Source organism: Nocardioides sp. (assembly GCF_964229035.1).
GTDB lineage: Bacteria > Actinomycetota > Actinomycetes > Propionibacteriales > Nocardioidaceae > Nocardioides.
Genome location: NZ_CAXRAZ010000003.1, coordinates 1 through 56377, shown reverse-complemented (window position 1 = coordinate 56377; position 56377 = coordinate 1). Strand labels below are relative to the sequence as shown.

Genomic DNA, 56377 nt, shown 5'->3' with positions numbered 1-56377 from the left:
AGCGGCTGCGTCGCCTCGTGCACCCCCGCCTGCCCCGCCTCGCCGACGACGTCGCCCAGCAGCGCCGCGACCTGCTCGCCGCCCTCGCCACCGCCCCCACCGTGGTGGCCAGCTTCGCCCGCGGCGACCTGCGCCAGACCCGCGAACGCCTCCCCAGCCGCTGGCTGCTGCCCACCCTGCGCCACCTCGCCGGCGACCCCGCGCTGCCCGCCACCGAGTGGAGCAGCGCGGAGTACCCGTCGCAGGTGCACCCCGCCGCGTCCTTCGCCACCGAGCTCGAGGCCACCGCCCGCCTCGCCACCGCCCAGGAGTGGCGGGTGCGCGCCGCCCGCGCGCAGACCCTGCGCGACGACGTCGTCGCCACCGCCCGGCAGGTGATCGCCGCCCGGGAGAGCGAGGAGTTCACCCGCTTCGACGGCAACCTCGCCGGCACCCCCGGCCTCCCCGACCCGCGGGTGGACCAGGTCGTGCTGTCGCCGACCTCGCTGGAGACCTACGCCGGCTGCCCGTTCGCCTACTTCGTGGACAAGGTGCTCGGCGTGCGCCCGGTGGAGAACCCCGAGGACATCGTGACGATCCCCGCCCACGAGCTCGGCACCTTCATCCACGAGTGCCTCGAGGCGCTCGTGGTGCGGTTCGCCGACGACCTCCCCGGCCCCGGCGAGCCCTGGACCGCCGCCCACCGCGAGGCCCTGCTCGCCGACGCCGTCGCGCGGGCGGATGACTACGTCGCACGTGGTGTGACCGGCCACGACCGGCTCTGGGCCGTCGAGCGCGCCGGCATCCTCGCCACCCTCATGACCATGCTCGACGCCGACGACGCCTGGCGCGCGCGCACCGGAGCGGCCGTGCACGCGGCCGAGCTCCGGTTCGGGTTCGACGACCCCGGGTGTGACGAGGCTGTCGAGGTCGAGGTGCCCGGCGGCCGCGTGCTGCTGCGCGGCAGCGCCGACAAGATCGACGTCGCCGACGGCCGCATCTACGTCTCCGACCTCAAGACCGGGCGCCGCGATGCGTTCAAGGGCCTCAAGGCCGGCGACCCCGCGCCGCACGGCCGCAAGCTGCAGCTGCCCGCCTACGCCCTCGCCGCCCGCCGCGCCCTCGCGGCGCAGGGCCACGACCTGCCCGTCACCGCCGGCTACTGGTTCGTGCACCGCGATCAGGGGCGCATCGACCTCGACATCGACGACGTCGCCCTGGCCCGCTACTCCGGCGTGCTGGGCGTGCTCACCGCCGCCATCGCCGCCGGCCACTTCCCGGCCGCCCCGCCCACGAGCGACGACTACGCCTACGTGCAGTGCCCCGCCTGCAACCCCGACGGCCTCGGCTACGGCGCCGTGCGCCGCGCCTGGTCGGCCAAGCAGGCCCGACCCGAGCTCGCCCCGCTCGTGGCGCTGATGCACGACAACGAGGTGATCGCATGAGCACCGCACCCGCCGACCTGGTGCACCGGACGCGTATCCGGGAGGTCACCGACGAGACCCTGTTCGTGAGCGCCGGTGCGGGCTCGGGCAAGACCAGCGCGCTGGTCGATCGCGTGGCGCGGCTGGTGCTGGTGGACGGCATCGCGGTGGAGTCCATCGCCGCGGTCACCTTCACCGTCAAGGCCGCCGCCGAGCTGCGCGACCGGCTGCGCGCCCGCTTCGAGAAGCACCTCGCCGACCCCGACGAGCAGCTGCGCGCCCGCGCCGAGCAGGCCCTGGAGCAGCTCGACCTCGCCGCCATCGGCACCCTGCACGGCTTCGCCCAGCGCATCCTCACCGCCCACCCCGTCGAGGCCGCCCTCCCGCCGTCGGTGGAGGTGCTCGACGAGGTGGCCTCCTCCATCGCCTTCGAGCGGCGGTGGGCGCGGCTGCAGCGTGACCTGCTCGACGACGACGCCGTCGCCGAGCCGCTCATCCTCGGTATGGCCGCCGGGCTCAAGCTCGTGCACCTGCGCCAGCTGGTGCGGCTGCTCGGCCAGGACTGGGACCAGATCGACGGCCGCATCCCGGTGCGGGATCCGAAGGCGCCGCCGCCCCCGCCGCTGGCGATGCCCGACCTCGGCGTCGTGTACACCGCGCTGATCCAGGTCAGCGAGGTGCTCACCCGCTGCAGCGATACCGCCGACAAGCTGCACGGCCACATCGCCGGCGTGGTGCCGCAGCTGGAGGCCGTGCGCGACGCCCCCGACCCGCACGCACTGGTGCGTGCCGTCTCCGCGCTGCGCTTCACCCCCGGCAACGCCGGCGCGGCCAAGGCGTGGGGCTGCCCCGCCAAGCAGGTGCGCGACGAGGTCAAGGAGGTGCTGGAGCGGGTGGCGGCCGTGCGCGGCGACGTCGTCGCCCAGTGCCTGCAGCGCCTCACCGAGTGGTGCGCCGGCCAGGTGCTCGCCGAGGCCGAGGAGCGACGCCGGGAGGGCCGGCTGGAGTTCCACGACCTGCTGGTGATGGCGCGCGACCTGCTGACGAAGCAGCCCGAGGTGCGCGCCACCCTGCACGAGACCTACCAGCGGCTGCTGCTGGACGAGTTCCAGGACACCGACCCCATCCAGATCGAGCTCGCGGTGCGCATCGCCGGCGGCCGCGACGCCGACCAGCCCGACTGGCGCGACGTCGTCGTGCCGCCGGGGCGGCTGTTCGTGGTGGGCGATGCCAAGCAGTCGATCTACCGGTTCCGGCGCGCCAGCATCGCGACCTTCCTCAGCGCGCAGGCCGCGATCGGGACCTCGGTGCCGCTGAGCGTGAACTTCCGCTCCGCCCCCGGCGTCGTCGACTGGGTGAACGAGGTCTTCGGGCGCCTCATCGCGCACGTGCCCGACGCCCAGCCCGCCTACGAACCGCTCGTGGCGCACCGGCCCGAGCCGGTGGGACAGACCGGGCCCGCGGTCACCGTGATCGGCGCCGAGCCGGTGGACGCCGAGAACGCGACCGCGATGCGCGTCGTCGAGGCCGGCGAGGTGGCGGCCGCCATCGCGCGCCTGATCCGCGAGGAGTGGACCACGTTCGATGAGGACCTGAAGGAGTGGCGGCCGGTGCGGCTGGCCGACATCGCGATCCTGCTGCCGTCACGCGCCTCCATCCGCATGCTCGAGGACGCCCTCGACGCCGCCGGCGTGCCGTTCCGCGCCGAGTCGATGTCGATGGTCTTCGAGGCCGCCGAGGTGCGCGACCTGCTCGCCATCGCCCGCGCGATCGCCGACCCCAGCGACGAGATGGCGCTGCTCAGCGCCCTGCGCTCCCCGGCCTTCGGGTGCGGCGACGACGACCTGTGGCGCTGGGTGCGCGCCGGCGGCCGGATCCGGCTGCGGTCCCGGCTGCCCGAGGAGGCGCCGGCCGACGTGGTGCAGGGACCGGTCGGCGTCGCCCTGGAGGAGCTGCAGGCCCTCGAGCGCGCCGCCCGCTGGTTGACGCCGAGCGAGGTGCTGGGCCGGATCCTGGAGCAGCGCCGGTTCCTCGAGACCGCCGCCGACGGCCCGCGCTCGCGCGACGTGTGGCGCCGGCTGCGGTTCGTCGTCGACCAGGCCCGCGCCTGGACCGAGGTGTCCCACGGCGGGCTGCGCTCCTACCTCGACTGGGTGGCCCACCAGGCCCGCGAGCAGACGCGTGTGTCGGAGGCGATCCTGCCCGAGCGCGACGTCGACGCCGTGCGCGTGATGACGATCCACGCCGCCAAGGGCCTGGAGTTCCCCGTCGTGGTGATGTCGGGCATGTCCACGCTGCCGCGCACCCAGTCCGGCGTCCGGCTGCTGTGGAGGGCCGACGGGTACGCCGTCAGCCTCAGCAAGGACCTGCACGACCCGGCCTTCGAGGAGGCCGCCGCGCTCGATGAGCAGATGGACTCCTACGAGCGGCTGCGGCTGCTCTACGTCGGCGCCACCCGCGCCCGCGACCACCTCGTCGTCTCCTTGCACCGCCCCGGTCGGTCGCTGGGGGAGGACCCGGGCAAGTGGACCCCGGCCGAGCTGCTCGCCGAGGCCGGTGCCGCCGAGGTCGAGGGCTGCCTCGCCCTCACCGGCACCCCCGAGGACCGGCTGACGGTGCCCCTGCCCGACGCGCCTGCCGCGCCGCCGGACCTCGCCGAGTGGCGGGCATGGCACGACCGGGCCCGCGCGGCCAGCCAGGTGCGCGCCGCCCTCACCGCCTCCGGGCTGGAGGGCACCGAGCCCGAGGTGCCGCTGGTGGTGGAGGCGGACCCGGCCGGGGAGGCGGGCCTCGCGAAGGGGGCGCGCGACCTCGACCTCCCGCCGTGGAGCAAGGGCCGCTACGGCTCGGCCGTCGGGCGCGCCGTGCATGCGGTGCTGCAGACCGTCGACCTCGCCACCGGCGCCGGCCTCGAGGCCGCCGTCGCCGCCCAGGTCGTGGCCGAGGCGATCCCGGCGTTCGAGACCGTCGTGGCCGACGCCGTCCGCTCGGCGCTGGACAGCGACCTCGTGCGCGCCGCCGCCACCCGTCGTCACTGGCGCGAGATGTACGTCGGGGCACCGAAGGCCGACGGCGTGCTGCTCGAGGGGATCATCGACCTGGTCTATGAGGAGTCGCCCGGCGGAGCGCTGGTGATCGTCGACTACAAGACCGACGTCGTCACCGCCGACACCCTCGCCGCCAAGGTCGCCTTCTACACCCCGCAGTTGCACGCCTACCGCGACGCCCTCGCCGCCGTCACCGGCCGCCCGGTCGCCACCCACCTGCTGTTCCTCCACCCCGAGGGGAGTCACGCGGCGCAGGTGTGAGGCGGACGAGGCTGACAGTTGACGTGATGCAGCCTTTCGAGTCGATGGTTTGCAGCAGGGCCGACCTTCGCTGAAGGCGGGTTGCTGTCGGCGTCAGTGGGATTCCGTGGAGTCCGCCAACGCCGTCACGGCCGCGAGCAGGACGTCGCGCGTGGGTGCGTCGAAGAGCACGTCGAGACCCACCGAGGGACGCCTGCGGAACTCGGCTGCCACCACCGCGTCGGCGTCGATCCCTAGTGCGGGCGTGCCGGCGACGGCGTCGAGGAACTGCTGTTGCGCCTGCGGGCCGGCGTTGACCATGTAGCGGAAGTGCACTTCGGCGACGCCGTGGCTTCCGCGCCCCAGTTCCACACGGAGCGGATAGGCAGGGCGCGTGTCGGTCGCGACCTCGAGGACGAGTGACGGGGTCCGGCTGCGAGTCCAGAACAGGGTGCTGCCGGGCACGGTCTCGAGGGCGTCGAGGAGCTCGGCCAGTGCGGCTCGCTCGTCAGGACGGTGCTCGGCGATCCAGGCGTCCGCGCTCTCGCGCGTCCAGTCCTGCTGGCCGCGTGCCGCCTGCGCCCGCGTCTCCTTGGCCAGCGCCGCGGTACGCCCGTGCAGCCGGGGGAGCAGGATCTCCACGTCGCCCTGCCGCCAGTAGCGGAACTCCATCGCCATGACCGTGAGCGAGTCCTGGGTGTGTTGGTTGAGGTAGTCGACGATGCGCGTGAGGGTCTCGTTGAGGTGGTCGACAGCGATCACCAAGCGGAAGCGCCCGGTCGCGAGGGCGTCGGCGAGGTTGGCCAGGCCCTCCTCGTCGAGATGCTCGGCGAGGCTCGCGCCACCGCGACGGGCCCACTCGGCCTGGAAGGCGTCCAACGGCATCTCCCACAACCGTGCGGAGTAGTCGAGCGCCTGGCCCACGACCTTGCGACGGACCTCGGGGTTCGCGCCGCGCTTCACCTCGACCACGGTCACGGCTCCGGCCTCATCGATCAGCACGACGTCGATCGGTCCCGCGCTGGTGTGGAACTCGCGCACCGCGATCGGTTCGCCGTCGTGTGGGATCAGCCGGGGCTGGTCCGCGATGATCTTCTGCAGATCGCTCTCCATCGCCGGTGATGTCTGGTCGGCCGGCCGCCACTGACCCTCGGCGCGGAACAGCAACTCGATGTCGTCCACCGCGCCATCATGGCGAGGCCCTCGGCGAACGGCCGGGCGCCCCACGTGGCGGACACCGATCTCCACAGGCCTGCTCGCTGCGGTCGAAACTGTCGGTGGTCCCGTGTTGAGTGACCATATGCAGATGGGTGCGGGTGGGGTGCGGGAGTGGGCACGGGTTGCCGACGACGCGCTGGCCCATGCCCTGGCTGCGCCGGTCTGGTCGGCGGGGGTCGAGGACACGCGGGAGGCGTTGCTGGAGCTCGCGCGGGTGGAGGCTCATGCGGCGGCGCTGAAGGCGCGGCTGCTGGTACATGCCGAGGAGATCGGCGCGCATCAGGAGTCGGGGGCGGAGTCGGTGGCGGTGTGGCACGCTCGCGCGACCGGGACGACGGTGGCGCAGGGTCGGGCGGCCGTGCGGGAGGCGGTGGCGCTCGAGGCGTGTCCCGACGTCGCCTCGGCGTTGGCTGGCGCGGAGATCAACTCTGCGCAGGCGAAGGTCATCGTCGACGCGGTCACTGAGGTGCCCGAGGGGGACAAGGACCGCGCGACCGAGTTCCTGCTGGAGAAGGCACAGACGCATCACGCGAACGACCTGCGGGTGCTGGGACGGCGCGTGTGGGAGGTCCTCGACCCGATCGCCGCGGATGCGCGCGAGTCCGCCGCTCTTGAACGTCAGGAGGCGCGGGCCGCGCAGCGGGTCCGGTTCTCGATGGTGGAGCACGACGACGGCACGATGGAGGGCTGGTTCCGGGTCCCGGTGATGCACGGCGCGATGCTGCGCAAGATGTTGACCGCGATCGGCGCCCCGAAGGCGAAGCGGGCGGCGGAGGGGGCCGGGTCCTACGACCCGACTTTGCGCACCCCCACACGGTGGGGGCAGGCGTTCTGCGACCTGCTCGAACGCATCCAGGACACCGACCTCCCCGACCTGGCCGGCTGCGGCGCCACCGTGGTCGTGACGATGACCATCGAGAACCTCCAGGGTCGGCTCGAGCAGGCCGGGCTCCTCGACACCGGCGAGAAGATCAGCGCCACCGCCGCCCGCAGGCTCGCCGCCAAGGCCAGGATCATCCCCGCCGTCCTCGACGGCGCCGGCATGGTGCTCGACTGGGGACGCACCCGCAGGTTCCACACCAGGGCGCAGCGGATGGCGATCGCGACGATGCACCCCACCTGCGTCCACCCCGGCTGCGACGTGTCCGCCACCCACTGCGAGATCGACCACGACCCACCCTGGGAATCCGGCGGCGGCACCGACCTCACCGGCAAGCCACGATGTCCGAGACACCATCGGGAGCGACATCGACCGTCGCGCGAGTAGCACTACTCGTGCCATGAGTTTCTTTGTCGACAATCGAACTGTCGGACCTCCCCGGCAGGGTGGTGCTTGATCCGGCCACCGCCGGATGACCTCACGCACCCCTCGCCACCGTGGCGGGTGCAGGACAGGAGCTGCTCCTTGCGTCAGACCACCTCGCTCGACCTGACCCCCGCCCAGCTCGACCGCGCCGTCGGCGCGGTGCTCGCCTCCGCCGTCGGGGACGCTCTCGGGGCTGGCTACGAGTTCGGCTCCGCGCCCTACCCCGGGCGGCCGGCGATGATCGGCGGTGGCCTGGGCGGGTTCGCGCCGGGGGAGTGGACCGACGACACCGCCCAGGCGGTCGCGATCGCGCGGGTGGCGGCCACCGGTGCCGACCTGCGAAGCTCCGAGGCTCTCGATGCGATCGCGGCCGGGTTCGCCGACTGGTACGCCCCGGGGCCACCCGACGTCGGCATCCAGACCAGCCAGGTGCTGCGGCTCGCCGGCCGGACCCCCACCGCCGTGCAGATGGCGCACGCGGCCCGCGAGGTGCACGAGCGGAGCGGCCGCTCGGCCGGCAACGTCTCGCTGATGCGCACCGCCGCCGTCGCGCTGCCCCACCTCGACGACCCCGCCGCCGTGGTGGCCGCAGCCCGGGCCATCAGCGCCCTCACCCACCACGACCCGCTCGCGGGCGACGGCGCCGCGCTGTGGAGCCTGATGATCCGCCACGCGATCCTGCACGGGGAGTTCCCCACCGCCGATGACGTCGTCGGCCACCTCGGCGACACCGCCGCGCACTGGCGCGGCCTGCTCGCCGAGGCCGAGACCCGACCGCCAAGCGACTTCGGCTCCAACGCCTGGGTGGTCGGCGCCCTGCAGGCGGCGTGGTCGGCGATCGTCCACACCCCCGTCCCCGACGGCCCGCTGGCCTGCGTGCACCTGCAGGACGCCCTCGCCACCGCCATCGGGATCGGCCACGACACCGACACCGTCGCCGCCATCGCCGGAGCCCTGCTCGGCGCCCGCTGGGGCGCCAGCGCCGTGCCGCAGGAGTGGCAGGGCGTGCTGCACGGCTGGGGCGTCGAGGGCGGGCCGGGTGCCGGCGCCGCCGGCCTCGTCGCCGCCGCCACCCTCGCCGTGCGCGGCGGCGAGCCCGACGCCGCGGGCTGGCCCACCGGCGACCACGTCGACTACCGCCGCTACGACCTCGCCGGCACCTGCGTGCCCCTGCCCGGTGTGACCGGGGTGTGGATCGGCGACGCCGCCGCGCTCGACCGGCTGCCCTCCCCGACCACGCCGGACATCACGGCCGTGGTGAGCATGTGCCGCGTCGGCCGCCGCCAGCTGCCCGACGGCGTCGTGCACCACGCCGTGCGCCTGCTCGACACCACCCCGGCCGAGAACCCGAACGCCGCCTTCGTGATCGACGACGCCGCCCGCACCGTCCTGCGCCTGCGCGGCGCCGGCCACCGTGTGTTCCTCCACTGCGTGGCCGGCCAGAGCCGCACCCCGACCGTCGCGGCCCGCGTCGCGATGCTCGCCGGGGTACCCCGGGAGACGGCGGTGCGCGACGTCGTCGAGGCCCTCCCCGACGCTTACCCGCAGCGCTGGCTGCTCGACGTGCTGACCGTCCTCGACGCCGCTACCGATCGGCCGGGCCCTGGTTGAGCCTCGTGAGGTCGGGGAAGGCGGACGCCCATGAGCGTGACCCTGCGCCCCGCCACCCTCGGCGACGTGCCGGCCGTCCGGCGGATCGCGGCGGAGACCTGGCCGATCACGTACGCCTTCGTGGGCGAGGAGTTCGTGGCGCACGGGCTGGCGACCTGGTGGTCCGAGGACGCCGTCGCGACCAGCATCTCCGCGATCACCACCCTGGTGGCGGAGGACGACGGTGAGGACGGCCGCGAGGTCGTGGGGATGGGGAACCTCGACCTGCGGCGCGATCCACCGGTGATCTGGAAGCTCTACGTGCGTCCCCGCGCGCAGGGCACCGGGGTGGGGCGGCTGCTGCTGGAGGAGCTGCTCGCCCGGGCCGAGGGGCGCCCGGTGGCGCTCGAGCACATCGACGGCAACGACCGGGCGGCGGCGTTCTACCGGCGTCACGGCTTCGTCGAGGAGCGGCGCGAGCCCGACCCGCCGTGGCCGGACCGGGTCTGGCTGATCCGCCACCCCGGGGCCTGACGGCGAGCCGCGTCGGTCGCGGACCTTCCCGATTGCGACAAGGTCGGGGATCATGGCGCCCATGTCGCACGCTTCCCGCCGTCTGGGCGCCGCCGCCGCGCTGCTCGTCGCCCTCCCCCTGATCACGTCGGTCGGTGCCCCCGCCGTCTCCCAGGCCGCCCCGGCTCCCGGCGCGAGTGCCGCTGCGAAGGCGGTCACGACCGTGGTGAGCGGCAAGGTCGTGCGCTTCAACAACGGCCGCCCGGTGCAGGGGGTGACCGTGCGGATCTTCGACGCCAGCGAGACCGACTTCCTCGGCTCGGTCACCACCAACGCCCAGGGCAACTACAAGGCGACCTTCCGCGGCGACTACGAGGAGTTCGGCATCAAGATCATCGGCCCGCGCGGCTTCCAGACCGGCTGGCTGGGCTGCGACCGCACCCTCAAGCCCACCTTCGGCGACGCCTGCACGTTCGGTGTCAACGTGCCGACGGCCCGGATCAAGGCCAGCTGAGCGCTCTCTCCCCGACCCGGACCCGGCGGATCCGGAACTGTCGGACCCCTGGGGTGGACTCGGGGGCATGACCTCCTCCACCACGCCCGCCTGGGGTGACCACCCCTGGCCCGGTCCGACGACGCTCGGCCTGCTGTCCACCGGCGACCTCGCGTTCCTGCCCACCGGCCACGCCGAGGTGGCCGCCGCCGAGCTCGACCGCTGGCGCGCCGCCACGACCTGGGCGCAGGCCCGCGCGCTGGCCGCGGAGGCCACCGCGGTGCCGGCGCCGTTCGAGGTCGAGGACCTCACGCCCGAGGACGACGGCGGCGCGTCGTTCGACGTGCAGGAGCAGCCCGGCGTCGAGGACGGCGACTGGCCGGCCTGGCCCGCGATCGTCGCCGTCGACCTCCTGGCCGCCCTGCGGGCCCAGGGCCACGACGTCGACCTCGGGGACTGGGGCCGGATCGCCGACACCGCGCTGAACGGCGCCGTCCTGGAAGTCCGGGCCGAGGCGGAGCCGCAGCTGCGGGCGCTGCTCGAGGCGGCCGGCTGCACGGTCGTGCGCGACGACGCGCTGCTGGCCCGCGCCGGCGAGCTGTGAACCCCTCCTTCGAGGTCGTGCCCGGCCATCCCGACTCCGGGGTGGTGCTGCACGTGCCGCACTCCTCGCGCGTGATCCCACCGGCGGTGCGGGCCGGGATCCTGCTCGACGACGCCGCCCTCGCCGCCGAGCTCGACGCCATGACCGACACCGACACCGACCGGATCGCGCTCCGGGCGGCCGACCTCGCCGCCGCCGAGGGCCCGCGGCCGTGGGTGTTCCTCAACCGCTGCTCCCGGCTGGTGGTCGACCCCGAGCGGTTCCCCGACGACACCGAGGAGATGAACGCCGTCGGCATGGGCGCGGTCTACACCGCCACCTCCCGCCGGGGCGTGCTGCGCGCGCCCACCGACGCCGAGCGGGCCCACCTGATCGCCACCTGGTTCACGCCCTACGCCGCCGCGATCACCGACCTCGTGCAGCAGCGGCTGGACGCCTGCGGAGCCGTGACCGTGCTCGACCTCCACTCCTACCCGCGCGAGGCGCTGCCCTACGAGCTGCACGGCGACGGGCCGCGCCCCGAGGTGTGCCTCGGCACCGATCCCGTGCACACCCCGCCAGCACTGCTCGAGGCCGCCCGGGCCCGGTTCGCCACCGTCGCCCCCACCGGCGACGTCGGCCTCGACTCGCCCTTCGCGGGCTGCTACGTGCCGCTGCGCCACCACGGTGTCGAGCCCCGGGTGCATGGGCTCATGCTCGAGCTACGCCGCGACGTCGTGGCCGCGCGGCTCGCGTCGCTGGCCGCGGCCACGGCCGCGCTCGTCGCCTCCCCGGCCTGCGCGTCCCCCGCCACCGGCCCCGACACCGTGTGAGGATCCCGCCATGCCCGCCCGCAGCATCCCGGAGCGCCCCGCCTTCAGCACGCCCTCGGAGCAGGAGGTGTGGCGGCGGCTGTGCGACACCCTGCCCGCCGGCTCGGTGGTGCTGCCCAACCTGCGCCTCACCGACCAGGAGAAGGACCACGAGGCCGACCTCGTCCTGCTGATTCCCGGCTCCGCCGTCACCGTGCTGGAGGTCAAGGGCGGGTCGGTGTGGCACGACGCCGACGGCTGGTGGGTGCGGCGCGGCGACGTCGACGAGCGCTGCCACCCCGTCGACCAGGCCCGCGACGTCAAGCACGCCCTGCGGCGCTACGTGCAGGAGGATCCGCGCTGGGGGAGCCGGCCCCGCGTGGCGTGGAGCCACGGCGTCGTGACGCCGTACAGCGCGTTCGGGAACGACTTCGCGGTGCCCGAACTGCCGCGCTGGGCCCTGCACGACCGCCACGACCAGGCCGACCTCTCCGAGCGGGTGCAGAACAACGGCTGGGCGCTGGCCCACGGGTACCCGATCCCGAACGACGACGACCTCGCGCTGATCGGCGAGATCCTCAGCGGCCGCGCCCACACCGCCTTCGACCTCAACGCCGAGGCCGCCGACCGGGCGGCCCAAGCCGACCGGCTGACCCAGGAGCAGATGGTGATCCTGCAGGTCACGCGGCTGGTGCGCCGGGTCGAGGTGCGCGGCGGTGCCGGGTCCGGCAAGACCGTGCTCGCGCTGAACAAGGCCAAGGACCTCACCGCCGGCAGCCGGGGCGCGAAGGCCGAGCGGGTGGCGCTGATCTGCTACTCCATCGGGCTCGCGGAGTACCTCAAGCGCGTCGTGGCCTCTTGGGACCGCCGCAAGCGCCCGGCGTTCGTCGGGACCTACGAGGAGCTCGGCCGCCAGTGGGGCCTCACCATCACCGGCGAGGAGCCCAGCGATTTCTGGGAGGTGCAGCTGCCCGAGCTGATGGCGCAGCGTGCGGCCGAGCTGCCGCCCGGGCACCGCTTCGACGCCTTCGTGGTCGACGAGGCCCAGGACTTCGCCGAGTCGTGGTGGGCGCCGCTGCTCGGCGCGCTGCGCGATGAGGAGCAGGGCGGGCTGTTCGTGTTCGCCGACGAGAACCAGCGGCTCTTCGCCCGGTTCGGTCGCCCGCCGGTGCAGCTGGTGCCGCTCGTGCTCGACCACAACCTGCGCAACACCCGCCAGATCCACGAGGTCTTCGACCCCCTCGCGCCGTCCCGGATGTTCGCCCGCGGTGGCGACGGACCCGCGGTGCGGTTCGTGCCGGCGTCGCACGAGGACGCGCTCGGCGTGGCCGACGACGAGGTCGAGCGGTTGCTCGACGAGGGCTGGGACGCCGGCCGTGTCGCCCTGCTCACCACCGGCCACCGCCACCCCGAGCAGACCGCGCAGGTGGACCACCACGGCAAGGTCGGCTACTGGCGCTCGTTCTGGGAGGGCGAGGACGTCTTCTACGGCCACGTGCTCGGATCCAAGGGCCTCGAGCGCGCCTGCGTGGTGCTGTGCGTCAACGAGGCCCAGGAGCGCGACCGCGCCCGCGAGCGGCTCTACGTCGGCATGTCCCGCGCCACCGACCGGCTCGTGGTCGTCGGCGACCCCGACCACATCGCCGCCGTCGGCGGTCCCGAGGTGGCCCGTCGGCTCGGGATCGGGTGAGGTCGTCGGTTCAGGCCTGCTCGAGGAGGTCGCGGATCTGAGCCGCGAGGATCGGGAAGTCCGCCGCGAGCGTGCTCCACACGACGTCGTGATCGGTCGCCTCGTAGTAATGCGTCAATCGATTGCGCATGTCCTTGATGACCCGCCAGGGGACGGCGGGATGGTCGGCGCAGAATCGCGGGTCCAAGCGGGCCACGTTCTCGCCCACCCGGATCACCAGGTTCTCCGCCGCCAGCCACGGCACCCCGTCCGGATCGTCGTCGAACCAGGCCCGGCCACGATGCACCAGGTGGGCCCCGGTCTCACAGGCCCGCAGGATCTCGGACAGTGCCCAGGCCGTGCGTTCGCCGTAGGTCCTCCCCAGTCGCCCCGCGGGATCGGCGCTCACCGTGAGGGCCTCATAGCGCCAGCGCCTCGAGCCGGATCGGATGGTCGGGGCGCAGCGCCCCTTCGGTGACCACGTCCACCGGCACGCCGAGGAGATCCTCGGCGGCGAGGGCGAAGGCGGCGACCGACACCAGCCCGGTCCCGGGCGCGGCGGCCACGAGGAGGTCGACGTCGCTCCCGGGCGCGTCGCTGCCGTGCCGGACCGACCCGAACACCCGCATCTGCGTGAGTCCGTGACGCGCGGCGAGCGCGATCAGCGCGGTGCGGTGGGTGGCCAGAGCCTCGCCCGGGCGCGGCGCAGCGGCGCGTCGGAGCCGCGCGATCGTCGCGCTGGACGCACGGCGCCTGCCCGACTCGTAGGCGGCGATGTTGGGCTGGGCGACACCAGCGCGGGCGGCGAGCTCGGCCTGGGTGAGACCGGCGGCCGTCCGCAGGGCTCGTACCTCGTCCCTGCCGCCTTCATCCCTGCTGCCTTCCTCCATTTCGCCATGATATGCCCGTGATATGGCGGTGATGTCAGCGTCGGCGCGGGCGTCTCCGGTCGGGCCTCCTAGGGTGGCGGGGTGGCTGAGCCGGACCGAAGCGAGCCGACCCGCGGCGCGTCATTGCGCGAGGTCGTGCGCGCGCAGGTGGAGGAGCTGCGGTGGGCGGGTGCCCATCCCGCGCACGCCGCCTCGCACGCGCGTCGCGCGCGGGAGCTGGAGGCGGGCGCCGGTCTGGACCCGGCCCGGGAGCAGTTCACGGAGCACCTGCCGCTCGTGGCCACCGCCACCGAGGTCCGGCGGATGCTCGCCGAGCTGCGCTCGCCGTTCGAGGGCTGGTTGGAGGTGCCGGTGCAGGTGGCCGGGCTCGCGCCGACCTTCGAGCCGCCGATCGACGCCGCCATCGCCGCCACGCGCGCGGCGCTGGAGGACCTGCTGGTGGGGATCCTGGCCCGGATCCACGAGCTCCCGGAGGACTGAGGTCGGCGGCGGGCCTCAGACCGGCGCGCAGGCCTCGTAGGACCGGCTGGTGGCGCGGCCGCGGGCCGTCACGCTCAGGGTCAGCGGGGCCCGCACGGGCAGCGTCCGCAGCGTGACGACGTCGCCGGGCTTCGGCCCGCGCACCGTGCGCACGGTGCGTCCGCCGGCCCGCAACACGGCGGTGCGCGCCCCGGCCACCCCACGCCCCAGCCGCACGACCGCGCTGGAGCGGTCGCAGTCGAGCGCCGCCGGAAGCGTGGCGATCCGCTTCGTGCCGCCGGCCGCCGCCAGCGCCCGGCCCGGAGGCACGACCCGGACCGTCGTCATCACCGTGCTCGCCACCCGGCCACCGCCCCCGGACGCCTCGGGCGACCGGGCGCTCGCCTGGGTGCGCACCAGGTACTGCCCGGCCTCGAGGAAGGCCCGCACCCGGCTCTCGGAGGCGCTGCTCGTCAGGGTCAGGACGAGGTCGTGCGCGTCGCCGTCCACCTGGATCCCGACCCCGGCGGGGCCGTCGGCCGTGGCGGTGAGGGTGACCCAACCGGCCACCGCGAGCTCCAGCGCCGCGCTCGTGGCGACCTGCCCCGCGACCGCGACCTGGCACGCCGAGGCGCCGGTGCGCGGGAGGGCGGCGACGTCGAGCGCGGCCCTCACGGTGAGCGTGCGGACCTCACCCACGAGCGAGGAGCCCACGGTGGCCCGTGCGGAGCCCTCGAGGTCGACGTCGTCGCCCGGCAGCGGCGACTGCGCCTCCCCGGTGTCGGTGGCGACGACGTCCACCGACGGTCCGGTGCTCTGGTCGGTGTCGGTGCCCGACACGGCGTCGGTCACCGTGCAGGAGTCGCCCGCCGGCTGCACGTGAGCCACGAACGCCTGCACCTGCACCGGGTCCAGGACGGTCGTGCCGGCGGGCGGTGCGGCGCGGCTCGGGACCGGAAGCAGCCCGGCGGCGGGCAGCAGGGCGATCAGGAGGGCTGCGAGCGGGCGGGCCGGTGCCATGCACCCGGAGCCTAAGCGGGTAGTGCCGATCCGTCACCGCCGGTGAGCGTCGCACCAAGCGAACGGCAGGCGATCGGCCCTGACACACCTGCCGTTCGCTTGGTGCGACGTCGACCGGTGACTCCTCAGCGGGCGCGCAGGTCGGTGAGGAACACGTCGGGGTCGGTGTTGGTGTCGCCGGGGGTGAGGTCGCTGCAGTAGGACACGAACCCGACGAACCGGCCGTCGCCGGAGATGCTCGTGCCCGAGCTGCCGACCGGCGTGGCGCAGGGCCGGCCGGTGCTCGACACGGTGGCGTTCACCAGGAACGGCCGCGCCGCGGCACCCGAGCCGGTGCCGAGCCGCACGGCGTAGGTGTCCGGGACGCCGTTGCGGTCGGCGGCCAGGAGGGCGTCGGTGGTGTCCATCAGCACCCACCGGCCGTCCCGGCTCAGGTGCGGGTCGTCGACGGCGAAGGCCGCCGCCGGGTCGCGGCGCACCGAGGCGGTGACCAGGCGCGGGGCGCCCCGCGTCCACACCACGACGTCGCCGTTCACGCGCGAGCCGCCGGTGGCGAGGTTGGTCGCGGTGGTCTCGAACGCCACCCGGTCGCCCGCCCCCGAGATCGAGGAGGCGTAGGACGCGCCGTTCGCCAGCGGCCCGCCCGGCACCCGGGAGATCAGGGTCGTGCGGCTGGTGTCGAGGTCGCGCACGAACACGTCGGAGAACCCGTCGGTGTCGCCGGCCACCAGGTCGGAGGCGTTGGAGCTGAAGCTGACGTAGCGGCCCGTGGCCGAGATCGACGGCGACTCGCTGCGCGCCGAGCCCGGCACCCCGGAGGGCGTGATCGAGACCTGGCGGGGCTGCGGGTCGCCGCGGTAGCCGATGAAGACGTCGACGGTGGCCGTGGTGTCCCCGGCCATCGTGGTGGCACTGGAGGTGAACGCGATCGCCGAGCCGTCGGCGGAGATCGCCGGGCTGCTCGAGACGCCGTCGGCCGCCCCGCCGCCCATGGCGTTGCTCACCCGCGTGACCGTGCCGGTGGCCCGGCTGAAGCGGTACACCTGGTAGCCGCTGCTCGGGCCGGGCACCAGGTCGGTGGCGGCGGAGGAGAAGGCCACCTCAGCGCCGTCGGCGGAGATGCTCGGCTCGATGCTGGTGCCGTTGCCGGCGGTGAAGGTGGGGGTGCGCGAGACCAGCGTCGTCGCCCCGGTGCGCAGGTCGGTGAGGTAGACGTCGGCGGTGCCGTTGGTGTCGACGTTGGCGATGTCGTCCGACGCCGAGACCCACACCGCCCACCGGCCGTCGGCGGAGACCTCGAGGTCGTTCGCGCCGTCGGCGGGCAGTCCGCCTCCACCGGCGCGGTCGACCACCCGACTGCGCGGTCGGGCCATCGGCACGGCCCGGGGCGACGACGTCCAGGCCGGGCGTCCGCCCGCCGCGGGGGCCGCGAGCCGGATCGTGCCCCGCGGCGCTGGTGCGGTGAGGGTGGTGCGGCCGCTACGGGCGGCGCGGCCGCGGGCCACGGTGCGCCACGCACCCCCGGCGCGCACCTGGAGGGTGACCGGTCGCCGTGCCGGTCCAGGCACCACGGCGCTCACGGCCAGCGGCTCACCGAGCAGCGGGGTGCTCGGGTCCAGCTGCAGGGCACCGGCGCGGGGGGCGGTGACCACGCCGGCAGGTGTCGCCGTCGCCGGTGCGACGACGGCGCCGCAGGCGAGCACGAGCACCAGGGCGGCGGTGCGCGCCGCGGCCGCGGTCAGCACGGCTGCTCCGCCGGGCCGGAGGTGGTGGTGTAGCGCAGCGGCAGGTCGTCGGACTGCCGCGCCCCGTCGATGCGGGAGGCGAACAGGCGGGTCGTGTAGTCCACCGCGCTGAGTGCGGAGCACACGTCGATGGCCACCACGCAGGACCCACCGGGAGACACCGCCCCCACATACGTGCCGCTGCTCGCGGAGTACGTCACCTGGCAGCGGGTCGTCCCCGACGGCGGGGTGTAGCTGCCGTCGATCTCGAAGACCCCCGCGTGGTCGGTGAAGGAGAAGGACGGGACGGCGTCGCGGTCGCCGATGCTGGTGGCCCGCACGAGCACCCGTCGGTGCCGGCCAGGGGCGTTGTCGCGCAGGTCGTCGCTGCCGGTGATCGTCTGCAGCCGCAGGTAGCCCCGGCTCGCGGAGTCGACGGAGACCGGGAAGACCGCGAGCACGTCGACGCCGGTGGTCAGGCGCAGGTAGCCGGGGTTGGTGCCGCCGCGCACGATGTCGCTGGCCCACACCTGCACGTCGCACGACGTGCCCGGCGGCAGCGCGCCGAGGTTGCCGTTGCTGCCGCACCGGCGGGCGGGCTCGACGCCGTCGTCCCACAGGTCTAGGCCGCCCCAGTAGCCGGGCGCGCCGCGCCCCGGCACGCAGGCGCCGGCCTGGGCGGTGACGCCGGGGGAGGTCGCGGTGCCGACGTTGGTGATCGTGAGGGTGGTCTGGGCGTACTGCTCGATGGTGTCGAACTCCGCGCCCACCGGGTCGGCGCTCACCCCCAGCACCCCGTCCGGGGACGCCGGGGTCACCTCGAACCGGACGCCCGCCGGCGGCGTCGTGCCCTGCGAGTACGGCACCACCGCGCCGCCGCACGCCGACTCCGCACCCCCGCTCGGCCCCGAGGGCGGCGGACCGGGCTGGGCGACGTCGAGGCTGCGGTGCACCCGGCAGTCGTTGCTGGTGGAGGACTGGCGCACCTCGACGTCGAGGTCGGCGCACGCCAGGATCCGCCAGGTGCCGGTGGCCAGCGGCTGCGGCAGCCGGCCGGTGAGGGATCGCTGCCGGGTCTGCCCCGGCGCGAGGGCGCCGATGCGGCCCGACACGAGCAGCCGGTCGGCGGGGCTGAGCCGGGCGTCGCGGGAGAGGTAGAGGCCCACCCGCGACCCGGGGGCGGCGGCCCTGCCCCGGTTGCGCACGCTCACCGCGGTGGCCAGGGCGCCCCCGGGCTGCGCCACGAGCGTGCCCGGGGTGGTGGCGACGACGACGAGGTCGGCGCGCTTCGGCGCCGCGGCGGAGGAGGTCGGTGCCAGCGCGCCGAACCCCACGATGAGGGCGGCGAGCGCCGCGGCAGGACGACGTCGAGCGGTCATGGCCCCGACGCTAGGGGCCGCCGACGTCCGAGGGTGCCGCGGCGAGGGACGGATCGGTCCCAACCCGGTCTCACCCGACCCGGTCCGAGCCCCACGATCGGGTCCCGGGGCGGACGAAGGCCCGCGACGGGGGACGCGGGCCTTCGTGTCAGTGCGGGCAGCGTGTGCCCGACGGCGGGGGATGGAGCGCCGGCTCCTCGCGGGTCAGCGGCGGCGCAGCACCAGCTGGGCGACGTAGACGATGGCCAGGATCAGCAGGATGAGCAGCAGGAACTTCACGGGTTCTCCTCGGTGGGCGGGATCGGCGGATCGGCGGGTGATCTGCGGGGGGATCAGACGTCGGTGCGGGTGTCGCGCACGCTCTGGGTGCCGTCGCTGTGGGTGACGGTCGTGGTGGTGCGAGCGCGGCGGTTGCTGTTCAGCGTCACGGCGGTGAGCAGGATCAGCGCGATCCCGACCACGGTCATGATCCAGCCGACCATCTGCAGGTCGACCTCGTTGATGGTGTCCTGCACGGCCAGTGCGAGGACCAGACCGACGACGGTGAGGAAGCCTCCGGCTCCGTAGCCCATGGGAACTCCTTGCTCTAGGTGGGTCCCGAGTACGGAGGTTCTCTTGCCCTCGAGAGACTTGAGCAAACCTTGATCCAGGTGCGGATTGATCGGAATCCGATCAGGCGGGCGCCACGGGCTCCCGCGGCAGGGCGGCGTAGGCGGCGGCGAGCCCGCCGAGCCGGTCGCGGTCCAGGGGCAGCCGGCGCCCGTCGACCGCCGAGATCGCGCGGGCGGGCGTGTTCACGTTCACCGCCATCACCAAGTCGGCCTCGTGGAGGTCGGCGAGGGTGACCTCGGCCTGCGTGGCGGTGCCGCCCGCCGCGACCGCGATCGCCCCGAGGTGGCCGGCGGTCGTGCTCGGCAGGACCGGCCCCGCCGGGGTGACGACGTCGTCGCCCCGCCACACCAGCACCGTCCAGGTGCTGCCCTCCAGCACCTGCTCGCCGGTGACGAAGAGGGCGTCGTCGTGGCCGGCCAGCCGGGCCTCGCGCCGCAGCCGCACCTGCTCCAGCAGGGAGGTCGACTTCACCCCGGCCAGCTCGCGGGTGTGCGCCACGGTGCCCACCGTGAAGGTGTCGGTCACCGCGGGCGGGAACGCCGCGGGACGCGAGCTCACCAGCAGTCGCACGCCGGTGGCCGCGGCCGGGTCGAGCAGGTCGAGGTCGGCCGGGTGGGCGGTCACGCGCAGCGCCCGGGCGGCGTCGGGATCCGGCAGCAGCGCGAGGTGGGCGGCCACCGCTGTGCGCACGTCGTCGGGGTCGAGGGGGTGCCCCCACAGCGCGTCGACGCCGCCGGCGAGCCGGGCCAGGTGGCCGCTCCAGCCGAGCACCGCGCGCTCCACGACGACGCAGCTGGTGTAGGTGGCGTACGGCACGAGCGACCACGCGGCCGGGACGGCCTCGACCGCCGCGCCGTCGAGGGTGTGCAGCACGTCCACCGGATCAGGCCCGTGCGGCGGCCCGGAACGCCGCCGCGCGCTCCTCGTAGGAGGCGAACTCGTCGAAGCTCGGCGCGCCGGGGGCCAGCAGCACGACCTCGGTGTCGCGGGTGCGCGCGAGCGCGCAGGCCTCGGCGAAGCTCGCGGTGGCGGTCGTGGGGGCCGCGTCCGCGCCGCCCTCGGCGATCCAGCGGGCACCGGCCGGCCCGAGCGCCAGCACCTCGACGTCGTCGCGGCCGGCGAGGTAGGCGCGCAGCGGGTCGTAGGCCAGGCCCCGGTCGGAGCCGCCGAGCAGCAGGGTCACGCGGGTGCCGGGGAAGGTGGCGAGCGCGGCGACCACCGCCTCGGGAGCGGTGGCGAGGCTGTCGTCCACCCAGCGGCGGCCGTCGTCGGAGGGCACCGGCTCGAGCCGGTGGGCCAGCGGCGCGAACGCCCCCGCGGCGGCCAGCAGCGTGGGACGGGAGCCGGCGGGCACGTCGAACCCGGCCGCCACCACGGTGAGGGCGAGCGCGAGGTTGAGGTGGTTGTGGGCGCCGGCGAGGCCGATCCGGTCGGGGGTCAGGAAGCCCACGCCGTGCCAGTGCAGGCCGTCGTCGACCACGATCCCGAGATCGCCCGGGGCCAGCAGGCGGGTGCGGGCGTCGATCCGCTCGCGCACCCGCTCGGCCACCTCGCCCTCGTGGCTCGGCACGACGACGAGCGCCGGTCCGTGGGCCACCAGGTTCAGCTTGTCGGCCACGTACTGCTCGTAGCCGCCGTGCCAGGGCAGGTGCTCGGGGTAGAGCGAGGTGACCACCGCCAGGCGCGGGGAGACGGTGAGGTCGGCGGCCTGGTAGCTCGACACCTCCGCTACCGCGACCTCGGCGGAGCCGGCGTCGTCCTCGGTGACCGGCGTGCCGCCGTTGCCCACCAGCGAGGCCGCCACCCCGACGCCGTCGAGCAGGTGGTGGGCGGCGGCGGAGGTGGTGCTCTTGCCCTTGGTGCCCGTCACCGCCAGCACGCGGGCGGCCTGCGCGGAGAGCCAGAGGTCGGTGAGGGAGGTGACGCGCACGCCGGCCGCGCGCACCGCGAGGAACTCCGGCGCGGTGTGCGGCACCCCGGGGCTCTTCACCACGACGTCGGCACGCAGCAGCCGTTCCGCGGAGCCCGCGGGCGCCCCGGGCCCGGTGACGACGATCTCGGCGGCGATCCCGAGCCCGGCCAGCCAGGCGTGCGCGGCGCGGCCCTCGCGGCCCGCGCCCCAGATGACGACGTCGAGCCCGCGCAGGTCCTCAGAGCGCACGGACGACCGCCTCGAGGTCGGCGGGCAGCACGTGCTCGTCGCCGCGGAAGGCGAAGGCGGCCGCGGCGTCGGCCTCGGTGGCGGTGATCGCCGCGACGGCGGGATCACCGAGGATCGGGTGGTCGCGCCAGTCGGGGTGGGAGCGCAGCAGTTGCAGCGCCACCCGGCACTCGTCGGGCTCTCCGACGCACTCGAAGGGCTTGAGCAGGCCGTCGACCCCGAGCAGCTCCAGGAACCCGGTGCGCTGGGCGGGATCGGCGAACAGGTCGCGGCCGCCGAAGATCGCGAGCAGGGCGGGCCCGGGCAGGAACGGCGCCAGGCACAGGAACACGAACCGGCACTTCGGGCAGTCGCCGCACCACGACGTGCGGGCGGCGGCGTCGAGCTTGAAGGCGCGGTTGCAGCTGGTGAACACCGGGTGGTACGCCGTGAGCCCGGCGAAGTGGCGCGCGATCCGCAGCTCGGTGAGCGGGCGCAGCAGCGAGAGGTAGGTCGGGGCGCCGGCGGGCAGGGCGCCGCGCAGCAGCTGCTCGAAGTCGCGGCCCTTGGACCACTGGTGGTTGATGGTCCGTTCGTGCCACACGACGTTGCCGTAGGAGGCGCTGGCCTCGTTGCTGAACGCCACGGTGTCGAACCCGAGGGCCAGGGCGGTGAGCAGCGCGACGATCGAGTTGACCGCCGTCACCGGCACGTGGCCGTTCGGGGCGCCGGCGGCGTTGAGCGCGAACAGGGCCGGGTCGAGCCGGCGTCGCGCGGAGAGCAGGGGCAGTCCCGCCACCCGGGCCGTGGCCTCGATGGGGGCGTAGCTGTTCACCGAGAACAGCCCGACGTCGTAGCCGGCGCGCTTCAGCGCCTCGATCGAGACGATCGAGTCCTTGCCGCCGCCGACGGCGGTGAGGGCCCGCCGGACCGGGCGCTCCCGGTCCTGGCCGGTGGGTCGGGGCGGGAGCGTGGGGCCGACCACGGGGGTGTCGAGCACCGCGGGCAGGTCGTTCTCGTAGGCGAACTCGCCCAGGCCGTGCGCGCTGAGCTCGGTGAGGAAGTGGCGCTCGACGTCGGTGAGGCCGTCGGGCACCTCCAGCCGACCGGGGGCCAGGGCCTTGAAGTAGCTCAGCGACGCGGCGCCGGACAGCAGCGCCAGCAGCGGCCCGACGACGTCGGCGTCGGCGTCCTCCAGCCGCCCCGGCAGCTCGATGGTCTCGGTGAACCGGTGGTGGGCGCCGGCGTGGTCGGTGCCCTCGTAGCGCAGCGTGATCGTGCCGTCCGCATGGGTGGGCGGCAGGCAGCGCAGCACGCCCGACCCGACGACGTGCCCGGGCCCATCGGGGGTCTCGACCGCGTCCACCACGCTGGCGATCGTAGGGCAGGGCCCCCTTCCCCCCGCCCGGCACGGGGTGCTGTCCCCCGTTGTCACCAGCGGAATGCACCGGTTTCCGCGCCGAACCGGTGCATTGTGCTGGTGACAACGGAGAGACGGTGACCCCTGATCAGGCGGTGGGGGCGAGGAGGGCGGCCGAGGCGGCGGCGTACATCGTCGACTTGATGGTGCCCAGGGTCGGGCGGTCCTTGCCCGCCAGTCCGGACACCAGCCCCGCGGCGGTGGCGGGGAGGGCGTCCAGGCCCACGCTGGCCTCCACGATGCCGGCGGCCAGGGCGTCGTCCCCGCCCAGTCGGCGCCCGGTGGTCATCGTGTCGCGCGCGGTCTGCGGCGAGACCTTGCACTGCACCAGCGCCGACATGCCGGGCGTGAACGGGATCAGGATGTCCACCTCCGGCAGGCAGAAGAAGCCGCGGTCCTGGCGCATCGCCCGGTAGTCGTGGGCCAGGGCGAGCATCGCCCCGGCGCCGAACGCGTGTCCGTTGATGGCCGCGACCGTCGGCACCGGCAGGGTCAGGAACCGCTGGAAGAGCCGCTCCACGCGCGCCACGTAGGAGCCCATCTGGTCCTGGTGGCTGCTCAACCAGTCCAGGTCCAGGCCGTTGGAGAAGAACTTCCCGCTGCCCGTGGTCAGCAGCGCCACGGCCTCCGGCGCCCCGACGACGTCGTCGAGGCGGGCGTCCACCTCGTCCATCCAGTCGGGGGAGAAGCGGTTCTCGTCCTCGCCGAGGTCGAGGGTCCACACCGGTCCGGTCGTCGTCAGCGACACCATCGTCTGCTCCTGTCGTGAAGGGGGTCTCTCAAGGGGGTCGGGGGGGTGCCGGGACCGATCCCCGGGGGACGGGCGGGCCGTCAGGCGGGCACGTGGCGGGCGAGGAAGTCGAGGTGGTGGGCGATGTTGGTCTCGAAGGCCTCGCCGACGTAGATGTCGAAGTGGCCGACGTCGTACAGCACGACCTCGCCGCGGGGGGCCTGGGCGGCGTAGCGCTTGGTCTGCTTGGCCGGCGCGACCGAGTCGGGCTCGCAGATCGCGAACAGGATCGGGCAGGCGACGTCCTGGGCGCGGCGGCCGGGGTAGCGGCGGATGATCTGCAGTACGAACCGGGCGGCGACGTCGGAGCGCACCTCCAGGCCGGGCGGCACCAGCGCGCTCATGCCCGGCTCGCAGTCCGGGGCGGTCATCAGCGCGGTGCTCCCCGGGGCGCCGCAGGCCGGCACCATCACCGGCGGGCGCCCGAGCAGCGCGCCGACGGCGTCGCGCAGCGCCCGGGCGGTGACCTTCGCCGAGACCAGCGGCGGGATGGTGAGCGCCGAGGCCAGGCCGTGGGTGAAGGGGCACTGCGAGATCGCCGCCGCCAGTCGCCGGTCCTCCGCGGCCAGCACGATCACGTGCCCGCCGCTGAAGGAGGTGCCCCACGCCACGACCCGGTCGGGGTCGACGTCGGGCAGGGTGCGGGCGTGGGCGATCGCCGCGCGCCAGTCGACCAGCTGGGTGTCGACGTCGAGCAGCTGGCGCGGCTCGCCCGAGCTGGCCCCGAAGTGGCGGTAGTCGAAGACCAGGCAGGCGTAGCCGGCGTCGGCGAAGCGCTCCGCGAAGGCGTCCAGCCGCATCTCCTTGACCCCGCTCAGGCCGTGGGCCATCACCAGGACCGGCACCGGCCCGACGGCCCCCTCGGGGCGGTAGAGCCAGGCGGCGCAGGTGCCGTCGCCGGCGGGGAAGGTGACGTCGGAACGGGAGTGGCCCATGGCCGCACGCTAGCGCGCAGGAGCCGACCCTCAGCCCCGGTCCGGCACCTCGACGGCGGCCGGGCGCTGCGCCGCCGCCCCGATCCGCGCGTGGTAGGCCGCCCGGGCGGCCGGATCGGCGCCGGTGAACGCCCGGTCGAAGCCGGTGAGGCGCTCGAAGGCGAGCCGGGGCCGGGTCGGCAGCATCGCGCTGAGCCGGATCGAGGCGCTCAGGGTGCGCGGACGGGTGACCCGCAGCCGCGAGGAGCCGACGACGCCCACCACCGCCGCGGCGATGTCCTCGGGGTCCACGGTGGACAGCGACGTCGACCAGGCCGGCACCGCCGAGCCGGCCGAGAGCTCGGTGCGCACCACGCCGGGCAGGACCGCCGAGACCCGCACGCCGCTGCCCTGCAGCTCGCGGTAGAGGGAGTCGGTGAAGGCCAGCACGAAGCTCTTGGTGCCGCAGTAGGTGGCCAGGCCGGCGGTGGGGTTGACCCCGGCCAGAGAGGCGATGTTCACGAGGTGGCCCTGCCCGCGCGCGGTGAAGCGCTGGCCGGCCAGCTTGGAGCCGGTCAGGACGCCGCGCACGTTGACGTCGAGCATGGCGTCGGTCATCGCGTCCGACTCCTCCAGGAACCGCCCCGTGGGCATGATGCCGGCGTTGTTCACCAGGACGTCGAGGGGCCCCACCTGCGCCTCCGCAGCGTCGAGGAAGGCCGCGAACGACGCCCGGTCGGTCACGTCGAGGCCGAGCCCGAGGATGCGCCCCTCGGCCCCCGCGGTCTCGGCGGCGAGCTCGCGTGCCGTGGCGGCGCACAGGTCGGCGTCGAGGTCGCCGATGACCACCCGGGCGCCGGCGCGCAGGAACGCCGCCGCGGCGCAGCGTCCGATCCCGCGGGCGCCGCCGGTGATCGCCACGACGGTGTCGGGCAGGCGCGGGGTGGTGGCCGAGGGGCGCTGCGTCATGGGTGAGGTCCTTGCCTGAGGGGCCGGTTGGTGCGACCGTCTGATCATGCGTCCCTTGGTCCTACCTCGTCATGGGTCAGCGGCCCAGCATCCGGGGTCCGGTGTTGGACGATCGTCCAATCTGCGACCGGTGCGGCAGTGAGCGCGCCTGGGTCGGCGGTCGTCGACGAGCAGGTACGGGAATGGCTGCGCGCCTGGGCGCGGCGGCTGCGCGGCGAGGCCGAGGTGGCGCGCCTGGTGGCGCTGGTCGACGACGCCGTGGTGGCCGAGGTGCCGGAGGTCGCGGCCACCCCCGAGCTGGGCGCCACCCTGGAGGCCAGCACCCGCTCGGCGCTGCTGGTGCACCTCGACACGATCCCCGACCGGCCCCCGGGCTCGGTGCCGGCCTCCTCCGAGATGGAGCAGCTCGGCCGCACCCTGGCCGCCCACGGCGCCGACCTCGGCGTGCTGCTGCGGGCCTACCGCGTGGGCCAGCGGGTGATCTGGCAGGTGCTGATGGCCGAGATCCACGACGCCGACCTCGACCCCGCCCTGCGGGTCGCGGTGCTGCAGTTCCTGTGGGAGGCGCTGAGCCGCAACCTCGAGCGGGTGGTCGACGACGTCGTCCGCGCCCACGCCGAGGAGTCCGCCGCGCGGCTGCGGGGCTCGGTCGCCCGCCGCGCCGCCGTGCTGGAGGCGGTCCTGGCCGGTCAGGAGCGCGACGCCGCGACCGTCGCGCGCCTGCTCGACCACCCCGTGCAGGACCACCACGTGGCGGCGGTCCTCTGGCTCGCCCCCTCGTCTGCCGGGGCCGGCGCGGAGGCCGACGCGACCCGCCGGCTCGAGAAGGCGGCCCGCGCGCTCGCCGAGCGGGCCCGGGCCCGACTGCTCACCACCCAGCCCGCGGCCGACACGCTCTGGGCGTGGTTCACCGGCACGGTCCCGCCCGACCCCGGCGCGCCGGGCGCGGTGCCGGGCGGTGTCCGCGTGGCGCTGGGGGAGCCGGCGTCCGGGCTGGCCGGGCTGCGCGCCAGCCACGACGAGGCCGTGCGGGTGCGCCGCCTGCTCGACCTCGCGCCCGCGCCCCCGGCAGACGGCGGCGTGGTGCGCTACCGCGACGTCGAGCTCGCCAGCCTCCTCGCCGAGGACCCGGCGGCCCTGCGGCGCTTCCTCGCCCGGACCCTCGGCGACCTCGCCCGCGACGACGACGCCACCGCCCGGCTGCGCGCCACCGTGCTGGCCTACCTCGCCGACGGCAGCAGCGCCCGCGCCGCCGCCCGGCTCCACGTGCACAAGAACACCGTGCTCTACCGGCTCCGGCAGGCCGAGGACCTGCTCGGTAGGTCACTGGAGGAGCGTCGCCACGACCTCGAGACCGCGCTGCGGGTGCACGGCCTGCTCGGCGGACAGCCCGAACCTCCGGGTCCGCAATGGCAGGATGCCACGGTGACCTCCGCCGCCCCGTCGTCCGATGTCATCGTCCCCGGCGCGGGAGACCGCGCGTGAGGAGCGCTGTTGTCGTCGGCAGCGGGCCCAACGGCCTGGCCGCCGCGGTCGAGCTGGCCCGGGCCGGCGTCGACGTCACCGTGCTGGAGGCGCAGCCGTGGATCGGCGGCGGCACCCGCACGATCGAGCCCTTCGGGCCCGGGCTGCTGGTCGACCACTGCGCCGGCTTCCACCCGATGGCGGTCGACTCCCCAGCGCTGGCCGGGCTGGCCGAGTTCGGGCTGGAGTGGGCCTGGCCCGAGATCGACGCCGCCCACCCGCTCGACGACGGCCCCGCCGCGCTGCTGCACCGCTCGGTGGCCGAGACCGCCGCGGGTCTGGGCGCCGACGGTCCCCGCTGGGAGCGGCTGTTCGGCGCGCCGTCGCGCTCCTACCCCCGGCTGGCCGCCGAGGTGCTCGGCCCCGTGGTGCACGTGCCCCAGCACCCGCTGCTGCTCGGCCGCTTCGGCGCGCCGACCGTGCTGCCCGCCGTCGCCGTGGCGCGCTACCTGCGCACCCCGCAGGCGCGGGCGCTGTTCCTCGGCACCGCCGCCCACGCGATGCGCCCGCTCACCGAGGTCGTCTCCTCCGCCATCGGCATGGGCATCCTCACGGCCGGCCACCACGCCGGCTGGCCCGTCGTCGTCGGCGGCACCGCCCGGCTCACCGACGCCCTCGCCGCGCAGCTGCGGGCGCTGGGCGGCGTCATCGAGACCGGGGTGGAGGTGCGCTCGGCCGCCGACCTCCCGCCGGTCGACGCCGTGCTGCTCAACCTCGCCCCGCCCGCCGCCGTCGCGCTCTACGGCGACCGGCTGCCCGCGGCCACTCGCCGCGCCTACGCCCGCCACCGACCGGGGCCGTCGGCGTTCAAGGTCGACCTCGCGGTGGAGGGCGGCATCCCCTGGCGCGACCCCGCCGTCGGTCGTGCCGGCACCGTGCACCTGGGCGGCGACGCCACCGAGATCGTGGCCAACGAGCGGGCGGTCGCCCGGGGCGTCATGCCCGAGCGACCCTTCGTGCTGCTGGGCCAGCAGTACGTCGCCGACCCCGGCCGCTCCCGCGGCGACCTGCACCCGGTGTACAGCTACGCCCACGTGCCGACCGGGTACGACGGCGACCCCGCGCGCACCACCGAGGCGATCATCGACCAGATCGAGCGCTTCGCCCCCGGCCTGCGCGAGCGCATCCACGAGGTGCACGTGACCCCACCGGGCGTCTTCGCCGCCGAGAACGCGAACTTCGTGGCCGGCGACATCCTCACCGGCTCCAAGGACCCGCGCTCGCTGCTGCTCGGCCCCCGCCCCGGCCGCAATCCCTACCGCACCGGCCTGCGCGGCGCCTACCTCTGCTCCGCCGCCGTGCCCCCCGGCCCCGGCGCCCACGGCATGGCCGGCTACCTCGCGGCCCGCACCGCCCTGCGCGACCTCGGCTGACAGCCCGCCGGTGGTCGGGGTCTCTCCAACGTCCCCCCGGCGACCCCGGCGACGCCCGGCGACTCTCGGGAGGGCTCAGCCGGAGGGGGTGAGGGTGGGGCGGGTGTAGCCGGGAGCGGTCCAGTGCACGCGCAGGGGCACGGGGCCGTTCGGGAGCCACGGCTGCTCGCGCACGCAGTCGGCCACCGTCCACTCGCCCCGCTCGACCACGCCCAGGGCGGCGTCGATGATCCGGTACTGCTGGGTCTTCTTGTGGATCGGCTGGGACTCGACGTAGGCCACGACGAGGTCGCCGGGGGCGAGGTTCAGCCGCTTCTGCACCGCGGCGATCAAGCGCTCGTCGTGGAGGTGCCCGTCGCCGAAGTTCCAGCCCACGATCGTGTTGCACACGAACTCGCCCTCACGGATCACGCGCTGCTCCAGGTCGGGGAGGTGGTCGTAGAGCACCGAGAACAGGCCGCGGCCCTGGCTGTGCATGCAGCGCCAGGCCAGCGCCTTCTGCAGGGTGATCTCGGCGTCGCCGGCGCTGTAGGGCAGCAGCATCTCCTGCAGCTGGTCGAGCTGGTTGTGCACGCCGGGCAGCTCGTTCAGCCGCTCCTCGACGCCCGGGCGCATCGCCCACACCGCGGAGGCCCAGTTGCCGGCGTACTGGCGCATCGAGGGCAGGAAGGACACCAGGTCGGGGCGCAGGTTGCCCAGGACCGGGCCGAAGGTGAGGAGTGCGAAGACGGGGATCAGCAGCAGCGGGGTGGAGAAGTCCCAGATGTTGTAGGTGCCGGGGTCGAAGCCGATCCACAGCACCACCGCGATGAAGCCGAAGAAGACGTTCCACTCCAGCGGCACCGCGAGCGGGAACGTGGAGGTGATGAAGATGTGGAAGGTGAGCATGCCGAGCGCGCCGAGCAGCGCGATCGTCTCGTTCGTGGTCAGCAGCAGCGTGATCGGGATCAGCAGCTCCACCGTGGTGCCGCCGACGTGGGCCATGAACCACGCCACCCGCGAGGGCCGCAGGTCCTCGGGGGCGTTGCGGTAGTGGGCGCGCTTGACGACGTTCAGCTGACCCGGTGAGTTCGACACCATCGGCGGCACGACGTTCTCGAAGTGCTGGCCGAACTTGCTGACCCCGGCCCCGATCCACACCACGCAGATGACGATCTTGAACACCACGACGAGGTCGACGAAGTCGGCGGTCGAGGAGATCGTCCCGAACAGCGCCGAGAACAACATGATCGGCAGGTACTGCTCGGAGCGGGCGGCCAGGAAGATCACCTTGTCGCGCAGGCCCATCAGCGGCATCAACACCAGGATCGGCACGAACGCCTCGGCGGGCACCAGTTCCTGCACACCGGCGCCGGCGGGCAGGAACGCCGCGGGCACCCGCTCGGCCTGGGCGGCCAAGGGGTAGGCCAGCGCGGCGAGGACGCCGAGGTAGAGCAGCACGTCGACGACGGTGCGCTCGTCGCCGCCGGTCAGCGGCACCCGCCGCCACGGCGCCATCCGGATCGTGCCGGGGCGCAGCCAGTAACGGATGTTGCCGGTCATCGGCTTGAAGTGGCCGCACAGCGGCCCCCACGCCCCGCCGAGGCCGATCACCTCGAGCAGCATCAGCCAGATCGCGAGCTTCTGGTAGACGACGACGTTGTTGTACCAGGAGCCGATGTCGGTGAAGGCGATGTCGCTGGTGGCCGAGGCGATCCAGATCCCGACACCGAAGTAGAGCCCCAGCATCTTCAGCACGTAGACGACGTGCAGCACCCGCGGCGTCCCGAAGCCGTCCTCGACCCAGTTGGTCGTCAGGATCCGCATCCGCTCGCGCAGGGGGAGCGGGAGGAACTGCTCGGCCGGGACGGGCGGCGGGGGCGGGTTGATGAATCCCATGGTGGGCTCCTCGGCGCAGGACGTGCGGGTACGGGCGGTTGTGGGCGGGTGCCGGCGGGTGCGGGTCGGGCGTGCGGGCGACGGGGGCCGGTGTGGCGGGCGTCACGTCGTCCCGCGGTGCAGCGTAGAGCCTGTGCGCCGGGTTCGGCTTGGTGCCCGAGCACGAATCGCGGCCGGGTCTGCTGGTCGTCGTCACCAGCGATCGGCCGCGATGACGGCGCTCGGCGGTCGCCCCGTCGTCCCGGACGAGCGGGAGGCCCCGGTGCGTGTGGTGCGGCGCACCAAAGTCGGTGGCGTCCGTTTAGTGCGACAGCACTAGAGATGTGCGTCACAACGGCCTAACGTAAGGCCGATCATGGAGGAGGGAACCACGATGCTCGACCGTCACGCCTGCGCCGCCGCGCCGTCGGTCGCTCCCCGCAGCGCCGGCCCGGTGGCCCCCGCGTGAGCTCGGCGATCCAGACGCGCTCCTACCCGGGGCGCGCGGGACTGGTGCACGTCGGCCGGGTGTTCTCCCTGGGCCTGGACGTGCTGTTCTACCTCTTCCGGCGTCCCTTCCAGGTGCGGGAGTTCATCGAGCAGGCCTGGTTCATCGCCAAGGTCTCCTCGCTGCCCACCGCCCTGTTCGCGATCCCGTTCGGCGCCACGATCTCGCTGCTGCTCTACCAGCTGCTCGACCAGTTCGGCGCCGGCTCGGCCACGGGCGCCGGCGGCGTGCTGGCCATCACCCAGCAGGCCGCCCCGATCGTCACCGCGCTGCTCATCGCCGGCGCGGGCGGCAGCGCGATCGCCGCCGACCTCGGCGCGCGCACGATCCGCGAGGAGATCGACGCGATGCGGGTGCTGGGCATCGACCCCGTGCGCCGGCTGGTCGTGCCCCGCGTGCTGGCGATGATGTACGTCGCCGCGCTGCTCAACGGCCTGGCCACCGTCGTCGGCGTGGCCGGCGGCTACTTCTTCAACGTCATCGTGCAGGGCGGCACCCCGGGCGCCTACATCAGCAGTTTCAACCTGCTGGCCCAGTCCTCCGACATCCTGGTGAGCGAGTTCAAGGCGGTCGTGTTCGGCTTCGTGGCCGGCGTCATCGCGGCCTACCGCGGCCTCAACCCGCCGCCGGGTGCGCGCGGGGTGGGCGACGCCGTGAACCAGACGGTGGTCATCTCGTTCCTGGCCGTCTACCTCATCAACCTGTTCATCACCCAGATCTACCTGCTCGTCGTGCCACCGAAGGGGTTGTGAGATGAGCCTGCGCGACTCCTTCACCCGCCGCTCGGCAGCGGTGGTGGGCCCCCTCAACGACCTCGGCGACCAGCTCTCGCTCTACGCCAAGGCGCTGCGCGGCGTCCCGCACGCGATCCGCCGCTACCCCAAGGAGATCCTGCGCCTGCTCGGCACGACGACGTTCGGCACGGGCGGGCTGGCGATCATCGCCGGCACCGCGGGCGTGATGTTCGCGCTCTCCCTGTTCGTCGGCTCGCTGGTGGGTCTGCAGGGCTTCCGCGGCCTCGACACCCTGGGCGCCTCGGCGCTGACCGGCTTCATCACCGCCTTCTTCAACACCCGCGATATCGCCCCGCTCATCGCCGGCATCGCGCTCACCGCCACGGTCGGTGCGGGCTTCACCGCCGAGATCGGCGCCCAGCGCATCTCCGAGGAGATCGACGCGCTCGAGGTGATGGCGGTGCCCAGCGTGCCGTTCCTCATCACCACCCGCATCATCGCCGGCACGATCGCGGTCATCCCGCTCTACGTCGTGGGCCTGGTCGCCTCCTACCTCTCGGCGCGGCTGAACGTCGTCTACGTCAACGGGCTCTCGGCGGGCACCTACGACCACTACTTCCAGCTGTTCCTGCCCCCGGGCGACGTGCTGCTGTCCTTCGTCAAGACCCTGGTGTTCGCCTTCTTCGTCATGCTCGTGCACTGCTACTACGGCTACCGCGCCAGCGGCGGGCCGGCGGGGGTGGGCGTGGCCGTGGGCCGCGCGGTGCGGCTCTCGCTGGCCGCCATCGGCATCCTCGACTTCTTCATGACCCTGGTGCTCTTCGGCACCGCGCCCTCGGTGACGATCGCATGAGCGCCCGCGCCCGTCTCCACGAGATCCGCCAGCCGCTCAGCGGGCTGGTGTTCCTGCTCGTCATCGTCGGCCTGCTCGTGGCCGCCGTCGTCGATTACCAGGGCGGCTTCACCTCCCGCACCCGCGTGACCCTGCTGGTGCCCGACGCCGGCACCCAGCTGTCGGTGGGGGCGCAGGTGAAGCTGCACGGCGCCGTCGTCGGCACCGTCGACGAGATCCGCGCCGACGCCCGGGGCGCGGTGCTCACCCTCGCCCTGCGGCCCGAGGACACCGACCTGATCCCCGTCGACACCGTGGCCCGGATCCTGCCCAAGACGCTGGTGGGCCAGGACTACGTCGACCTCGTGACGCCGGTCGGTGCCGGCGGACCCACGGTCACCGAGGGCAGCGTGATCCAGCGCGACACCAGCGCCACCGCCGCCACCCTCGAGGGCGCGCTCGACGACCTGTTCCAGGTGCTGCAGGTGCTCCCCGCCGACCAGGTCGCGAGCACCCTCAACGCCCTCTCCGGGGCGCTGGAGGGCCGCGGCGAGCAGCTCGGCACCACCCTGGTCTCGCTGCAGGACTACCTCGCCCGGCTCAACCCCGCGCTGCCGACCCTCACCGACGACCTGCGCGACCTGGCCACCCTGAGCACCACCTACACCGACGCCGCGCCCGATCTGTTGCAGGCGCTGGAGGACTTCTCGGTGACCGCCCGCACCGTCACCGAGCAGCGCCAGGAGCTCGCCGGACTGTTCCAGGGCGTCCGCACCGCCGGCGACGACCTCGACGCCTTCCTGCGCGCCAACGAGGACAACCTGATCCGGGTCGCGGGCGCCAACCGCACCGCCCTCACGACGCTGGCCCGCTACGCCCCGGAGTACCCCTGCCTGCTCTCGCAGCTGGCCGGGCTGGTGCCGAAGGTCGACGACATCTTCGCCGCGGGCACCGACCGCCCGCGGCTCTCCATCACCGCACGCGTCACCAACAGCCGCGGCGCCTACCGCCCGAACCAGGACGAGCCGGCCTACGCCGACGACCGCGGCCCGCGCTGCTACCCCATCAAGGACCTCGCCCCGCAGTACCCCGAGAACGGCGGACCGTTCGCCGACGGCACGGTGCCGCCCGAGACCCGCGCCGGGCTCCCGACCTCCCTCCCCGGGAGCCTGGCCGGCTCGGACGCCGAGACCGGTCTGCTCGAGGGCCTGCTGGGCCTCTCGCGCACCGAGGCGCCGTTCGCGCCGCTGCTGCTCGGCCCGGCCCTGCGCGGCACGGAGGTGACGGTGCGATGAGGAGTCTGTGGCCCACCGTCCTCAAGCTCGGCGTCTACTCGGTGCTCACCGCCGTCGCCACCGCCCTGCTGGCGATGGTCATCGTCAACAGCCGCACCGGCCCCGCGGTCGGCTTCCGCGCCGTGTTCACCGACGCCAGCGGCGTCACCAGCGGCGACAACGTCAAGATCGCCGGCGTCACGGTCGGCAAGGTCACCGGGGTCGAGGTGGTGAACCGCGGCGACGCCCGGGTGAGCTTCACCGTCGACGAGGACGTCGTCGTGCCGGCCGAGGTGTCGGTGGAGATCAAGTACGAGAACCTCATCGGCGACCGCTACCTCGAGCTCGCCCGCCCGGCCGGCCCGGTGGGCGAGGCGCTGCCCGCCGGGGCCGAGATCCCGATCGACCGCACCCGCCCCGCGCTCAACCTCACCGTCCTCTTCGGCGGTTTCCGACCGCTGTTCGACGCCCTCCAGCCCGACCAGGTCAACCGGTTCGCCGAGGAGGTGCTCGCCACCCTGCAGGGCCAGGGCGGCACGGTGGAGTCGCTGCTGGCCCGCACCGCGTCGCTGACCTCCACGATCGCCGACCGCGACGCGGTGATCGGCACCCTCGTCGACGACCTCAACAGCGTGCTCGGCACGGTCGCCGAGCGCGACAGCCAGCTGTCCGGCCTGGTGGTCGAGCTGCAGCGCTTCGTCTCCGGTCTCTCCGACGACCGCCGCGCCATCGGGCAGGCGGTCGTGGCCCTGGACGGTCTGACCACCAGCGTCACCGGTCTGCTGCAGGACGCCCGACCGGCGCTGCGCGAGGACATCGTGGCCCTCGACGGCCTGGCCACCAACCTCAACCGCAACGAGGACCTGCTCGACCAGCAGCTCAAGGACATCCCGGTGCTGCTCGGCCGGGTCAACCGCACCGCCAGCTACGGCTCGTGGTTCCAGTTCTTCCTCTGCGACGTCGGGGGCGCGTTCACGCTGCCGAACGGCGAGCGCGCCACCCTCACGCCCTACTCCAACACCGCCTCGAGGTGCGGCCGATGAAGTCGTTCGAGAGCCGGTCGCCGGTCAAGGTCGCGATCGTCGGCATCGTGGTCCTCGTGCTCGGCGTCATCGCGGCCTACAACACCTCGCGGCTGCCGTTCCTGAACAGCTCCACCACCTACCGCGCGGAGTTCAGCAACGCCGCCGGCCTGCGGTCCGGCAACCCGGTGAAGATCGCCGGGGTCGTGGTGGGCCGCGTGTCCGGGGTCGAGCTCGACGGCGCGCAGGTGGAGGTCGAGTTCCGCATCGACGACGCCTGGGTGGGCGACGCCTCCACCGCCTCGGTGCAGCTCAACACCCTGCTGGGCCAGCGCTACCTCGCGATCGACCCGCAGGGGGAGTCCGAGCTGGCCGCCGACGGCGTGATCCCGCTGGAGCGCACCCAGACGCCCTTCGACATCGTGCCGGCGCTCAACCAGCTCTCGGCCACGGTCGGCCAGATCGACACCGACCAGCTGGCCGCCTCCCTCGACACCCTCGCCGACACCTTCGAGGGCACGCCGGGCACGGTCGGCGCGGCGCTGGACGGCCTGTCGCGGCTCTCGGAGACGATCTCGACCCGCAACGCCCAGCTCTCGCAGCTGCTCCAGCGCGCCTCCACCGTGACCGGCACGCTCGCCGAGCGCGACGTCGAGATCAGCCGGCTGCTCACCGACATCAACCCGCTGCTCGCCGAGCTGCAGAAGCGCCGCGACGCCATCCGCTCGCTGCTGGAGGGCACCCAGGACCTCAGCGTGCAGCTGCGCGGGCTGGTGCAGGACAACCGCGCCACCCTGCGACCGGCGCTCGACGACCTCGCCCGCGTGGCCGACGTGCTCGACCGCAACCGCGCCGAGCTCGACGACGGCATCGCGGCGATCCGCACCTACGTCCACCTGTTCACCAACGCGGTCGGCACCGGCCGCTGGTTCGACGCCTACGTCTGCGGCCTCGCGCCGCCGCCGGTGGGCCCGATCAACGACGGAGGGTGTGAGGCCTCGTGAGCCGTCTCCACTCCCTGACCTCCGAGCGGGGCCGCGCGCTGCTGCTCGCCGCCGCGCTCGTGGCCGCCCTGGTCGCCACGCTGGTATGGGTGATGCCCGGCGACGACCGCCGCGTCACCGCCTACTTCTCCTCCGCCAGCGGGCTCTACGAGGGCAACCCCGTGGAGGTGCTCGGCGTGCCCGTGGGCTCGGTCGCCTCGGTGGTGCCCGAGCCCGGTCGGGTGAAGGTCGTGATCGAGCTCGACGACGACGTCGACCTGCCCGCCGACGTCTCGGCGCTGCAGGTCTCGCCCAGCCTCATCAGCGGGCGCAGCATCACCCTGGCCCCGGCCTACACCGGCGGCCCGCGGCTCGAGGACGGCGCGGTCATCCCGATCGAGCGCACCCGCGTGCCGCTGGACGTCAACGACCTCGCCACCAACGCCGACGCCCTCGCGGCCGCCCTGGGCCCGCAGGGCGCGAACAAGGACGGCGCCCTCACCCGCGCCCTCGACGTGCTGGCCGCCAACCTCGACGGCAACGGCGCCGCCCTGGCCGACACCATCCGCGCGCTCTCGGGCGCCACCGGCACCCTGTCGGGATCGCGCGAGGACCTCGCCGGCACCGTCACCGGGCTGCAGGGCTTCGTCAGCACCCTGGCCGCCGACGACCCCCAGGTGCGCGAGCTCAACGCCCGCCTGGCCGACGTCGCCGGCTTCCTCGCCGACGACCGGCAGGACCTCGGGGCGGCCCTCGACCAGCTCTCCACCAGCCTGGGCGACGTGGCCGGCTTCGTGCGCGAGAACCGCTCGGCGCTGCGCACCAACGTCGACCGCCTCAGCCGGGTCACGACGGTGCTGGTGCGCAACCGTGCCGCCCTCGCCCAGATCCTCGACGAGGCGCCCACCGGCCTGGGCAACCTGTTCAACGCCTACGACGCCGCCGGCGGCACCCTCGACGTGCGGCTGGTGCTCGACGAGCTCACCCTCGGCCCCGGCGCGCTGCTGTGCGAGCTGATCGCGCGCGGTTCCCCCACCGACATCCCGAAGCCGCTGGCCACCCTGTGCAGCACCGCCGGCGGCGCGCTCGACGGCCTCGGCATCCCGCCGCTGGCCGACGTCATCACCGCCCTGCAGACCGCGGGCCAGCAGCTGGGAGGCGGCCGATGAGCACCCGACGCGTCCGGCTGGCGGGTCTGGCCGCCGCGGCGGCCCTGGTCGTGCCGTTCGGCCTCTCGGGCTGCAGCGCGCTCGACGACGGCGCCTACGGGCTGCCGCTGCCCGGCGGCGTCGACGTCGGCGACGACCCCGACACGATCACGGTGGAGTTCGCGAACGTCGAGGGGCTGGTGCCCCAGGCGCAGGTGCGGATGAGCAACGTCGGCGTCGGCGAGGTCACCGACCTCGAGGTCGACCAGGACACCTGGACGGCCGTCGCGACGCTCTCGCTGCGCCGCGACCTCGACCTCCCGGCCGACGTCACCGCCCGCGTGCGCCGCAGCAGCCTGCTGGGGGAGTGGTACGTCGAGCTCGTCCGGCCCGCCCCCGGCGCCACCGGCACCAGCACCGGCGCCCCCCTCGCGGCCGACGCCACCATCCCGCTCGCCCGCACCGGCGGCAGCGTGGCGGTGGAGGATGTCCTGGGCGCCCTCTCGCTGCTGCTGAACAACGGCGGCCTGCCGCAGGTCAACGTCATCGTCCGCGAGCTCAACCAGGCGCTGGACGGCAACGAGGCCCAGGTCAAGGCCCTGCTCGGCGACCTCACCGAGTTCACCACCACCCTCGACCGGCGCCGCGACGACATCGTGCGCGCCCTCGACGGCCTGGCGACCCTGAGCCGCACCCTCGACGACAACCGCGCCCAGCTGGCCACCGCCCTGGACCGGATCCCCGAGGGCCTGGCGGTGCTCGCCGACCAGGAGCCGCAGCTCACCGCGATGCTGCGCTCCCTCGACCGGCTCTCCGGGGTGGCCGTGCGGGTGGTGGAGCAGAGCAAGGACGACGTCGTGGCCGACCTCGAGCTGCTGCGCCCGGTCCTCACCAAGCTCACCGAGGCCGGCGACGACCTGCCGAAGGCGCTGCAGATCCTGGCGACCTTCCCCTTCACCCCCGGCTCCTACGACGCCTTCGCCGGCGACTACCTCAACCTCGAGGCGCGCGTGGAGCTGGACCTCGACGCCGTCCTGTCGACGCTGGTGGCCTCCGACCTGCCGCTGTACCTTGGGGGGCAGGAGCTGCCCAACCCGCTCCCGCTGCTGCAGGGACCGGCGGACCTGCTCGACGGCCTCATCGACGGCCTCGGCCCCGGTGGCCTGCTCGGCCGCGAGGCCACCCGCGCCGGTGCCGGTGAGGGTGCCGGTGAGCGTGCCCGTCAGGCTGCGGCCGACCCGGCGTCGCGACGCTCCCGCGGAGGTGTCCGATGATCAGCCGCCGCACCAAGCTGCAGGTGCTCGCCTTCGTCGTCCTCGCCAGCGTCGGCATCGTCTACGTCGGCGGGAAGTACGCCGGCCTCGACCGGCTCTTCGGCCCCACGAGCTACACCGTGCGGATGCAGCTGGCCGACTCCGGCGGCATCTTCACCAACGCCGAGGTCACCTACCGCGGCGTCACCGTCGGGCGGGTCGGCACGCTGACCCCCACCGCCGACGGCGTCACGGTGGACCTGGAGATCGACAAGGACGCCGAGCCGATCCCGGCCGACGGGGTGCAGGCGGAGGTGCGCAACCTCTCGCTGATCGGCGAGCCCTACGTCGACCTCACCCCCGCTACCGCGCAGGGTCCGTTCCTCGCGGAGGGGTCGGTGATCCCCGTGGAGCGCACCCGCACCCCGGTGGCGCCGGCCGCGCTGCTCACCAGCGTCAACGGCCTGCTCGACTCCATCCCGCGCGGCTCGGTCACGACCGTGCTGCGCGAGCTCGACGCCGCGTTCAGCGGCACCGGACCCGACCTCGAGCGACTGCTCGACTCCACCGCCGACGTCGTGGCCACCGCGCAGGACGTGCTGCCCCAGACGCTGCGCCTGATCGAGGACGGCGCCACGGTGCTGCGCACCCAGAACGACGGTGCCGACTCCATCCGCTCCTTCAGCCGCGACCTGCGGCTGCTGGCCGGACAGCTCGCCTCCTCCGACGACGACCTGCGCCGGCTGATCCGCACCGCGCCGGCGCTGTCGACCCAGGCGGTCGCACTGCTGCAGGAGTCGGGCCCGGGCCTGAGCCGGCTCGTGGCCGACCTGCTCACCACCGGCCGGCTCCTCGAGCCCCGCGACGCCGCCCTGCGCCAGCTGCTGGTCACCTACCCCGGCCTGGCCCGGGCCGCCTACAGCGCGATCCCCGGCGACGGCTCGGTGAAGTTCGGACTCGTGCTGAACGTCTTCGACCCGCCGTCGTGCACGAAGGGCTACGAGGGCACGAAGCGACGACCCGGCTCGGCGACCAGCGACGTGCCGGTCAACGACCAGGCCACCTGCGCGGAGCGTCGCGGCAGCCCGATCGTCGTGCGCGGCTCGCAGAACGCCCCGCGGGCCGGCGTCCCCGACGCCGCCCGGCCCGGCGGTCTCGGCACGGTCCGCCCGCTGGGCGAGGGTCGCACGCGCGGTGCGGACGTCGCCGCGCCCGCGGTCGCCACGCTCCCGGTGAGCCCCGAGGTGCTGGCGCAGCTGGCCGCACTGCTGCGCCAGCCCCCGACGACGTTCGTGAGCGACCCGTTGCAGGTGCTGCTCCAGGGCGGCCCATGAGTCGGCCCACCCCGGGACTGGTCGCGGCGGCCCTCGCGGCCGTGCTCGGGCTCGGTGCCGCCGGCTGGACCGGCGTCGACTGGGCCCGGGCCGAGCCGGAGGGGGCGGCCGCCCCGGTCGGCGTCACCGACGGCCCCGGCTCGGACGCGGCGGCGCCGGTGGTGGCCGACGCCGAGGCGGCGGTCACCGCGCTCACCACCCTCGACGCCGCCGACCCCGCGGCCTCGGTGGAGCGTTGGCGCGCGGTCACGACCGGCGCCCTGCGCGACGCCGTCGAGAGCGGCGAGGGCGACATCCGCTCCCTCATCAGCGAGGGCGACGTCGACAGCACCTCCCAGGTGCAGGACGCCGCCGTCGAGACCCTCGACACCGCCGCCGGCACCGCCACGGTGCTCGTGGCGGTGGACCTCACCCTGACCCCGGCCAGCGGCACGGCCCGCACCGAGCAGCTGCGCCTGGTCGTCACCATGGAGCGCGGCGGGTCCGGGTGGCTCGCCAGCCAGCTGCAGAACGTGGGGGCCTGAGATGACCGAGATCGACCACGGGTCCGACGCCACCGGGCCGAGCGTGCAGGTGCGCATCGGCGACGACGTCCCCGCCGCTGCGGCTCCGCGGCGGCTGGTCGCGGCCCTGCTCGCGGTGGCCCTAGTGGGCGCGCTGCTCGCGGTGCTCTTCGCCCAGCGCGCGGGGGCCGTGCGCGACGAACCCGCCGCCCCGGCGGCGCAGGCCGGTGCCGTCGGCCCCGGCGATCCCGCCACCACCGAGCTCACCCGCGCGGTCACCGCGGCGATGGCCACGCTGTGGTCCTACGACTACCGCCGCCTCGACGAGCTGCCCGCGCAGGTGGCGGCGGTCTCGACCCCGGAGTTCCAGGCCGGCTACGACGCGGTCTTCGCGCGCATCCGCGAGCTCGCGCCCGCCACCAAGGCGGTCGTGGCGGCCTCGGTGCAGCACCTCGGCGTGGTCCGCCTGACCTCCGACACCGCCGAGCTGCTGGTCTACCTCGACCAGGCGGCGAGCAAGGACGGCGGCCGACCAGTCGGTGCCGGCGCCCGGCTGCGCGTCGAGGCCGTGAAGGTCGACGGGGTCTGGCGCATCGACGCCGTCACGCCCTTCTGATCCGGTCCCTCCCCCGGGTCAGTCCCCGGCCAGTACCGCCGGCCCGAGCCACCGGCAGGCGATGAGGGCGAGCTCGACCTCCAGCCGGTCGGCGCCGAGGTCGCGGCCGCGCTCGGCGAGGGCACGGTCCACGCGGTACTTGATGGTGTTCTTGTGCAGGTGCAGCCGCTCGCCGGCGGCGACGTAGCTGCCCTGTTCGGCGAGGAAGACCCGCAGCGTCTCGCGCAGCCGGGCGGCGGCGTCCGCGGGGGCGGCGAGACGGCCCAGGGCGCGGTGCACCAGCGCCCGGGTCTGGTCGAGGTCGGTGGCCAGCAGGGCGGCGGCGCGCACCTCGGCGTCGTCGAACCCGACGACGGCGGGCGCCTCGCCGGCCAGGACCGCCACCTGGTGGGCGAGCCGTGCCTCCTCGTGGCTGCGGCGGAAGCCCTCGGGGCCGGAGGCGCTGCGGCCCAGGGCGATGCGGGTGTCGGCGTGGGGTGCGCGCCAGCCGGCCAGGCCGGGGAGGCCGGGCAGCACCTCGGGGGACTCGGTCGACCCGAGCGGGAGCCAGCCCCAGCAGACCTCGCGGTCCACGACGTGGGTGAGCGGCGAGCCGGGCAGGTGGAGGCGCCGGGCGAGGGAGTCGAGGGTCTCGGTGAGGTGCAGCTGGGGGCTCGGGTGGCGCGGCGGCACCCAGGCCAGCACGGCGACGTGGTGCTGGTGCAGCCGGTAGCCCAGGGCGGCCTCGGCCCGGCGCGCGTCGGCGGTCCGGCCGCTGAGCAGCTCGTCGAGGGTGTCGGCGCGGCGGGTGGTGCGATCGGCCAGCCAGCGCTCGCGCTCGGCCTCGTAGGCGTCCACGATGCCCTCGGAGATCCGGTCGACGTAGGAGAAGACCAGGTCGGTGAACCAGGCGCCGGCCTCGAAGGCGGCGGCCTCGCCGAGCTGGTCGGCCAGGCGGGCCAGACCCCAGCGCACGACGAGCTGCTGGCCCAGCCGGTAGGCGCGGATCAGCGGGGCGGAGCCGATGCCGCGATGGGCGAAGGTGTGGGCGTAGGTGAGCGCGGCGTCGGGCGGCGTGAGCTCGCTGAGCGGCAGGTCGTCGCGCAGCAACAGCACCAGGGAGTCGAGGTCGCCCTCGATGCTGGCGCGCAGCAGCTCGCTGTAGCGCTCCTCCCCGCCCAGCACGGGGATCTCCTGGAGGAGGTGGGCGTGCAGCAGGTCGTTGAGGGTGTCCAGCTCGGCGGCCACCTCCGCGCCCAGGCGCTCCATGGCGGACTCGAGGCCGGCCGGGGGCGTGGCGCCGGGCATGGGGCTCCTCGGGTGGGTGATCGGGGCCGGTCGGCGCCGGCGCGTCGAGAGTCTACGTCGGGGTGAGGTGGGCGATTCGATCGTTCTGCTCAGGATCCGACCCCGATGCGCCGATGGGAGCGGTATCGAGGTGAGGAGCCCCCATGAACACACCGGCGATGGCAGGTGGCCACCAGGTCACCGGCGTCGAGAAGACCTTCCGTGACGACCAGATCATCGTGTCCAAGACCGACCGTCAGGGACGTCTGACCTACGTCAACGACCTGTTCGTCGAGATCAGCGGCTTCGCCGAGGACGAGCTGATCGGCCGGCCGCACAACATCATCCGTCACCCCGACATGCCGGCCAGCGTGTTCGGGCTGCTGTGGGAGCGGATCGCCTCCGGGCAGGAGATCTTCGCCTACGTGGTCAACCGCAGCGCCGACGGCGGCCACTACTGGGTGCTCGCCCACGTCACCCCGACCCGCGACGCCGGCGGCGCGATCGTCGGGTTCCACTCCAACCGTCGCACCGCGCCGCGGGCCTCGATCCGCGTGGTGCAGGACGTCTACGCGCGGCTGCGCGACGCCGAGCGCGGCGTGAGCCCGAAGAGCGCGGCCGTCGCCGCCGGGCGCGCCGAGCTGGACCGGATCCTCGCCGACGCCGCCCTGGGCTACGACGAGTGGGTGTGGTCGCTCGCCGAGCAGGTTCCGGCCGGGACGGGGGTGGCGGCATGACCGCCCTCGACGACCGCGAGCTGCTGACCCACGAGGGTGCCGCCGACGCCCCGACGGCCACCCCCGCCGTCGCGGGTCACCCCGCGACATCCGACGACACGGCCGCGCACGAGGCCGCCTGGGTCGAGGTGCTGCGGGTGTGCCAGGCCGCGGCGCGCGGCGATCTCGAGCTGCGGGTGCCGCACCTGGGGGAGGACCCCACGCTGCGGGCCGTGCGCTCGGCCCTCAACGGTCTGCTCGACCTCACCGACGCCTACGTGCGCGAGTCCTCGGCGTCGCTGGACGCTGCCGCGCAGAACGAGTTCCACCGCCGGTTCCTCGTGCGCGGCATGCTCGGGTCCTTCCAGGCCGGCGCCGTCACGATCAACGGCGCGATCGGGGCGATGGCGCAGACCCACACCGCCCTGGTCGACCAGCGGGAGCGGCAGCGGGCGCTCGCTGCGGACTTCCAGGACGCCGTGCTGGGGCTGGCCGACCAGGTCGCGGCCGCGGCCACCGAGATGGAGTCGACCTCGCGCAACCTCGCGCACTCCGCCGACAGCTCCGCCGGACGCGCCGAGCAGGTGAGCCGCAACTCCGCCACCGCCGCCGACGCGGTCACGATCTCGGCCGCCGCCGTGGAGGAGCTCGCCGCCACGGTGAGCGCCATCGAGGAGCAGACCAGCGAGTCGCACCGGGCCGGCGAGTCGGCCATGGACGAGGCCGAGCGCACTCGCCGCACGGTGGCCGAGCTGACCGAGGCCTCCCAGGAGATCGGCCAGGTCATCACCGTCATCGGCCAGGTGGCCAGCCAGACCCGGCTGCTCGCCCTCAACGCCACCATCGAGGCGGCGCGGGCGGGGGAGTCGGGCAAGGGCTTCGCCGTCGTCGCCTCGGAGGTGAAGAACCTCGCCTCGCAGACCGCCGAGGCCACCGGGCGCATCGAGGAGCAGATCGGGTCCATCCGCACCGCCACCGAGGCCGTGGCCCGGGCGATGGGCAGCATCACCGACGCCGTGAGCGGGATGGGCGCCAACCTCGGCACCATCGCCACCTCGGTGGCCGAGCAGCGTCAGGCGGCCGGTGAGCTCTCGCGCACCACCACCGAGGCGGCCTCGGCCGTGGCCGGCGTCAACGCCGACGTCGTCGGCATCACCGCCGACACCCAGGCCACCAGCAGCGGCGCCACCCAGATGACCGCCGCGTCGCTGGAGCTGGCCAAGCTCTCGGCCCAGCTGCGCACCCACGTGGCCGACTTCCTGGAGGAGATCCGCTAGGGGCCGTCGGCCTCCCTCCTCCTCGGGTTCGACCCCGGAGATGGTGGAGGCCGCCCCGCGGGGAGAGTCATCGGACCCGGGTGCGGAGCGGCCTCCGCGGCCGGCTCGACTGAGGGGAGCCAGGTGCCGCTCCGCGATGCCTCCAGCCTAGGAGGGCAACGACAAGGCCCCGACAAGATCGCGGCTGGACCTCGGCTGGTTCGTGGATCCGGACTCCCGGTTCGGGTGTCGCGCCCGTGACGTGGTCGCGCCGGCGATCCTGTGGCGCGGGTCCGGTCTCAGAGCAGGCCGGCCACGGCGCCGCCGTCGACGCCGAGCGCGACGCCGTTGACGAACGCGGCCGGTGCGGAGCACAGGAACGCCACGACCCGGCCGAAGTCGTCCACGTCGCCGACCGGGCCCCCGCTGGGCTGTTCGGTGAGTCGGTCGGTGGGGTGGGGGCCGGGGCAGGCGAGGTTGATCGTGACGCCGTGGGCCGCGACGTCCTGCGCGGCGGTCTTCGCCCAGGCCCACAGCCCGGCCCGGGCGAGGTTGGACAGCGCCAGCCCCGGCAGCGGCTGACGCACCGCCATGGAGGTGATGAAGCAGATCCGGCCCCAGCCGGCGGCCTGCAGGTGGGGCAGCGCGGCCCGGGCGAGCCGGATCGAGGCGAGGGCGTTGGCCTCGAAGGCGGCGCGGGCGGCGTCGTCGGTCACCTCCAGGGCGCGGGCGTGGGGCGGGCCCCCGGCGTTGCCGACGACGACGTCGAGCCGACCCCAGGTGGCCAGGGCGACGTCGACCAGCCGCTGCGGGACGGCCGGGTCGGCGATGTCGCCGACCACCGGCACCGCGGCGTCGCCCAGCGCGTCGGCGGCGCGGGCGAGGGAGTCGGCGTCGCGGCCGTTGAGCACGACCCGGGCGCCCTCGGCCGCCAGCGCCCGCGCCGAGGCCAGCCCGAGGCCGCGGCTGGAGGCGCCCACGATCGCGACGCGCCCGGTGAGTCCCAGGTCCATGGGGGTTCCTTCCGTTCCTCGACGACGACGCCGCCGTCGGACACCACGGTGCCCGACGACGGCGTCGTCGACCTGCTCGGGGCCCGGTTCGGACCCCGCGCGCGGGGAGCCTCAGGTGACGAGGTCGGCGATGGCCTCGGCGTTCTCCTGACGACGCCGCACCGCGCCGATCCCCATGCCCAGCACGAGCACGACGAACGGGGCGAGCACGAGCGTCCAGCCGGTGCTGTCGAGCGCGAACGCCTGAGTGGTGGGGTCCTTGCCCTCGGCCACGGTGCCGGCCAGCAGGGCGAAGCGCGACATGATCAGGTAGGCCGCCACGGCCAGCCCGACGATCGAGAGCAGCGGGGCCACGAGCGTGTTCCACACCTTCGCCCCCTCGGGCTCGGCCCGGAAGTGCACGATCACCGCCACCGACACCAGGATCTCGACCACCACGATGGCGAGCACGGCGAGTCCGCTGAACCAGTAGAAGAGGTTGAGCACCGGGTCCTTGTCGGTGGCGGCGAAGACCACGATCACCAGCGCGGCGATGGCCGAGGTGGCGAGCGCGCCGACCACGGGGGCGCCGCGGCGGTTGGTGCGGTCGAAGGTGCGCGGCAGCACGCCCGCGCGGCCCAGGGAGAAGAAGTAGCGGGCGGCGCTGTTCTGGAAGGCGAGCAGTCCGGCGAAGAGGCTGGAGAGCACCAGCCAGCTCATCAGCTCGGCCAGCCAGCCGCCGACGTACTGGTTGGCCACGGAGAACAGCACCTGGGCGGGGTCGGCCAGCGGCACGCCCTCGACGCTGCTGATGGCGACGGTGCGGTCCACCACGGAGTCGGTGCCCAGCCCGCTCACCATCGCCCAGGAGGTGACGGCGAACAGCACGGTGATCAGCCCGACGGCGGTGTAGGTGGCCACCGGCACGGCACGCTTGGGGTCCTTGGTCTCCTCGGCGTAGATCGCGGTGGCCTCGAAGCCGATGTAGGAGGCGAACGCGAAGGCCAGCGCGATGCCGGCCGACCCGGCCAGGCCCCCGGCCAGGATCTTGTCGGGGGAGAAGGTGTCGAGCGGGGCGAGCCCGTCGGGGCCGCCGCCCTGGATCAGCACCACCACGGCGACGATCAGCAGCGAGACCACCTCGGTGGCCATCAGCAGCCCGAGCACCTTGGCGCCGATGTCGACCTGCAGGACCGAGAGGGCCAGCACGACCACCCAGGCGATCAGCGCCCACGCCCACCAGGCCAGGTCGATGCCGAGCTCGGCGTCGACCTGGCCGGCGGCCAGGGCGCCGAAGAACCCGAAGATCGCCAGCTGGATGGCGAGGTAGGCCAGCAGCGACACGAACGCGGTGCCGACGCCGGGCACGATGCCCAGGCCGCGACCCACGAAGGCGAAGAAGGCACCGGTGTTGGCCACCTTGTGGCTCATCGCGGCGTAGCCGACGCTGAACACCAGCAGCACCAGACCGGCGGCGAGGTAGGCGCCGGGGGCGGCGGCGCCGTTGCCGAGCACGATCGCCACCGGCACCGCGCCGGTCATGCCGACCAGCGGGGCCGCGGCGGCGACGACGAAGAACACGATCCCGGCGATGCCGAGTCGGTTGGGGGCGAGCTTCTCCTCGCCGGAGCGACGGGACTCCCCCGGCCCGGCGGGCGGGAAGCTGACATGCGCTTCGGACATCGCGGCGCGACCTTCCTGACGGCACCGACCCGAGCGGTGGTGTGATCTGGGACTCATGAAGATATTCGGGTCCAAACGATTCTGTCGAGGGCCTGGGGTGAATTCGTTCGGAAGCGAACGACGGCCTTGACCCGCTCCTGGCCCCCGTCTACCGTTTGGGACCAAACGATCTGGTCGATGGGGGTTGCGGTGACGGCACACGTGGTGGTCGTGGAGGGCGTCGAGGTCGACACCCGCCACTGGATCGGCGGGGCCCGGGTGGCCTCGGAGCGCACCTTCGCCGACCTCTCGCCGATCGACGGCGCCGAGCTCGCGCAGGTGCACGCCGGCACCGCCGCGGAGGTCGACGCCGCGGTGCGCGCGGCCCGCGCCGCCTTCCCCGCATGGGCGGCCTTGGGGCCGGCCGGCCGTGGCGCGATCCTGCGCCGCGTGGCCGAGGGAATCGAGGCGCGGCTGGAGGACCTCTCCCGCGTCGAGACCCGCGACAACGGCTCGCTGATCCGTAGCCACCGCCGCGGCGTCATGCCCCGGGTCGCGATGAACTTCCGCGCCTTCGCCGACTTCGCCGAGCAGGAGCTCGGGCACCCCGACCTCGAGGTGCCCGGCCGCGGCCACCGCGAGCGCATCACCTACGACCCCGCCGGCGTGGTCGCGGTGATCACGCCGTGGAACGCGCCGCTCATGCTCGCCACCTGGCGCATCGGCCCCGCGCTGGCGGCCGGCAACACCGTCGTCGTCAAGCCGCCCGAGTGGGCGCCGCTCACCGCCAGCCTGCTCGCCGACATCATGCAGGAGGCGGGGATCCCGGCCGGGGTGTTCAACGTCGTGCAGGGCACCGGGATCGAGGCGGGGGCCCCGCTCACCGCGCACCCCGGCATCGACCGGCTCGCCTTCACCGGCTCGGTGCCCACCGCCGGGGTGGTGGCCGCGGCCGCCGCCCCGAACATCGTGCCGCTCTCCTTCGAGCTCGGCGGCAAGTCGCCGCTGGTGGTGTTCGACGACGCCGACCTCGATCTCGCCGTCGAGATCGCCGTGGAGCAGTTCGACAACGCCGGCCAGGTCTGCCTCAAGGCCGCCCGGATGCTCGTGCAGGAGGGCGTCGCCGAGGAGTTCACCCGCCGCGTGGTGGCCGGCGCCGCTGCGCTGCGCCAGGGCGACCCGCGCGAGGAGGACACCGACGTGTCCGCGCTCATCGCGCCGCGTCACTTCGAGCAGATCAGCGGCTTCGTGGCGCGCGCCCTCGACGCCGGCGCCCGCGCGCTGGTGGGCGGTGGCCCCAACGACGACCTCGGCGGGCTGTTCTTCCGCCCGACCGTGCTCGTGGACTGCCCGCCCGGCGCGGAGATCCTCACCGAGGAGGTGTTCGGCCCGGTCGTGACGATCGAGACCTTCGCCACCGAGGACGAGGCCGTGCAGCGCGCCAACGACACCCGCTTCGGCCTCGCCGCCACCCTCGTGACCGGCGACCGCGAGCGCGCCGAGCGGGTCTCGGCCGCGCTGAACGCCGGCACGGTGTGGGTGAACTGCTTCTTCGTGCGCGACCTGCGCGCCCCGTTCGGCGGCAACGGCCGCTCCGGCATCGGTCGCGAGGGCGGTATCTGGTCCTTCGACTTCTACACCGACATCAAGAACAGCGTCTTCAGCCCCAGCGGCTGGGAGGAGTGAGCATGGGCGAGGTCGTCGGGGCGGGTCTGCTGGCCCACGTGCCCACCATCGTGCTGCCCGAGCACATCCGCCGCGAGCTCAACCACGGCGAGGACTCCACGCTGGTCTCGGGCCTGCACCAGCTGCGGCGCGAGGTCTTCGAGACCCTCGACTACGACACCGTGGTGGTGCTCGACTCGCACTGGGCCACCACCGTGGAGTTCGTCGTGACCGCCCAGGACCGCCGCGCGGGGCTGTTCACCTCCGAGGAGCTGCCGCGCGGCATGTGCCGGCGTCCCTACGACTTCCCCGGCGACCCCGAGCTGGCCCACCTGATCGCCGCGCAGGCGACGGCCCACTCCACCTGGATCACCGCGATCGACGACCACCACCTGCCGATCTTCTACGCCACCACCAACCTGTGGGAGTTCCTCGGCCGGGGCCTGCCCGACAAGCGCTGGATCTCCATCGGCGTGTGCCAGACCGCCGACGGCGAGGACTCCTACCGCCTGGGCCGCGCCCTCGGCGATGCCATCGCCGCCAGCGACCGCAAGGTGCTGCTCGTGGCCTCCGGTGCCATGTCGCACACCTTCTGGCCGCTGCGGCAGCTGCGCGACCACGAGGCCGCCGGCCCCGAGCACATCTTCAGCCCCGAGGCGCTGGCCGCCGACCTCGAGCGCATCGCGTGGTTCAAGGCCGGCGACCACGCCCGCGTCATCGAGACGATGCCGGACTTCCTGCGGTTCAAGCCCGAGGCCCGCTTCATGCACTACCAGATGATGATCGGCGCGCTGGGGGAGTCGGCCTGCACCGCCCCCGCCCGCCAGTACGGCGAGTACGAGAACTCCGTGGGCACCGGCCAGGTGCACCTGTGGTTCGACCGGCCCGAGGACGGCTTCCCCGCCCCCGCCCGCACCCCGCGCGACCCCGAGTTCGTGCGCCAGACCAGCTGAGGCTCCCCCAGTCACCCCCCGTCACCCCCCGCCAGCCCCCGCCACCCGAGGAAGAACCGAGATGACCCTGCGCGAGACCCGCCGCATCCTGCTCGACGGCACGCCCGTCGACGTCGTCCGCCGCGGCGAGACCCTGGTGGCCGGCGACGGCCGCGAGGTCGCCGTCGCCGACGCCGTGCACCTGCCGCCGGTGACGCCCAGCAAGATCGTGTGCGTCCACCTCAACTACCGCTCCCGGGTGGAGGAGATGATGACGGCGCTGCCGCCGGCCCCCACCTACTTCCACAAGCCCGTCTCGGCGCTGAACAGCCACGACGCCGCCGTCGTGCGCCCCGAGGGCTGCAAGTGGCTCAACTACGAGGGCGAGATCGCGATCGTCATCGGTCGCACCGCCCGCAACATCTCCCCCGCAGAGGCCGGCGACTACATCCGCGGCTACACCGTGGCCAACGACTACGGCCTGCACGACTTCCGCGACACCGACTCCGGCTCGATGCTGCGCGTCAAGGGCGCCGACACGCTGTGCCCGGTGGGCCCCGGCGTCGTGGAGGGCTGGGACTTCCGCGGCAAGCGCATCCGCACGCTCGTGAACGGCGAGGTGCGCCAGGACGGCACCACCGACGAGATGGAGTGGGACATGCACTACCTCGTGGCCGACATCGCCCGCACCATCACCCTCCAGCCCGGCGACCTGCTGCTCTCGGGCACCCCCGCCATCTCGCGCACCGTCTACCCCGGCGACGTCGTCGAGGTCGAGGTCGAGGGCCTCGGCACGCTGCGCAACCACATCGTCAGCGGCCCGACGCCGATCCGCGCCGACGTCGGCGCCCAGCCCACGGAGACCGAGGAGGTGCTCTCCACGGCCCAGGGTGGCGACTGGGAGTTCCGCGGCATCCGCAAGCCCGCCCCGCCGCTGCACTGACTCCCGCCCGACCCGCCGCGCCCGAGGAGCCTCGATGAGCACCAGCACCGACCCCGTCCTCGCCGTCGACTGGGCGGCGCGTGCCGCTGCGCTGACGCTGCCGCCGGGGATCTTCGTCGACGGCGGGTTCCGCGAGGCGGGCGGCGTGCGCACGATCCGCACCCCGCGCGACGGCAGCGCCCTGGGCGAGCTCGCCTGGGCCACCGAGGCCGACGCCGACGCCGCGGTGGCTGCCGCCCGGCGCGCGTTCGACCACGGCCCGTGGCCGCGGCTGCACCCGCGCGAGCGCGGGGAGGTGCTGCAGGCCTTCGCCGCCGGCGTCGAGGCGCACCGGGCCGAGCTCGCCCTGCTGATCAGCCTCGAGATGGGCAAGCCGGTCCGCACCGCCTACGAGATCGAGCTGCGGGCGCTGGTCCGCACCCTGCGCTACTACGGCGAGCTGGCCGACAAGGAGCACGGCGAGATCACGCCCACCACCGCGGGCGACCTCTCGCTGGTCACCCGCGAGCCGGCCGGCGTGGTGGCTGCCGTCGTGCCGTGGAACTTCCCGCTCACCCTGGCGGGCTGGAAGTTCGCGCCCGCGCTCGCGGCCGGCTGCACCGTGGTGCTCAAGACCTCGGAGTCCTCGCCGCTGTCGATGTTGCGGGTGGCCGAGATCGGCCGCGAGGCCGGCCTGCCCGACGGCGTGCTCAACGTGTTCTCCGGCGACGGCCACGTGGTGGGCCGCGCCCTGGGCCTGCACGACGACGTCGACGTCCTCACCTTCACCGGCTCCACCGCGGTGGGCCGGCACTTCCTGCGCTACTCCGCGGAGTCCAACCTCAAGCGGGTCTACCTCGAGCTCGGCGGCAAGAGCCCGCACGTGATCCTGCCCGACGCCCCCGACCTCGACGCCGCCGCCGACTCCGCCGCCTGGGCGATCTTCTTCAACTCCGGGGAGATGTGCACCGCCGGATCGCGGCTGGTGGTGCACCGCGACGTCGCCGCGCAGGTGGTGGCGCGGATCGTGGAGACCTCGCGCTCGTGGCAGCCCGGCGACCCGCTCGACCCCGCCACCACGATGGGCCCGCTGATCGACGAGCCGGCGCTGGAGCGGGTGCTCGGGCAGCTGCAGGACGGCGTCGCCGCCGGTGCGCGCGTGCTCACCGGCGGGTCCCGCGCCCGGCCCGGGAGCGGCGGCCCGTACCTGGAGCCGACGGTGGTCACCGACCTCGCGCCCGACAACGTGCTCGTGCGCGAGGAGCTGTTCGCCCCCGTGCTCTCGGTGCTCGAGGTGGCCGACGAGGACGAGGCCGTGCGGGTGGCCGGCGACACGCCCTACGGACTGGCCGCCGCGGTCTGGACCGCCGACCTCGGCACCGCCCACCGCGTGGCGAGCCGGCTGCGCGCGGGCACGGTGTGGGTGAACTGCTACGAGGAGGGTGACCTGTCGGTGCCCTTCGGCGGCGTCAGGCTCTCGGGGTTCGGCCGCGACAAGTCGCGCCACGCGCTGGAGCAGTACACCGACCTCAAGACCACCTGGATCCACTATGGGTGAGGCCCGCCCGGCCCTGGACCGGCCCCGGATCGTGATCCCGGCGCGGTTCTCGGCCAGCGCGTCGGCCCTGCGCTACGGCGCCGAGGTCACCTCCCGCACCCTCGTGACGGCGGTCTTCGCCGCCGGCGGTGAGCCGCTGGTGATCCACCCGCACGCCCCCGGCGGGGTGGCCGACCCCGACGACGTCGCGGCCCGGCTGGCGCTCGCCGACGGCGTGCTGCTGCCCGGAGGCGGCGACCTCGCCGCCCGCTGGACCGGCCAGCAGCCCCACCCCACGCTGTACGACGTCGACGAGGAGCAGGACGCCTTCGACCTCGCCGTCGCGGCCGTCGCGCTGGAGCGCGGCCTGCCGCTGCTCGCGGTCTGCCGCGGCCTGCAGGTGGTGAACGCCCACCGGGGCGGCCGGGTCGTGCAGGACATGGACACCGAGCTCGGCGACGGCCCTGATGCCGGCCGCCACCACCGGCATCGGCGCCACGACGTGACCGTGACGGCGGGCAGCGCGCTCGCCGCGGTCGTGGGGGAGCGGGTGGCGGTGTCCTGCTACCACCACCAGTGCCTGGCCGACCTCGGCGCCGGCCTGCGCGTCGTCGCCCGCGCCGAGGACGACGTCGTCGAGGCCGTGGACCTGCCCGGCCACCCGGGCTGGTTCCTCGGCGTGCAGTGGCACCCCGAGGACACCTGGGACACCGACCCCGCCCAGCTCGCGCTGTTCCGCGCGCTGGTGGACGCCGCCCGCGGGTAGGGCCGCTCAGGCCTCCTCGGAGGCCACCACCAGCGCGCGCAGCGCCTCGGTCATCGTGGCCAGCTGCTCGGGGGAGAGCTGGCTGACCACCTGCGACTCCGCGGCGTTGAACTCGGGGTAGATCCGCTCCATCAGCGCCACGCCCTCGGCGCTGAGCTCCAGGCTCACCAGCCGCCGGTCGACGGTGCTCGGGATGCGCTCGATCAGCCCGCGGCTCTGCAGCGTCTTGGCCACCCCGGTGAGCGTGCCCTTGCTGATGCCCACCGACTCCGCGACGTCACGGGTCTCCATGGAGTTCCAGATCCACAGCGTCCACAGCACCAGGAACCCGGTCCAGGTGAGGTCGTGCGGGCCGAGCACCTGGTTGGTCAGCCGCGCCCGCACCGCGTTGGCCGCCCGGTACAGGCTCAGCAGGCCGTGCGAGGCGGCGTAGTCCAGCGGCAGGTGCTGCACCCGCTCCCGCGTGGCGGCCTCGGTCTCGGCGAGCGTGTGGCGGTCGGGCATGGTCGCAGCGTAGAGGCCCCACCTCCCCCGCCGGTTCCGTGGTCGCCGGGGGAGCGTTGCAACTAGCGAAATGAGCAGGGCCCGCGGTGGGTGCCGCGGTCCGGTGTGCACATGTCGCTAGTTGCAACGGGAGACGGCGGGGACCCGCGGGTCGGGAGGGACGGGTCAGCGGGCCTCGGGGAGGACGGCGAGGCTGGTGCCGCCGTTCCACTCCACGCCGACCTGGCGGTAGTAGCCGCCGATCATCTCCTCGATCTCCAGCGACGCCACCTCCTCGGTGGGGGAGTCGAAGAGCCGCAGCTCGGCGTCGCCGGACCAGGCCTGGCCGCCCTGGAAGCTGCTGGCGCCGGAGGAGATGAGCTCGGCGAAGGCGTCGCCGGGGCCGCCGATGTTCGGCAGCACGCGGTGGTGGGCCATCGGGTGCCCGTTGACGAAGCCGTTGGTGGGCGACTCCTCGCGCAGGGTCAGCACCGCCTCGGCGAGCCGGCGGTCGCCGACGGCGAGGGTGGCGCCGAACATGCCGCCGGGGCCGATCTGCGGGGCGCCGTGGGCGAAGGGGTGGGGGCGGGTCTGCCACATCGAGCCGAGCTTCTTGGGGTAGCCCTGGTGCAGGCCGCGGGCGATCGCGAAGTCCTTGTCCACCCAGATGTAGACGCAGCGCGAGTACGTGACGCCCTCGTAGGCGCACCGCACGACGACGAAGGCCTCCTTGTACTGCGAGCGCACCGGGTCGAGCAGCTCCTCGCGGCTGGTGGAGCAGGATTGCCAGTCGGCCCAGATGAAGGCGACGGCGCCGGGGTCCTCGGGCGCGAGCTCGAGCGGGGCGGGCAGCAGCGCGGCGACGTTGGCGGGGTCGGTGCGGTACTCCACGGTGAGCAGGTCGCCGGAGTAGAACCAGGGCGGGTCCGGGATGAGCGAGGACCGCCCGGTGGCGGTGCGGGGGTAGAGGAAGCCGCTGAGCTGGGACATGTCACTCCTGGAGGAACAAATCGTTTGGATCCATACGATAGACGTTGCCCAGGTCACACGGAAGTCTTGTGCTCACCTGCTCCCCGGCATATTGTTCGGATCCAAACGACATCCCGAGACGCTTCGTGAAGGGGAGTGCGCGATGGCCCACTTCGACACCTCCGGCCTCCAGCCCGCCCAGGACCGGCTCACCCAGGACGGCATCGACGTCGTCCGGTTGGGCTACGCCGACCTCATCGGCGTCGAGCGCGGCCGGGACGTGCTGGTCAACCGCTTCGGGCGCACCGTCGGCGGCGGCGTCGCCTTCTGCCGCTCGGTGTTCGGGACCACCCCCCGCGGCGGCGTCGTCGACTTCGAGGGCGGGATCTCCGCCGGCCTGCCCGACGTCATCGCCTTCCCCGACCTCGCCACGCTCGCCCCCGTGCCGTGGGAGCCCGGCGTCGCGCACGTCATCGCCGACGTCTTCAACCCCGACGGCACCCCGTGCGCCGAGAGCCCGCGCCAGGTGCTGCGCGGGGTGTGCGCGGAGTTCGAGGCCCTCGGCCTGCGCCCGATCGTCGGGCCGGAGATCGAGTTCTACCTGCTCGAGGAGCACGCCGGGTCGGCCAGCGGCTGGCGCCGCTACGGCGAGGGCACCGGCAACGTCTACACCTCCGGCCTCAAGGGCGACCCCGAGAACGTGCTGCTGGACGCCCTGCGCCAGCTCGGCCAGTACGGCATCGAGGTGGTGGCCGCCAACCACGAGTTCTCCTCCGGCCAGTTCGAGATCAACCTCTGGCACGGCGACGCCCTCGACGCCGGCGACCGCGCCCACCGCTTCAAGGCCGCCATCAAGGAGCTCGCTCGCCGTCGCGGCCTGCTCGCCACCTTCATGCCCAAGCCGTTCAACGACGAGGGCGGCTCGGGCTACCACCTGCACTTCTCGGTGCTCGACGACGCCGGCGCCCCCGCGTTCGACGACCCGTCCTCGGCCGACGGTCTGTCCGACCTCGCCCGCTGGGCCATCGGCGGCATCCTCGCCCACGCCCCCGCCATCGCCGCGGTGTCCAACCCGACGGTGAACTCCTACAAGCGCTTCGGCCCCGACACCCTGGCCCCCTGGCTCATCGACTGGGGCCTGGACAACCGCTCCGCGATGGTGCGGATCCCGCCCGAGCGCGGAGCGGCCTCGCGCCTGGAGCTGAGGCTCGGCGACGCCAGCGCCAACTCCTACCTCGCCATCGCCGCGATGCTCGCCGGCGCCATCCTCGGCATCAAGAACCGCATCGAGCCGCCCGCGGCGCTGGTGGGCTACGGCTACGACGCCAGCGTGTCGCCGAAGCTGCCGCAGAGCCTCACCGAGGCGCTCGACGCGCTCGAGGGCGACACCGAGATCGCCGGCCTGCTCGGCGCCCCCTTCGTGAACGCGTTCCTCGCCTACAAGCGCGACGAGGTGGAGCGGTTCCACACCTGGATCACCGACTGGGAGTTCCAGGAGTACACCTACCACCTCTGAGCCGGCCCGCCGCGCCCGACAGACCCCGCTCAGACCCCCGCTCATCGACCCACACCGCAGGAGTACCGCCATGCCCCGACCCGAGCCCGTGCCGCTGTCCGAGGTCGACCTCGCCGACATCGACGGCTTCGCCGACCTGCGCGGCTACGCCCAGTTCGATACCCTGCGCGCCGAGGACCCCGTGCACTGGAACGCCGAGGACGGCAACAGCGGCTTCTGGGCGGTCACGCGGTACCACGACATCTGGACCGTCGACCGCGACTCCGAGACCTTCACCTCCGAGGCGTTCGTCAACCTCGAGGAGGTCGACGACGACCTGCGCGACCTGCGCCGCTCCCTGCTGGAGACCGACGGCGAACGCCACCAGGCGCTGCGCCGGCTCATCCACCGCGAGTTCACCCCGCGCAACCTGATGAAGAACTACGAGGGCTTCCTGCGCCGCCTCACGAAGGAGACCGTCGACCGCGCCTTCGCCGCCGCGGCCGAGAACGGTGGCGAGATCGACTTCGTGAAGATGATCAGCGCCGACTTCCCGATCCAGGTGCTCGCCCGGCTCCTCGACGTGCCCGTGGAGGACACCCCGCAGCTCATCGCGTGGGGCAACGAGATGGTGGCCAACACCGACCCCGACTACGCCAAGGTGCGCGCCGACCTCGCCGAGTCCGACCAGTACCGTCACCTGCCCTTCCGTTCGCCCACCGTGCAGGAGGTGTGGGACTACGGCAACGACCTGCGCCGTGCTCGCGTGGGCGGCGACGGCACCGACCTCGTCTCGATCCTGGCCAACCGGATGCCCGAGGACGGCGTCCCGCTGAGCCAGCAGGACTTCAACAACTACTTCTCGCTGCTGGTGATCGCCGGCAACGAGACCACCCGCCACGCCATCAGCAACTCCATGCTCGGCCTGATCGAGCAGCCCGACCAGCTGCGCGCGCTCCAGGCCGACCCGGGCCTGCTCGTGACCGCCGTGGAGGAGCTGCTGCGCTGGGCCTCCCCGGTCTACCACTTCCGTCGCACCGCCACCCGCGACGTCGAGCTGGGCGGCAAGCAGATCCGCGAGGGCGACAAGGTCGTGATGTGGTTCGCCTCCGGCAACCGCGACGAGGAGGTGTTCGCCGACCCCTACGCCATTGACGTCACCCGCACCAACGTCGACCACATGACCTTCGGCAAGGGCAGTCCCCACCTGTGCCTGGGCAACAACCTGGCCCGCATGGAGATCCGGCTGATGTTCGAGGAGCTCCTCCCGCGCCTGGCCGACATCGAGCTCGCCGGCGACGTGCGCCGCATCCGCAGCAACTTCGTCAACGGCATCAAGTCCTTCCCGGTCCGCCTCACCCCCGCCTGACCGGGGGCTGGGTGGCCGGGGTCTCCCGTTGCAACTAGCGACATTGGCAGGGGCTCCCGGGTTTCACCCAGGGGGCCCTCCGCTCCTCCACGGCCTGCAGCAGCGGCTCGGGGCCGCAGCAGTACACGAGGGTGTCCGGGCGCGCCAGGCCGAGCACGGCGTCGAGGTCGAGCAGGCCGTGGGTGTCCTGGGGCA

General features: G+C 74.1%; 50 protein-coding genes (1 of these 50 cut by a window edge). 31 read left to right on the top strand and 19 right to left on the bottom strand.

The window, feature by feature from the left end; all coding sequences use genetic code 11:
• Window positions 1–1424, top strand: the final stretch of a protein-coding gene (locus ACERUN_RS01460; protein WP_370287779.1) for a PD-(D/E)XK nuclease family protein. 1486 nt of this gene lie to the left of the window's left edge; 1424 of the gene's 2910 nt are visible here — the last part of the coding sequence; its start codon lies beyond the left edge, outside the window; the stop codon is at window positions 1422–1424.
• The gene (locus ACERUN_RS01455) at window positions 1421–4711 is read left to right on the top strand and encodes a UvrD-helicase domain-containing protein (protein WP_370287778.1); all 3291 of its coding nucleotides are present in this window, start codon (window positions 1421–1423) and stop codon (window positions 4709–4711) included. The genes ACERUN_RS01460 and ACERUN_RS01455 overlap by 4 nt, the downstream gene beginning before the upstream one ends.
• 93 nt (window positions 4712–4804) lie before the next feature.
• Here ACERUN_RS01455 and ACERUN_RS01450 read toward each other — a convergent pair whose 3' ends face one another.
• Window positions 4805–5872: an endonuclease NucS domain-containing protein gene (locus ACERUN_RS01450; RefSeq protein ID WP_370287777.1), complete on the bottom strand. Its 1068-nt coding sequence runs from the start codon at window positions 5870–5872 to the stop codon at window positions 4805–4807.
• Between the two features lie 124 nt (window positions 5873–5996).
• On the opposite strand from ACERUN_RS01450, the gene ACERUN_RS01445 reads away from it, so the two are divergent.
• The 7 genes from ACERUN_RS01445 to ACERUN_RS01415 all read left to right on the top strand — a co-directional run bounded on the left by ACERUN_RS01445 (window position 5997) and on the right by ACERUN_RS01415 (window position 12895).
• Window positions 5997–7175, top strand: coding sequence for a DUF222 domain-containing protein (locus ACERUN_RS01445; protein ID WP_370287776.1), 1179 nt, complete (start codon window positions 5997–5999; stop codon window positions 7173–7175).
• A 138-nt stretch (window positions 7176–7313) separates the two neighbouring features.
• Window positions 7314–8825 carry an ADP-ribosylglycohydrolase family protein gene (locus ACERUN_RS01440; protein ID WP_370287775.1) on the top strand — a complete coding sequence of 504 codons (1512 nt, stop codon included), beginning with the start codon at window positions 7314–7316 and terminating at the stop codon, window positions 8823–8825.
• 30 nt (window positions 8826–8855) lie between these two features.
• The gene (locus ACERUN_RS01435; protein ID WP_370287774.1) at window positions 8856–9338 is read left to right on the top strand and encodes a GNAT family N-acetyltransferase; all 483 of its coding nucleotides are present in this window, start codon (window positions 8856–8858) and stop codon (window positions 9336–9338) included.
• A gap of 61 nt (window positions 9339–9399) precedes the next feature.
• Complete coding sequence (locus ACERUN_RS01430) at window positions 9400–9831, top strand: DUF1416 domain-containing protein (protein WP_370287773.1); 432 nt, start codon at window positions 9400–9402, stop codon at window positions 9829–9831.
• 67 nt (window positions 9832–9898) lie between these two features.
• Window positions 9899–10414: a hypothetical protein gene (locus ACERUN_RS01425; RefSeq protein WP_370287772.1), complete on the top strand. Its 516-nt coding sequence runs from the start codon at window positions 9899–9901 to the stop codon at window positions 10412–10414.
• Complete coding sequence (locus tag ACERUN_RS01420) at window positions 10411–11226, top strand: N-formylglutamate amidohydrolase (RefSeq protein WP_370287771.1); 816 nt, start codon at window positions 10411–10413, stop codon at window positions 11224–11226. Before ACERUN_RS01425 ends, ACERUN_RS01420 begins: the two co-directional genes overlap by 4 nt.
• Window positions 11227–11236: 10 nt before the next feature.
• Window positions 11237–12895, top strand: a complete 1659-nt coding sequence (locus tag ACERUN_RS01415) for an NERD domain-containing protein (RefSeq protein WP_370287770.1) — start codon at window positions 11237–11239, stop codon at window positions 12893–12895.
• Window positions 12896–12905: 10 nt separating this feature from the next.
• On the opposite strand, the gene ACERUN_RS01410 is transcribed toward ACERUN_RS01415, so the two are convergent.
• Together ACERUN_RS01410 and ACERUN_RS01405 are read right to left on the bottom strand one after the other, a co-directional pair.
• A complete protein-coding gene (locus ACERUN_RS01410; protein WP_370287769.1) occupies window positions 12906–13283 on the bottom strand; it encodes a DUF86 domain-containing protein in 378 nt (125 codons plus the stop codon).
• Window positions 13284–13293: 10 nt separating this feature from the next.
• Window positions 13294–13764 (bottom strand): helix-turn-helix domain-containing protein, encoded by a 471-nt coding sequence (locus tag ACERUN_RS01405; protein WP_370287768.1) that lies wholly within the window; start codon window positions 13762–13764, stop codon window positions 13294–13296.
• Between the two features lie 81 nt (window positions 13765–13845).
• Here ACERUN_RS01405 and ACERUN_RS01400 point away from each other — a divergent pair, with 81 nt between their 5' ends.
• Window positions 13846–14244 carry a hypothetical protein gene (locus ACERUN_RS01400; protein ID WP_370287767.1) on the top strand — a complete coding sequence of 133 codons (399 nt, stop codon included), beginning with the start codon at window positions 13846–13848 and terminating at the stop codon, window positions 14242–14244.
• Between the two features lie 15 nt (window positions 14245–14259).
• Here ACERUN_RS01400 and ACERUN_RS01395 read toward each other — a convergent pair whose 3' ends face one another.
• The 10 genes from ACERUN_RS01395 to ACERUN_RS01350 all read right to left on the bottom strand — a co-directional run bounded on the left by ACERUN_RS01395 (window position 14260) and on the right by ACERUN_RS01350 (window position 25191).
• The gene (locus ACERUN_RS01395; RefSeq protein WP_370287766.1) at window positions 14260–15243 is read right to left on the bottom strand and encodes a hypothetical protein; all 984 of its coding nucleotides are present in this window, start codon (window positions 15241–15243) and stop codon (window positions 14260–14262) included.
• A gap of 125 nt (window positions 15244–15368) precedes the next feature.
• Entirely contained in the window at window positions 15369–16988 is a 1620-nt protein-coding gene (locus tag ACERUN_RS01390) for a hypothetical protein (protein ID WP_370287764.1), read from the bottom strand.
• A complete protein-coding gene (locus tag ACERUN_RS01385; RefSeq protein ID WP_370287763.1) occupies window positions 16982–18346 on the bottom strand; it encodes a CARDB domain-containing protein in 1365 nt (454 codons plus the stop codon). Before ACERUN_RS01385 ends, ACERUN_RS01390 begins: the two co-directional genes overlap by 7 nt.
• Before the next feature lie 332 nt (window positions 18347–18678).
• Window positions 18679–18918 (bottom strand): DUF6458 family protein, encoded by a 240-nt coding sequence (locus ACERUN_RS01380; RefSeq protein ID WP_370287762.1) that lies wholly within the window; start codon window positions 18916–18918, stop codon window positions 18679–18681.
• A 100-nt stretch (window positions 18919–19018) separates the two neighbouring features.
• Window positions 19019–19837, bottom strand: a complete 819-nt coding sequence (locus ACERUN_RS01375) for an aminotransferase class IV (RefSeq protein ID WP_370287761.1) — start codon at window positions 19835–19837, stop codon at window positions 19019–19021.
• A gap of 4 nt (window positions 19838–19841) precedes the next feature.
• Window positions 19842–21119: a UDP-N-acetylmuramoyl-L-alanine--D-glutamate ligase gene (gene murD, locus ACERUN_RS01370; protein WP_370287760.1), complete on the bottom strand. Its 1278-nt coding sequence runs from the start codon at window positions 21117–21119 to the stop codon at window positions 19842–19844.
• Window positions 21109–22467: a hypothetical protein gene (locus ACERUN_RS01365; protein ID WP_370287759.1), complete on the bottom strand. Its 1359-nt coding sequence runs from the start codon at window positions 22465–22467 to the stop codon at window positions 21109–21111. Before ACERUN_RS01365 ends, murD begins: the two co-directional genes overlap by 11 nt.
• Window positions 22468–22606: 139 nt before the next feature.
• Window positions 22607–23269 (bottom strand): enoyl-CoA hydratase-related protein, encoded by a 663-nt coding sequence (locus ACERUN_RS01360; protein ID WP_370287758.1) that lies wholly within the window; start codon window positions 23267–23269, stop codon window positions 22607–22609.
• An 80-nt stretch (window positions 23270–23349) separates the two neighbouring features.
• Window positions 23350–24243: an alpha/beta hydrolase gene (locus tag ACERUN_RS01355; RefSeq protein ID WP_370287757.1), complete on the bottom strand. Its 894-nt coding sequence runs from the start codon at window positions 24241–24243 to the stop codon at window positions 23350–23352.
• A gap of 30 nt (window positions 24244–24273) precedes the next feature.
• Window positions 24274–25191 (bottom strand): SDR family oxidoreductase, encoded by a 918-nt coding sequence (locus tag ACERUN_RS01350; RefSeq protein WP_370287756.1) that lies wholly within the window; start codon window positions 25189–25191, stop codon window positions 24274–24276.
• A 138-nt stretch (window positions 25192–25329) separates the two neighbouring features.
• Between ACERUN_RS01350 and ACERUN_RS01345 the strand changes: the two genes are divergently transcribed.
• Window positions 25330–26676, top strand: coding sequence for a PucR family transcriptional regulator (locus tag ACERUN_RS01345; protein WP_370287754.1), 1347 nt, complete (start codon window positions 25330–25332; stop codon window positions 26674–26676).
• A complete protein-coding gene (locus ACERUN_RS01340) occupies window positions 26673–28088 on the top strand; it encodes a phytoene desaturase family protein (protein ID WP_370287753.1) in 1416 nt (471 codons plus the stop codon). The genes ACERUN_RS01345 and ACERUN_RS01340 overlap by 4 nt, the downstream gene beginning before the upstream one ends.
• Window positions 28089–28163: 75 nt before the next feature.
• Here the strand turns inward: ACERUN_RS01340 and ACERUN_RS01335 are convergent, their stop codons facing one another.
• Window positions 28164–29966 carry a DUF3556 domain-containing protein gene (locus tag ACERUN_RS01335; protein WP_370287752.1) on the bottom strand — a complete coding sequence of 601 codons (1803 nt, stop codon included), beginning with the start codon at window positions 29964–29966 and terminating at the stop codon, window positions 28164–28166.
• A gap of 444 nt (window positions 29967–30410) precedes the next feature.
• On the opposite strand from ACERUN_RS01335, the gene ACERUN_RS01330 reads away from it, so the two are divergent.
• The 10 genes from ACERUN_RS01330 to ACERUN_RS01285 are packed head-to-tail and all read left to right on the top strand — an operon-like array spanning window position 30411 to window position 40152.
• Window positions 30411–31205 carry an MlaE family ABC transporter permease gene (locus ACERUN_RS01330; protein ID WP_370287749.1) on the top strand — a complete coding sequence of 265 codons (795 nt, stop codon included), beginning with the start codon at window positions 30411–30413 and terminating at the stop codon, window positions 31203–31205.
• Window position 31206: 1 nt separating this feature from the next.
• Complete coding sequence (locus tag ACERUN_RS01325) at window positions 31207–32040, top strand: MlaE family ABC transporter permease (RefSeq protein ID WP_370287748.1); 834 nt, start codon at window positions 31207–31209, stop codon at window positions 32038–32040.
• Window positions 32037–33314: an MCE family protein gene (locus ACERUN_RS01320; protein WP_370287746.1), complete on the top strand. Its 1278-nt coding sequence runs from the start codon at window positions 32037–32039 to the stop codon at window positions 33312–33314. The genes ACERUN_RS01325 and ACERUN_RS01320 overlap by 4 nt, the downstream gene beginning before the upstream one ends.
• Window positions 33311–34336, top strand: a complete 1026-nt coding sequence (locus ACERUN_RS01315; protein ID WP_370287745.1) for an MCE family protein — start codon at window positions 33311–33313, stop codon at window positions 34334–34336. Before ACERUN_RS01320 ends, ACERUN_RS01315 begins: the two co-directional genes overlap by 4 nt.
• Window positions 34333–35319 carry an MCE family protein gene (locus ACERUN_RS01310; RefSeq protein ID WP_370287744.1) on the top strand — a complete coding sequence of 329 codons (987 nt, stop codon included), beginning with the start codon at window positions 34333–34335 and terminating at the stop codon, window positions 35317–35319. Before ACERUN_RS01315 ends, ACERUN_RS01310 begins: the two co-directional genes overlap by 4 nt.
• On the top strand, window positions 35316–36467 hold the full coding sequence (locus tag ACERUN_RS01305; protein WP_370287742.1) for an MCE family protein: 1152 nt from the start codon (window positions 35316–35318) through the stop codon (window positions 36465–36467). The genes ACERUN_RS01310 and ACERUN_RS01305 overlap by 4 nt, the downstream gene beginning before the upstream one ends.
• The gene (locus ACERUN_RS01300) at window positions 36464–37720 is read left to right on the top strand and encodes an MCE family protein (protein WP_370287741.1); all 1257 of its coding nucleotides are present in this window, start codon (window positions 36464–36466) and stop codon (window positions 37718–37720) included. The genes ACERUN_RS01305 and ACERUN_RS01300 overlap by 4 nt, the downstream gene beginning before the upstream one ends.
• Entirely contained in the window at window positions 37717–39033 is a 1317-nt protein-coding gene (locus ACERUN_RS01295) for an MCE family protein (protein WP_370287740.1), read from the top strand. Before ACERUN_RS01300 ends, ACERUN_RS01295 begins: the two co-directional genes overlap by 4 nt.
• Window positions 39030–39557 carry a hypothetical protein gene (locus ACERUN_RS01290; RefSeq protein WP_370287739.1) on the top strand — a complete coding sequence of 176 codons (528 nt, stop codon included), beginning with the start codon at window positions 39030–39032 and terminating at the stop codon, window positions 39555–39557. The genes ACERUN_RS01295 and ACERUN_RS01290 overlap by 4 nt, the downstream gene beginning before the upstream one ends.
• Window position 39558: 1 nt before the next feature.
• Window positions 39559–40152, top strand: coding sequence for a nuclear transport factor 2 family protein (locus ACERUN_RS01285; protein ID WP_370287738.1), 594 nt, complete (start codon window positions 39559–39561; stop codon window positions 40150–40152).
• Window positions 40153–40170: 18 nt separating this feature from the next.
• Here ACERUN_RS01285 and ACERUN_RS01280 read toward each other — a convergent pair whose 3' ends face one another.
• Window positions 40171–41439, bottom strand: coding sequence for a PucR family transcriptional regulator (locus tag ACERUN_RS01280; RefSeq protein WP_370287737.1), 1269 nt, complete (start codon window positions 41437–41439; stop codon window positions 40171–40173).
• A gap of 143 nt (window positions 41440–41582) precedes the next feature.
• Here ACERUN_RS01280 and ACERUN_RS01275 point away from each other — a divergent pair, with 143 nt between their 5' ends.
• Together ACERUN_RS01275 and ACERUN_RS01270 are read left to right on the top strand one after the other, a co-directional pair.
• Entirely contained in the window at window positions 41583–42155 is a 573-nt protein-coding gene (locus tag ACERUN_RS01275) for a PAS domain-containing protein (protein ID WP_370287736.1), read from the top strand.
• Window positions 42152–43411 (top strand): methyl-accepting chemotaxis protein, encoded by a 1260-nt coding sequence (locus ACERUN_RS01270; RefSeq protein ID WP_370287735.1) that lies wholly within the window; start codon window positions 42152–42154, stop codon window positions 43409–43411. Before ACERUN_RS01275 ends, ACERUN_RS01270 begins: the two co-directional genes overlap by 4 nt.
• Window positions 43412–43689: 278 nt before the next feature.
• Here ACERUN_RS01270 and ACERUN_RS01265 read toward each other — a convergent pair whose 3' ends face one another.
• A complete protein-coding gene (locus ACERUN_RS01265) occupies window positions 43690–44403 on the bottom strand; it encodes an SDR family oxidoreductase (RefSeq protein ID WP_370287734.1) in 714 nt (237 codons plus the stop codon).
• Between the two features lie 111 nt (window positions 44404–44514).
• A complete protein-coding gene (locus tag ACERUN_RS01260; RefSeq protein WP_370287733.1) occupies window positions 44515–46065 on the bottom strand; it encodes an APC family permease in 1551 nt (516 codons plus the stop codon).
• A gap of 177 nt (window positions 46066–46242) precedes the next feature.
• Here ACERUN_RS01260 and ACERUN_RS01255 point away from each other — a divergent pair, with 177 nt between their 5' ends.
• From ACERUN_RS01255 to ACERUN_RS01235, 5 genes are all read left to right on the top strand, one after another.
• On the top strand, window positions 46243–47730 hold the full coding sequence (locus ACERUN_RS01255; RefSeq protein ID WP_370287732.1) for an aldehyde dehydrogenase: 1488 nt from the start codon (window positions 46243–46245) through the stop codon (window positions 47728–47730).
• A 2-nt stretch (window positions 47731–47732) separates the two neighbouring features.
• Window positions 47733–48662 (top strand): catechol 1,2-dioxygenase, encoded by a 930-nt coding sequence (locus tag ACERUN_RS01250; protein ID WP_370287731.1) that lies wholly within the window; start codon window positions 47733–47735, stop codon window positions 48660–48662.
• Window positions 48663–48723: 61 nt separating this feature from the next.
• Window positions 48724–49584, top strand: coding sequence for a fumarylacetoacetate hydrolase family protein (locus ACERUN_RS01245; protein ID WP_370287730.1), 861 nt, complete (start codon window positions 48724–48726; stop codon window positions 49582–49584).
• 34 nt (window positions 49585–49618) lie between these two features.
• Complete coding sequence (locus tag ACERUN_RS01240; RefSeq protein WP_370287728.1) at window positions 49619–51121, top strand: aldehyde dehydrogenase family protein; 1503 nt, start codon at window positions 49619–49621, stop codon at window positions 51119–51121.
• Window positions 51114–51866: a gamma-glutamyl-gamma-aminobutyrate hydrolase family protein gene (locus ACERUN_RS01235; protein ID WP_370287726.1), complete on the top strand. Its 753-nt coding sequence runs from the start codon at window positions 51114–51116 to the stop codon at window positions 51864–51866. Before ACERUN_RS01240 ends, ACERUN_RS01235 begins: the two co-directional genes overlap by 8 nt.
• Window positions 51867–51872: 6 nt before the next feature.
• Here the strand turns inward: ACERUN_RS01235 and ACERUN_RS01230 are convergent, their stop codons facing one another.
• Both ACERUN_RS01230 and ACERUN_RS01225 read right to left on the bottom strand, forming a co-directional pair.
• Window positions 51873–52370 carry a MarR family winged helix-turn-helix transcriptional regulator gene (locus tag ACERUN_RS01230; RefSeq protein WP_370287725.1) on the bottom strand — a complete coding sequence of 166 codons (498 nt, stop codon included), beginning with the start codon at window positions 52368–52370 and terminating at the stop codon, window positions 51873–51875.
• Between the two features lie 165 nt (window positions 52371–52535).
• Window positions 52536–53339 carry an acetoacetate decarboxylase family protein gene (locus ACERUN_RS01225; protein ID WP_370287724.1) on the bottom strand — a complete coding sequence of 268 codons (804 nt, stop codon included), beginning with the start codon at window positions 53337–53339 and terminating at the stop codon, window positions 52536–52538.
• Window positions 53340–53481: 142 nt separating this feature from the next.
• Here ACERUN_RS01225 and ACERUN_RS01220 point away from each other — a divergent pair, with 142 nt between their 5' ends.
• Window positions 53482–54834 carry a glutamine synthetase family protein gene (locus ACERUN_RS01220; RefSeq protein ID WP_370287723.1) on the top strand — a complete coding sequence of 451 codons (1353 nt, stop codon included), beginning with the start codon at window positions 53482–53484 and terminating at the stop codon, window positions 54832–54834.
• 70 nt (window positions 54835–54904) lie between these two features.
• A complete protein-coding gene (locus tag ACERUN_RS01215) occupies window positions 54905–56182 on the top strand; it encodes a cytochrome P450 (RefSeq protein WP_370287722.1) in 1278 nt (425 codons plus the stop codon).
• Window positions 56183–56377 lie beyond the last annotated feature (195 nt).

What these genes read in the sequence shown, in the direction of transcription:
- ACERUN_RS01455 (WP_370287778.1), top strand. Translation starts at nt 1,421, where the DNA reads ATGAGCACCGCACCCGCCGACCTGGTGCACCGGACGCGTATCCGGGAG.
- ACERUN_RS01445 (WP_370287776.1), top strand. Translation starts at nt 5,997, where the DNA reads ATGGGTGCGGGTGGGGTGCGGGAGTGGGCACGGGTTGCCGACGACGCG.
- ACERUN_RS01435 (WP_370287774.1), top strand. Translation starts at nt 8,856, where the DNA reads ATGAGCGTGACCCTGCGCCCCGCCACCCTCGGCGACGTGCCGGCCGTC.
- ACERUN_RS01430 (WP_370287773.1), top strand. Translation starts at nt 9,400, where the DNA reads ATGTCGCACGCTTCCCGCCGTCTGGGCGCCGCCGCCGCGCTGCTCGTC.
- ACERUN_RS01425 (WP_370287772.1), top strand. Translation starts at nt 9,899, where the DNA reads ATGACCTCCTCCACCACGCCCGCCTGGGGTGACCACCCCTGGCCCGGT.
- ACERUN_RS01415 (WP_370287770.1), top strand. Translation starts at nt 11,237, where the DNA reads ATGCCCGCCCGCAGCATCCCGGAGCGCCCCGCCTTCAGCACGCCCTCG.
- ACERUN_RS01405 (WP_370287768.1), bottom strand. Translation starts at nt 13,764, where the DNA reads ATGGAGGAAGGCAGCAGGGATGAAGGCGGCAGGGACGAGGTACGAGCC.
- ACERUN_RS01395 (WP_370287766.1), bottom strand. Translation starts at nt 15,243, where the DNA reads ATGGCACCGGCCCGCCCGCTCGCAGCCCTCCTGATCGCCCTGCTGCCC.
- ACERUN_RS01385 (WP_370287763.1), bottom strand. Translation starts at nt 18,346, where the DNA reads ATGACCGCTCGACGTCGTCCTGCCGCGGCGCTCGCCGCCCTCATCGTG.
- ACERUN_RS01380 (WP_370287762.1), bottom strand. Translation starts at nt 18,918, where the DNA reads ATGGGCTACGGAGCCGGAGGCTTCCTCACCGTCGTCGGTCTGGTCCTC.
- ACERUN_RS01360 (WP_370287758.1), bottom strand. Translation starts at nt 23,269, where the DNA reads ATGGTGTCGCTGACGACGACCGGACCGGTGTGGACCCTCGACCTCGGC.
- ACERUN_RS01355 (WP_370287757.1), bottom strand. Translation starts at nt 24,243, where the DNA reads ATGGGCCACTCCCGTTCCGACGTCACCTTCCCCGCCGGCGACGGCACC.
- ACERUN_RS01350 (WP_370287756.1), bottom strand. Translation starts at nt 25,191, where the DNA reads ATGACGCAGCGCCCCTCGGCCACCACCCCGCGCCTGCCCGACACCGTC.
- ACERUN_RS01335 (WP_370287752.1), bottom strand. Translation starts at nt 29,966, where the DNA reads ATGGGATTCATCAACCCGCCCCCGCCGCCCGTCCCGGCCGAGCAGTTC.
- ACERUN_RS01325 (WP_370287748.1), top strand. Translation starts at nt 31,207, where the DNA reads ATGAGCCTGCGCGACTCCTTCACCCGCCGCTCGGCAGCGGTGGTGGGC.
- ACERUN_RS01320 (WP_370287746.1), top strand. Translation starts at nt 32,037, where the DNA reads ATGAGCGCCCGCGCCCGTCTCCACGAGATCCGCCAGCCGCTCAGCGGG.
- ACERUN_RS01315 (WP_370287745.1), top strand. Translation starts at nt 33,311, where the DNA reads ATGAGGAGTCTGTGGCCCACCGTCCTCAAGCTCGGCGTCTACTCGGTG.
- ACERUN_RS01310 (WP_370287744.1), top strand. Translation starts at nt 34,333, where the DNA reads ATGAAGTCGTTCGAGAGCCGGTCGCCGGTCAAGGTCGCGATCGTCGGC.
- ACERUN_RS01300 (WP_370287741.1), top strand. Translation starts at nt 36,464, where the DNA reads ATGAGCACCCGACGCGTCCGGCTGGCGGGTCTGGCCGCCGCGGCGGCC.
- ACERUN_RS01295 (WP_370287740.1), top strand. Translation starts at nt 37,717, where the DNA reads ATGATCAGCCGCCGCACCAAGCTGCAGGTGCTCGCCTTCGTCGTCCTC.
- ACERUN_RS01290 (WP_370287739.1), top strand. Translation starts at nt 39,030, where the DNA reads ATGAGTCGGCCCACCCCGGGACTGGTCGCGGCGGCCCTCGCGGCCGTG.
- ACERUN_RS01285 (WP_370287738.1), top strand. Translation starts at nt 39,559, where the DNA reads ATGACCGAGATCGACCACGGGTCCGACGCCACCGGGCCGAGCGTGCAG.
- ACERUN_RS01280 (WP_370287737.1), bottom strand. Translation starts at nt 41,439, where the DNA reads ATGCCCGGCGCCACGCCCCCGGCCGGCCTCGAGTCCGCCATGGAGCGC.
- ACERUN_RS01275 (WP_370287736.1), top strand. Translation starts at nt 41,583, where the DNA reads ATGAACACACCGGCGATGGCAGGTGGCCACCAGGTCACCGGCGTCGAG.
- ACERUN_RS01270 (WP_370287735.1), top strand. Translation starts at nt 42,152, where the DNA reads ATGACCGCCCTCGACGACCGCGAGCTGCTGACCCACGAGGGTGCCGCC.
- ACERUN_RS01265 (WP_370287734.1), bottom strand. Translation starts at nt 44,403, where the DNA reads ATGGACCTGGGACTCACCGGGCGCGTCGCGATCGTGGGCGCCTCCAGC.
- ACERUN_RS01260 (WP_370287733.1), bottom strand. Translation starts at nt 46,065, where the DNA reads ATGTCCGAAGCGCATGTCAGCTTCCCGCCCGCCGGGCCGGGGGAGTCC.
- ACERUN_RS01255 (WP_370287732.1), top strand. Translation starts at nt 46,243, where the DNA reads ATGGGGGTTGCGGTGACGGCACACGTGGTGGTCGTGGAGGGCGTCGAG.
- ACERUN_RS01250 (WP_370287731.1), top strand. Translation starts at nt 47,733, where the DNA reads ATGGGCGAGGTCGTCGGGGCGGGTCTGCTGGCCCACGTGCCCACCATC.
- ACERUN_RS01245 (WP_370287730.1), top strand. Translation starts at nt 48,724, where the DNA reads ATGACCCTGCGCGAGACCCGCCGCATCCTGCTCGACGGCACGCCCGTC.
- ACERUN_RS01240 (WP_370287728.1), top strand. Translation starts at nt 49,619, where the DNA reads ATGAGCACCAGCACCGACCCCGTCCTCGCCGTCGACTGGGCGGCGCGT.
- ACERUN_RS01235 (WP_370287726.1), top strand. Translation starts at nt 51,114, where the DNA reads ATGGGTGAGGCCCGCCCGGCCCTGGACCGGCCCCGGATCGTGATCCCG.
- ACERUN_RS01230 (WP_370287725.1), bottom strand. Translation starts at nt 52,370, where the DNA reads ATGCCCGACCGCCACACGCTCGCCGAGACCGAGGCCGCCACGCGGGAG.
- ACERUN_RS01225 (WP_370287724.1), bottom strand. Translation starts at nt 53,339, where the DNA reads ATGTCCCAGCTCAGCGGCTTCCTCTACCCCCGCACCGCCACCGGGCGG.
- ACERUN_RS01220 (WP_370287723.1), top strand. Translation starts at nt 53,482, where the DNA reads ATGGCCCACTTCGACACCTCCGGCCTCCAGCCCGCCCAGGACCGGCTC.
- ACERUN_RS01215 (WP_370287722.1), top strand. Translation starts at nt 54,905, where the DNA reads ATGCCCCGACCCGAGCCCGTGCCGCTGTCCGAGGTCGACCTCGCCGAC.